The 57,495-nt window shown below is 45.9% G+C and carries 56 protein-coding genes, 1 pseudogene, 1 riboswitch and 1 other annotated feature (2 of these 59 running past the window's edge); of the genes and pseudogenes, 29 read left to right on the top strand and 28 right to left on the bottom strand.

Annotation, left to right across the window (positions count from 1 at the left end; genetic code table 11):
• Together hflD and mnmA are read right to left on the bottom strand one after the other, a co-directional pair.
• On the bottom strand, positions 1-59 hold the 5' end (the start) of the coding sequence (gene hflD / locus HCZ42_RS12665) for a high frequency lysogenization protein HflD (protein WP_167421047.1). It extends 559 nt beyond the left edge of the window; 59 of the gene's 618 nt are visible here — the first part of the coding sequence; its start codon is at positions 57-59; its stop codon lies off the left edge, out of view.
• A gap of 29 nt (positions 60-88) precedes the next feature.
• Positions 89-1,210, bottom strand: coding sequence for a tRNA 2-thiouridine(34) synthase MnmA (mnmA, locus tag HCZ42_RS12670; protein ID WP_167421048.1), 1,122 nt, complete (start codon positions 1,208-1,210; stop codon positions 89-91).
• 194 nt (positions 1,211-1,404) lie between these two features.
• Between mnmA and HCZ42_RS12675 the strand changes: the two genes are divergently transcribed.
• A complete protein-coding gene (locus tag HCZ42_RS12675; RefSeq protein WP_053410293.1) occupies positions 1,405-1,674 on the top strand; it encodes a hypothetical protein in 270 nt (89 codons plus the stop codon).
• A 140-nt stretch (positions 1,675-1,814) separates the two neighbouring features.
• On the top strand, positions 1,815-3,119 hold the full coding sequence (locus HCZ42_RS12680) for an inosine/guanosine kinase (RefSeq protein ID WP_167421049.1): 1,305 nt from the start codon (positions 1,815-1,817) through the stop codon (positions 3,117-3,119).
• Between the two features lie 98 nt (positions 3,120-3,217).
• On the opposite strand, the gene HCZ42_RS12685 is transcribed toward HCZ42_RS12680, so the two are convergent.
• On the bottom strand, positions 3,218-3,631 hold the full coding sequence (locus HCZ42_RS12685; protein ID WP_053410295.1) for an H-NS family histone-like protein: 414 nt from the start codon (positions 3,629-3,631) through the stop codon (positions 3,218-3,220).
• Positions 3,632-4,180: 549 nt separating this feature from the next.
• Positions 4,181-4,363: riboswitch (Lysine riboswitch) on the top strand.
• 115 nt (positions 4,364-4,478) lie between these two features.
• Here HCZ42_RS12685 and tet(35) point away from each other — a divergent pair.
• Entirely contained in the window at positions 4,479-6,080 is a 1,602-nt protein-coding gene (tet(35), locus tag HCZ42_RS12690; protein WP_167421050.1) for a tetracycline efflux Na+/H+ antiporter family transporter Tet(35), read from the top strand.
• Positions 6,081-6,209: 129 nt separating this feature from the next.
• Here tet(35) and HCZ42_RS12695 read toward each other — a convergent pair.
• Positions 6,210-6,356 (bottom strand): annotated as a pseudogene (locus HCZ42_RS12695) (helix-turn-helix domain-containing protein); the annotation flags it as partial.
• A gap of 305 nt (positions 6,357-6,661) precedes the next feature.
• Positions 6,662-6,797: a sequence feature (His leader region), on the top strand.
• Positions 6,798-6,851: 54 nt separating this feature from the next.
• On the opposite strand from HCZ42_RS12695, the gene hisG reads away from it, so the two are divergent.
• The 9 genes from hisG to HCZ42_RS12740 all read left to right on the top strand — a co-directional run bounded on the left by hisG (position 6,852) and on the right by HCZ42_RS12740 (position 14,839).
• Positions 6,852-7,748, top strand: coding sequence for an ATP phosphoribosyltransferase (gene hisG, locus HCZ42_RS12700; protein WP_167421051.1), 897 nt, complete (start codon positions 6,852-6,854; stop codon positions 7,746-7,748).
• Between the two features lie 6 nt (positions 7,749-7,754).
• Positions 7,755-9,050 (top strand): histidinol dehydrogenase, encoded by a 1,296-nt coding sequence (hisD, locus tag HCZ42_RS12705; protein ID WP_167421052.1) that lies wholly within the window; start codon positions 7,755-7,757, stop codon positions 9,048-9,050.
• An 11-nt stretch (positions 9,051-9,061) separates the two neighbouring features.
• Positions 9,062-10,102, top strand: a complete 1,041-nt coding sequence (gene hisC / locus HCZ42_RS12710; RefSeq protein ID WP_167421053.1) for a histidinol-phosphate transaminase — start codon at positions 9,062-9,064, stop codon at positions 10,100-10,102.
• A gap of 74 nt (positions 10,103-10,176) precedes the next feature.
• Entirely contained in the window at positions 10,177-11,250 is a 1,074-nt protein-coding gene (hisB, locus tag HCZ42_RS12715) for a bifunctional histidinol-phosphatase/imidazoleglycerol-phosphate dehydratase HisB (RefSeq protein ID WP_167421054.1), read from the top strand.
• A 12-nt stretch (positions 11,251-11,262) separates the two neighbouring features.
• Positions 11,263-11,877 (top strand): imidazole glycerol phosphate synthase subunit HisH, encoded by a 615-nt coding sequence (hisH, locus tag HCZ42_RS12720; protein WP_167421055.1) that lies wholly within the window; start codon positions 11,263-11,265, stop codon positions 11,875-11,877.
• A gap of 12 nt (positions 11,878-11,889) precedes the next feature.
• A complete protein-coding gene (hisA, locus tag HCZ42_RS12725) occupies positions 11,890-12,627 on the top strand; it encodes a 1-(5-phosphoribosyl)-5-[(5-phosphoribosylamino)methylideneamino]imidazole-4-carboxamide isomerase (RefSeq protein WP_167421056.1) in 738 nt (245 codons plus the stop codon).
• A complete protein-coding gene (hisF, locus tag HCZ42_RS12730; RefSeq protein ID WP_167421057.1) occupies positions 12,609-13,382 on the top strand; it encodes an imidazole glycerol phosphate synthase subunit HisF in 774 nt (257 codons plus the stop codon). The genes hisA and hisF overlap by 19 nt, the downstream gene beginning before the upstream one ends.
• On the top strand, positions 13,379-14,014 hold the full coding sequence (hisIE, locus tag HCZ42_RS12735) for a bifunctional phosphoribosyl-AMP cyclohydrolase/phosphoribosyl-ATP diphosphatase HisIE (protein WP_167421058.1): 636 nt from the start codon (positions 13,379-13,381) through the stop codon (positions 14,012-14,014). Before hisF ends, hisIE begins: the two co-directional genes overlap by 4 nt.
• Positions 14,015-14,095: 81 nt before the next feature.
• Positions 14,096-14,839 carry a YebC/PmpR family DNA-binding transcriptional regulator gene (locus HCZ42_RS12740; protein WP_167421059.1) on the top strand — a complete coding sequence of 248 codons (744 nt, stop codon included), beginning with the start codon at positions 14,096-14,098 and terminating at the stop codon, positions 14,837-14,839.
• Positions 14,840-14,892: 53 nt separating this feature from the next.
• On the opposite strand, the gene HCZ42_RS12745 is transcribed toward HCZ42_RS12740, so the two are convergent.
• Positions 14,893-16,101 (bottom strand): putative manganese transporter, encoded by a 1,209-nt coding sequence (locus HCZ42_RS12745; protein WP_167421060.1) that lies wholly within the window; start codon positions 16,099-16,101, stop codon positions 14,893-14,895.
• Between the two features lie 184 nt (positions 16,102-16,285).
• Between HCZ42_RS12745 and HCZ42_RS12750 the strand changes: the two genes are divergently transcribed.
• Positions 16,286-17,191 (top strand): manganese-dependent inorganic pyrophosphatase, encoded by a 906-nt coding sequence (locus HCZ42_RS12750; protein ID WP_053410307.1) that lies wholly within the window; start codon positions 16,286-16,288, stop codon positions 17,189-17,191.
• A gap of 69 nt (positions 17,192-17,260) precedes the next feature.
• On the top strand, positions 17,261-17,641 hold the full coding sequence (locus tag HCZ42_RS12755) for a DUF2750 domain-containing protein (protein WP_053410308.1): 381 nt from the start codon (positions 17,261-17,263) through the stop codon (positions 17,639-17,641).
• 72 nt (positions 17,642-17,713) lie between these two features.
• On the opposite strand, the gene HCZ42_RS12760 is transcribed toward HCZ42_RS12755, so the two are convergent.
• The 6 genes from HCZ42_RS12760 to pspF form a co-directional block, all read right to left on the bottom strand.
• Positions 17,714-18,493, bottom strand: coding sequence for a peptide ABC transporter ATP-binding protein (locus HCZ42_RS12760; RefSeq protein ID WP_167421061.1), 780 nt, complete (start codon positions 18,491-18,493; stop codon positions 17,714-17,716).
• Positions 18,490-19,488: a peptide ABC transporter ATP-binding protein gene (locus HCZ42_RS12765; protein WP_167421062.1), complete on the bottom strand. Its 999-nt coding sequence runs from the start codon at positions 19,486-19,488 to the stop codon at positions 18,490-18,492. The genes HCZ42_RS12760 and HCZ42_RS12765 overlap by 4 nt, the downstream gene beginning before the upstream one ends.
• On the bottom strand, positions 19,488-20,375 hold the full coding sequence (gene sapC / locus HCZ42_RS12770; RefSeq protein WP_167421063.1) for a putrescine export ABC transporter permease SapC: 888 nt from the start codon (positions 20,373-20,375) through the stop codon (positions 19,488-19,490). The genes HCZ42_RS12765 and sapC overlap by 1 nt, the downstream gene beginning before the upstream one ends.
• The gene (locus tag HCZ42_RS12775) at positions 20,362-21,324 is read right to left on the bottom strand and encodes an ABC transporter permease (RefSeq protein WP_167421064.1); all 963 of its coding nucleotides are present in this window, start codon (positions 21,322-21,324) and stop codon (positions 20,362-20,364) included. The genes sapC and HCZ42_RS12775 overlap by 14 nt, the downstream gene beginning before the upstream one ends.
• Complete coding sequence (gene sapA, locus HCZ42_RS12780) at positions 21,324-22,937, bottom strand: ABC transporter substrate-binding protein SapA (protein ID WP_167421065.1); 1,614 nt, start codon at positions 22,935-22,937, stop codon at positions 21,324-21,326. The genes HCZ42_RS12775 and sapA overlap by 1 nt, the downstream gene beginning before the upstream one ends.
• 148 nt (positions 22,938-23,085) lie before the next feature.
• On the bottom strand, positions 23,086-24,078 hold the full coding sequence (pspF, locus tag HCZ42_RS12785) for a phage shock protein operon transcriptional activator (RefSeq protein ID WP_167421066.1): 993 nt from the start codon (positions 24,076-24,078) through the stop codon (positions 23,086-23,088).
• 200 nt (positions 24,079-24,278) lie between these two features.
• Here pspF and pspA point away from each other — a divergent pair, with 200 nt between their 5' ends.
• The 7 genes from pspA (at position 24,279) to HCZ42_RS12820 (ending at position 31,720) form a co-directional block, all read left to right on the top strand.
• Positions 24,279-24,947 carry a phage shock protein PspA gene (pspA, locus tag HCZ42_RS12790; protein ID WP_167421067.1) on the top strand — a complete coding sequence of 223 codons (669 nt, stop codon included), beginning with the start codon at positions 24,279-24,281 and terminating at the stop codon, positions 24,945-24,947.
• A 184-nt stretch (positions 24,948-25,131) separates the two neighbouring features.
• Complete coding sequence (gene pspB, locus HCZ42_RS12795) at positions 25,132-25,365, top strand: envelope stress response membrane protein PspB (protein ID WP_053410316.1); 234 nt, start codon at positions 25,132-25,134, stop codon at positions 25,363-25,365.
• Positions 25,358-25,747 carry an envelope stress response membrane protein PspC gene (gene pspC, locus HCZ42_RS12800; protein ID WP_167421068.1) on the top strand — a complete coding sequence of 130 codons (390 nt, stop codon included), beginning with the start codon at positions 25,358-25,360 and terminating at the stop codon, positions 25,745-25,747. Before pspB ends, pspC begins: the two co-directional genes overlap by 8 nt.
• 132 nt (positions 25,748-25,879) lie before the next feature.
• Positions 25,880-26,911: an efflux RND transporter periplasmic adaptor subunit gene (locus tag HCZ42_RS12805; protein ID WP_167421069.1), complete on the top strand. Its 1,032-nt coding sequence runs from the start codon at positions 25,880-25,882 to the stop codon at positions 26,909-26,911.
• Position 26,912: 1 nt separating this feature from the next.
• Positions 26,913-28,001, top strand: coding sequence for an efflux RND transporter periplasmic adaptor subunit (locus tag HCZ42_RS12810; RefSeq protein ID WP_167421070.1), 1,089 nt, complete (start codon positions 26,913-26,915; stop codon positions 27,999-28,001).
• Positions 27,994-31,095: an efflux RND transporter permease subunit gene (locus HCZ42_RS12815; protein ID WP_167421071.1), complete on the top strand. Its 3,102-nt coding sequence runs from the start codon at positions 27,994-27,996 to the stop codon at positions 31,093-31,095. The genes HCZ42_RS12810 and HCZ42_RS12815 overlap by 8 nt, the downstream gene beginning before the upstream one ends.
• Before the next feature lie 58 nt (positions 31,096-31,153).
• Positions 31,154-31,720 (top strand): DNA-3-methyladenine glycosylase I, encoded by a 567-nt coding sequence (locus HCZ42_RS12820; protein WP_167421072.1) that lies wholly within the window; start codon positions 31,154-31,156, stop codon positions 31,718-31,720.
• 65 nt (positions 31,721-31,785) lie between these two features.
• Here the strand turns inward: HCZ42_RS12820 and HCZ42_RS12825 are convergent, their stop codons facing one another.
• Complete coding sequence (locus HCZ42_RS12825; protein WP_167421073.1) at positions 31,786-32,991, bottom strand: cystathionine beta-lyase; 1,206 nt, start codon at positions 32,989-32,991, stop codon at positions 31,786-31,788.
• A gap of 66 nt (positions 32,992-33,057) precedes the next feature.
• Positions 33,058-34,512, bottom strand: a complete 1,455-nt coding sequence (gene cls, locus HCZ42_RS12830) for a cardiolipin synthase (RefSeq protein ID WP_167421074.1) — start codon at positions 34,510-34,512, stop codon at positions 33,058-33,060.
• Between the two features lie 360 nt (positions 34,513-34,872).
• On the opposite strand from cls, the gene HCZ42_RS12835 reads away from it, so the two are divergent.
• The 4 genes from HCZ42_RS12835 to HCZ42_RS12850 all read left to right on the top strand — a co-directional run bounded on the left by HCZ42_RS12835 (position 34,873) and on the right by HCZ42_RS12850 (position 39,854).
• A complete protein-coding gene (locus HCZ42_RS12835; protein ID WP_167421075.1) occupies positions 34,873-36,303 on the top strand; it encodes a sodium-dependent transporter in 1,431 nt (476 codons plus the stop codon).
• A gap of 245 nt (positions 36,304-36,548) precedes the next feature.
• Positions 36,549-38,162 carry a methyl-accepting chemotaxis protein gene (locus HCZ42_RS12840; protein ID WP_368484191.1) on the top strand — a complete coding sequence of 538 codons (1,614 nt, stop codon included), beginning with the start codon at positions 36,549-36,551 and terminating at the stop codon, positions 38,160-38,162.
• A 49-nt stretch (positions 38,163-38,211) separates the two neighbouring features.
• Positions 38,212-38,907, top strand: coding sequence for a TIGR01621 family pseudouridine synthase (locus tag HCZ42_RS12845; RefSeq protein ID WP_167421077.1), 696 nt, complete (start codon positions 38,212-38,214; stop codon positions 38,905-38,907).
• Between the two features lie 11 nt (positions 38,908-38,918).
• Positions 38,919-39,854, top strand: a complete 936-nt coding sequence (locus tag HCZ42_RS12850) for a class I SAM-dependent methyltransferase (RefSeq protein WP_167421099.1) — start codon at positions 38,919-38,921, stop codon at positions 39,852-39,854.
• A 40-nt stretch (positions 39,855-39,894) separates the two neighbouring features.
• Here the strand turns inward: HCZ42_RS12850 and HCZ42_RS12855 are convergent, their stop codons facing one another.
• The 5 genes from HCZ42_RS12855 to HCZ42_RS12875 all read right to left on the bottom strand — a co-directional run bounded on the left by HCZ42_RS12855 (position 39,895) and on the right by HCZ42_RS12875 (position 44,773).
• The gene (locus HCZ42_RS12855) at positions 39,895-40,500 is read right to left on the bottom strand and encodes a CDP-alcohol phosphatidyltransferase family protein (protein WP_167421078.1); all 606 of its coding nucleotides are present in this window, start codon (positions 40,498-40,500) and stop codon (positions 39,895-39,897) included.
• Positions 40,493-41,140: an ATP-binding cassette domain-containing protein gene (locus HCZ42_RS12860; RefSeq protein WP_167421079.1), complete on the bottom strand. Its 648-nt coding sequence runs from the start codon at positions 41,138-41,140 to the stop codon at positions 40,493-40,495. Before HCZ42_RS12860 ends, HCZ42_RS12855 begins: the two co-directional genes overlap by 8 nt.
• Positions 41,106-42,815 carry an ABC transporter permease gene (locus HCZ42_RS12865; protein WP_167421080.1) on the bottom strand — a complete coding sequence of 570 codons (1,710 nt, stop codon included), beginning with the start codon at positions 42,813-42,815 and terminating at the stop codon, positions 41,106-41,108. The genes HCZ42_RS12860 and HCZ42_RS12865 overlap by 35 nt, the downstream gene beginning before the upstream one ends.
• 8 nt (positions 42,816-42,823) lie before the next feature.
• Positions 42,824-43,969 carry an ABC transporter substrate-binding protein gene (locus HCZ42_RS12870; protein WP_167421081.1) on the bottom strand — a complete coding sequence of 382 codons (1,146 nt, stop codon included), beginning with the start codon at positions 43,967-43,969 and terminating at the stop codon, positions 42,824-42,826.
• A gap of 357 nt (positions 43,970-44,326) precedes the next feature.
• Positions 44,327-44,773 (bottom strand): META domain-containing protein, encoded by a 447-nt coding sequence (locus HCZ42_RS12875; protein ID WP_167421082.1) that lies wholly within the window; start codon positions 44,771-44,773, stop codon positions 44,327-44,329.
• 196 nt (positions 44,774-44,969) lie between these two features.
• Here HCZ42_RS12875 and HCZ42_RS12880 point away from each other — a divergent pair, with 196 nt between their 5' ends.
• The gene (locus tag HCZ42_RS12880; protein ID WP_167421083.1) at positions 44,970-45,218 is read left to right on the top strand and encodes a DUF1289 domain-containing protein; all 249 of its coding nucleotides are present in this window, start codon (positions 44,970-44,972) and stop codon (positions 45,216-45,218) included.
• Between the two features lie 72 nt (positions 45,219-45,290).
• On the opposite strand, the gene HCZ42_RS12885 is transcribed toward HCZ42_RS12880, so the two are convergent.
• The 7 genes from HCZ42_RS12885 to HCZ42_RS12915 form a co-directional block, all read right to left on the bottom strand.
• The gene (locus HCZ42_RS12885) at positions 45,291-45,512 is read right to left on the bottom strand and encodes a hypothetical protein (RefSeq protein ID WP_167421084.1); all 222 of its coding nucleotides are present in this window, start codon (positions 45,510-45,512) and stop codon (positions 45,291-45,293) included.
• A gap of 302 nt (positions 45,513-45,814) precedes the next feature.
• Positions 45,815-46,210 carry a GspS/AspS pilotin family protein gene (locus HCZ42_RS12890; RefSeq protein WP_167421085.1) on the bottom strand — a complete coding sequence of 132 codons (396 nt, stop codon included), beginning with the start codon at positions 46,208-46,210 and terminating at the stop codon, positions 45,815-45,817.
• 2 nt (positions 46,211-46,212) lie between these two features.
• Positions 46,213-46,509 carry a YciI family protein gene (locus tag HCZ42_RS12895; RefSeq protein WP_167421086.1) on the bottom strand — a complete coding sequence of 99 codons (297 nt, stop codon included), beginning with the start codon at positions 46,507-46,509 and terminating at the stop codon, positions 46,213-46,215.
• Positions 46,510-46,614: 105 nt separating this feature from the next.
• Entirely contained in the window at positions 46,615-47,013 is a 399-nt protein-coding gene (yciA, locus tag HCZ42_RS12900) for an acyl-CoA thioester hydrolase YciA (RefSeq protein ID WP_053410337.1), read from the bottom strand.
• Positions 47,014-47,111: 98 nt separating this feature from the next.
• Positions 47,112-47,663, bottom strand: a complete 552-nt coding sequence (locus HCZ42_RS12905; RefSeq protein ID WP_167421087.1) for a septation protein A — start codon at positions 47,661-47,663, stop codon at positions 47,112-47,114.
• A 157-nt stretch (positions 47,664-47,820) separates the two neighbouring features.
• The gene (locus tag HCZ42_RS12910) at positions 47,821-50,325 is read right to left on the bottom strand and encodes a hybrid sensor histidine kinase/response regulator (protein WP_167421088.1); all 2,505 of its coding nucleotides are present in this window, start codon (positions 50,323-50,325) and stop codon (positions 47,821-47,823) included.
• The gene (locus HCZ42_RS12915; RefSeq protein ID WP_167421089.1) at positions 50,318-51,493 is read right to left on the bottom strand and encodes an acyl-homoserine-lactone synthase; all 1,176 of its coding nucleotides are present in this window, start codon (positions 51,491-51,493) and stop codon (positions 50,318-50,320) included. Before HCZ42_RS12915 ends, HCZ42_RS12910 begins: the two co-directional genes overlap by 8 nt.
• Positions 51,494-52,040: 547 nt before the next feature.
• On the opposite strand from HCZ42_RS12915, the gene ihfA reads away from it, so the two are divergent.
• The gene (ihfA, locus tag HCZ42_RS12920) at positions 52,041-52,337 is read left to right on the top strand and encodes an integration host factor subunit alpha (RefSeq protein ID WP_167421090.1); all 297 of its coding nucleotides are present in this window, start codon (positions 52,041-52,043) and stop codon (positions 52,335-52,337) included.
• 101 nt (positions 52,338-52,438) lie between these two features.
• Here the strand turns inward: ihfA and HCZ42_RS12925 are convergent, their stop codons facing one another.
• Positions 52,439-52,759, bottom strand: coding sequence for an HI1450 family dsDNA-mimic protein (locus HCZ42_RS12925; RefSeq protein WP_053410342.1), 321 nt, complete (start codon positions 52,757-52,759; stop codon positions 52,439-52,441).
• 2 nt (positions 52,760-52,761) lie between these two features.
• On the bottom strand, positions 52,762-53,328 hold the full coding sequence (yeiP, locus tag HCZ42_RS12930; RefSeq protein ID WP_053410343.1) for an elongation factor P-like protein YeiP: 567 nt from the start codon (positions 53,326-53,328) through the stop codon (positions 52,762-52,764).
• 129 nt (positions 53,329-53,457) lie between these two features.
• Between yeiP and HCZ42_RS12935 the strand changes: the two genes are divergently transcribed.
• Positions 53,458-54,225: a nucleotidyltransferase domain-containing protein gene (locus tag HCZ42_RS12935; protein ID WP_167421091.1), complete on the top strand. Its 768-nt coding sequence runs from the start codon at positions 53,458-53,460 to the stop codon at positions 54,223-54,225.
• An 81-nt stretch (positions 54,226-54,306) separates the two neighbouring features.
• The gene (locus HCZ42_RS12940) at positions 54,307-56,370 is read left to right on the top strand and encodes an EAL domain-containing protein (RefSeq protein WP_167421092.1); all 2,064 of its coding nucleotides are present in this window, start codon (positions 54,307-54,309) and stop codon (positions 56,368-56,370) included.
• Between the two features lie 6 nt (positions 56,371-56,376).
• Here the strand turns inward: HCZ42_RS12940 and HCZ42_RS12945 are convergent, their stop codons facing one another.
• Positions 56,377-57,495: the final stretch of a DNA polymerase II gene (locus HCZ42_RS12945; RefSeq protein WP_167421093.1), read on the bottom strand. The gene runs 1,245 nt beyond the window's last position; only the last 1,119 of its 2,364 coding nucleotides appear in the window; its start codon lies beyond the right edge, outside the window; the stop codon is at positions 56,377-56,379.

Raw genomic sequence — 57,495 nt, forward strand, 5'->3', positions numbered from 1 at the left:
GCCACAGCCTGGCAAATACCTGCAAATGCGATAGTGCGGTCGTAGAGTGTGTTAGCCACGTAGTAATACTCCTAAGTCAGACGATTAACTAAATACGTTGTTCAATGATGCCGCCACCTAGGCAAACGTCACCACTGTAGAATACTGCCGATTGACCCGGAGTGACAGCGACTTGAGGTTCGTCAAAGATAACTTTAATGTTTTCATCATCGATAGGGATGATAGTACATGGAATATCGGTTTGACGGTAACGTGTTTTCACCGTGCACTGCACCGGTTCTTTAATTGGTGTACGGTCAACCCAGTGCAACTGAGAGGCAATCAAACCTTGTGATTTAAGTAGTGGGTGATCCGCACCTTGTACCGCAATTAACACATTACGCTTCAGGTCTTTGTCTGCAACGTACCACGGGTCTTCGTTACCGCCGCCGCCTTTCTGGCCACCAATGTGTAGACCTTTACGTTGACCAAGAGTGTGGTACATCAAGCCTTGGTGTTCACCAATCACTTTACCTTCCGGTGTTTCAATTTTACCCGGCTGAGCAGGCAAGTAGCGTGACAAGAAGTCCGTAAACTTACGCTCACCGATAAAGCAGATACCGGTCGAGTCTTTTTTCTTCGCTGTGATCAAATCTTGTTCTTCAGCGATACGACGAACTTCAGGTTTCTCTAGCTCACCCACTGGGAACAGGCTGCGCGCAACTTGGTCGCTGCTTAGTGTGTATAAGAAGTAACTTTGGTCTTTATTGCCGTCTAAGCCGCGTAGCATTTGCGGCTTTTCACCCTTCTCAGGGAAGGTGCGGCGCACATAGTGCCCCATTGCGATGTAGTCCGCATCTAACACTTCATCCGCGAATTCCAAGAAGGCTTTAAACTTGATTTCTTTGTTGCAAAGAATATCTGGGTTCGGCGTACGGCCTGCTTTATATTCTGCAAGGAAGTACTCAAACACGTTGTCCCAATATTCGGCAGCAAAGTTGATGGTATGTAGATGGATGCCAAGTTTGTCACAGACTGCCTGCGCATCAGCTAGATCTTCCGCTGCTGTACAGTATTCTTCGTTGTCATCTTCTTCCCAGTTCTTCATGAACAGGCCTTCCACTTGGTAGCCCTGTTGCTTTAGAAGATACGCAGAAACAGATGAATCAACACCGCCAGACATGCCGACGATTACTTTCTTTTTACTGTTGTCAGTACAGTTATCAGACATTACTCAACACCACTTAAATTAACTGGAGGCAAATTCTAACAGAAAGCCCTGCGAGGGGACAGATCCGAGATCGGACTCACACTTCGAAAACGCCGAACTTTTGCCCACTTACTCACTCAATATTCGCTTTTATCACTATCGAATGCTTATATGTGGCATAGTCGACAAAATTCAAGTCAAAGCGGAAATAAAACATGAGTGAAGAGAATCAAATCTTTGAAGAAGCACAGCTTATCGAGGTGGTGGAAAATCAGTTAGAAGATGGCAACCCGATTAAAGTCAAAGAGACATTAATGCGTTTGATGATGACAGGTACCAGTCGGGAAGACGCGGTTGCGATGATGGCGTGTGCGGTTGCAATTGAGATCTTTGACGTAATGAAAAACGAAGGTGAATTTAACCTCAAACGTTATTCAGAGAACCTAGATCAACTACCAGATTTGAGCTTTATGGAGGGCGAATAAGCCCTCTTATTTCTACGTATGCCATCAGCTAAGGACTTTCTTATGGGTGGCAAACGTTTGCTATAATTCGAGATGTTGCCGCACTGTGAAGTGCGAGGTAGAATCCGGCATCCTTTCAGCCCTTATTCAGAATCATTGTTATGAAATTTCCTGGTCAACGTAAATCGAAGCACTACTTTCCAGTGCACGCCCGTGACCCGCTAGTTAGCCAGTCACAAGAAAGCAAGAGAATGTCTCGAACGCATATTATCGGTATTGACCAGACGTTGGTAGATATTGAAGCGAAAGTCAGTTCGGAACTAATCGAGAAATACAAACTGAGTAAGGGACACTCGTTGGTTATTGATGACGATACTGCAGAAGCACTTTATACCGAGCTTAAACAGTTTGACCTCATTACCAATGAATACGCTGGTGGCACGATTGGCAATACGCTGCACAACTATTCTGTGCTCGCCGATGACCGTTCAACATTGCTGGGCGTAATGAGTCAGGACATTAAAATCGGCAGTTATGGTTATCGTTATCTATGTAATACCTCTAGCCGAATGGACCTGAACTATCTTCAAGGTGTGAAAGGCGCAATTGGACGCTGTTTCGCTCTTATTACGGAAGACGGTGAACGAACGTTTGCAATTAGCGAAGGTCAGATGAACCAACTGCTTCCAGAAAGTATTCCTGAGAAGATTTTTAAAAATGCCTCTGCATTGGTTCTCACTGCTTATTTAGTACGTTGTAAAGAAGGCGATCCAATGCCGGAAGCAACAATGCGAGCAATTGAATATGCTAAGAAATATGATGTGCCAGTTGTATTAACGCTTGGGACTAAATTCGTTATTCAAGACGACCCTGAATATTGGCAAGAGTTTTTACGTGAGCATGTTTCAGTTGTCGCAATGAATGAAGATGAAGCCGAAGCATTAACGGGTGAAACCGATCCCTTGGCGGCTTCAGATAAAGCATTAGACTGGGTTGATCTTGTATTATGTACCGCTGGTCCTGTAGGACTATTTATGGCGGGATATACAGAAGACGCAGCAAAACGAGAAACTTCTTTGCCATTGCTTCCTGGCTGTATTGCTGAGTTTAACCGTTACGAATTTAGCCGCCCGGCATTTAAAGCGGGTTGTGAGCAACCAATTAAAGTTTATTCTCACATCTCACCATATATGGGTGGTCCAGAGAAGATTAAGAATACTAATGGTGCTGGAGATGCCGCGCTATCTGCGTTATTACACGATATGGCTGCGAATAAATACCATAAAGAAAACGTGCCTAATTCGAGTAAACATGCTCATTCATTCTTAACCTATTCTTCGTTCTCTCAAGTTTGTAAATATTCAAATCGAGCAAGTTACGAAGTACTCGTACAGCATTCTCCACGTTTGTCACGTGGTTTACCAGAACGTGAAGATAGCTTAGAAGAAGCGTACTGGGAACGATAATAAATAAAAAGGCCTTGCATTAGCGGGGCCTTTTTACAACTAGTACTTTCGTGCTATAAAAAAGCGCCCAGTTGGGCGCTTTTTTTATATTGTTTCGCTTAGATTAGGAAATCGTCTAGAGATTTACCCGCATCTAATTGCTCTTGGATTGCTGAAGGCGTACGTCCTTGACCAGTCCAAGTTTTCTCGTCGCCGTTTGCGTCCACATATTTGTATTTTGCAGGGCGAGGAGCACGTTTCGATTTAGATTTTGTTTTCGCTTTACCGTCACCAGCAAGAGCAGAAATAAGCGCATCAACATCGATGCCATCTTTAGCAATTTGATCAGCAATAGCAGCAAGCTTAGCTTCTTGCTCAGCACGAGCAGCGCGTTCTTCTTCTTCCGCTTCTTTGCGCTCAGCAACTACCGTGTTTAATTTATCTAGTGCTTCTTCTAATTGTTCCAGAGTTAGCTCACGTGCGAAAGCGCGTAGGCTACGAATATTTAATAGTGTTTTAGTTAGTTCCGACATATTTTGATCTCACTAAATAAGGAGTAGCTAATAGATAAGATGATAATCCCGAATTTTATATATTACAATCCATTGTAAGTAAAATTAGTTAAATTCCGTTCTATATAATTCGTTAATGTCTAAAAACTAGATATTTCTTCAATAAAAGTAGTGACCAAAAGATATTAATCACACAAAAAATATAAGGCAAGTCCATAAATTAAGTGTTGTTACTGAGTGCTGTGTTTCATATCTTGGAATGATTTGTTCAATTTATCTTACATTTGATTTATTCAATGTTAATCATATTGAACACTTCCCGTAGTTATAAAATTTGAAGATGACGACAAATAATCTTTTTCGATCACTCTTTAATATTAGGGATAGGATACTGGATGAGTATGCGAGAGAGGTGAAAACTTACTCGGCTAAAAAACGCTCCATTTTTTAACATTATTTTGGGATGAAATGTTGAAATGGCTATAGGGATAAGTACAATGAACGCCACCTAATGCGAGATGTTGGTTAAATCATTGTAAATTTAATGTTTTAGTGGTTTAAAATTTCAACAATCGCGGTAGAGGAGCGGAATAAATAAGTACTACTTGTTGGGGTGATGCCAATGAGCAAGTAAGAAAGGTTATTTCGCCGAAGTAAGTGTCTATATCAAAAGCGCTTGCTGGGGTTACGCTCGAATAGGGCTAACACTGCCATAGTCTATAATTTGTAAAACTATGGAGCGCTACTGTAGGGTTGGGTGAAGTGTTCGCTTCCCTTTCGCTTAGTTCAACACAATTGTGTGGAATAGACTTTCCACCAATGAGTCTGCAGTAGATCTCTAACCATTTATTACTGGTTTTTGAAGATCATGAATTTAATTGATTTTGCATCATCTCCTTTGTCACTTTTGCCTCCCCTGGTGGCATTAAGTCTGGCGATCATTACACGTCGTGTCCTTGTTTCTTTAGGTGTTGGTATTGTTCTCGGTGCCATCCTACTCAATGACTATTCTGTTGGTAATACTCTGAGCTACGTTGGCTCGACAGTATCAAGTGTCATCGTCGAAGATGGCGGTCTTAATACTTGGAACATGAGTATTGTCGGCTTCCTATTGCTGCTCGGTATGATGACAGCGCTATTGACGTTGTCAGGCGGTACTCGCGCTTTTGCAGAGTGGGCGCAGTCACGTGTGAAGAGTAAGCGCGGCTCAAAACTTTTGGCGGCTTTTTTAGGCGTATTCATTTTTGTCGACGACTACTTTAACAGTCTGGCAGTTGGCGCGATCTCACGCCCAGTGACTGACCGTTTCTACGTATCACGTGCAAAGCTAGCGTACATTCTAGACTCAACCGCAGCTCCTATGTGTGTGCTAATGCCAGCGTCAAGCTGGGGGGCGTACATTATTACCATCATCGGTGGTATCTTAATGTCGCACGGTATTGAAGAGTACTCAGCGCTAGGTGCGTATGTTCGTCTTATTCCGATGAACTACTATGCGGTATTCGCTTTGTTAATGGTATTTGCGGTTGCATGGTTTGGTTTAGATATCGGTAAGATGCGTGAGCATGAAATTTCGGCTTCTCAAGGTCGTGGTTTTGATAACGACCAAGACACCGATACCCAAGAAGCACACGATCTTAACGAAGAGCTAGATATTCGTGAGAGCGAGAAAGGTAAAGTTGTCGACTTAGTATTACCGATCGTAATGCTAGTGGTTGCGACGATCGCGTCTATGCTGTTTACAGGTGCTCAGGCACTGGCTGCGGATGGTAAAGAGTTTGCCTTACTTGGCGCATTCGAAAATACCGATGTTGGCACATCACTGATTTATGGTGGTCTAGTTGGTTTGGCCGTGGCGTTAGTGACGGTACTTAAACAAGGCCTGCCAATGCTAGAGATCGCGCGTACACTGTGGATTGGCGCGAAATCTATGTTTGGCGCAATTCTGATCTTAGTCTTTGCTTGGTCAATCGGTTCAGTGATTGGTGACATGAAGACGGGATCGTACTTATCGACGCTTGCGCAAGGCAATATTGCTCCGCATTGGTTACCTGTGATTCTGTTCCTATTGTCTGGTTTGATGGCGTTTTCAACCGGTACTTCATGGGGTACGTTCGGTATCATGTTACCAATCGCTGGCGACATGGCGGGAGCGACAGATATTGCTCTAATGCTTCCAATGTTGAGTGCGGTTCTGGCGGGTTCTGTATTTGGTGACCATTGTTCACCGATCTCTGATACCACGATTCTGTCTTCAACAGGTGCGCGTTGTAACCATATCGACCACGTATCAACTCAGCTACCATACGCACTGTCTGTTGCGCTGGTATCTTGTATCGGCTTCATTGCGCTTGGCATGACCGCGTCTATCGCGTTTTCTTTCATCGCTGCTATGGTAGCGTTCATCTTGGTGTGTGTGGGTCTTTCTTGGTTGTCTAAGTCAAAGATTGCGTCTTGCCAGAACGCTTAATTCAAGCGATTGAATAAAAGAAAAGCTCCGCTAAATAGCGGAGCTTTTTTATACCTGTTGTACTAGGTAAGGAAAACGCGAGTTCGTGGAACTCATTGCAATCACGTAAATCCACAAAGGTCGACGGCTCTATATGTCGAGGTTGTACTTTTTGATGAGTTGGTAAAGGGTGGTGGTGCGCGAAATATCCAGTTGTCTCGTCGCTGCACTCATGTTGTGTTTGTTGTCTTCGATTGCTTGCAGTAGGTAATCCAAATCGACTTGTTCTGCCATCGGCGCTTTATGGCGATCAACACTGCCTCATGGCGATCAACACTGCCTCAAATAAGAGAATGATAATAATTAACTATTGGGTGATATGTTATCTATTGATTCTTCGTCCTATAGCATTAAAGCTCTTTTGGAGCGCGACATCGACGAAGATGCGTCAACTAAAAACACCAAATATCAGCCAGTTAACAATTAATTTACTGGAAAGTGAAAATAGGTGTTGAAAAAAAAACAATCCTTAGTTAGTGTGGTTATCAACAGTTAGAAACACTTAGAGCTTAAATAGTTATGCGCAATTTTGTAATGAATATTCATCATCACCATCACCCAATCTAGTCTTTCGGGAGATGTGCGCATACCCGGGAGGCAGGAAGCTCCCGGAGGTAAAATCGCTAAGTTCAGATTTAAAACCCTCGGGAGACCAACATCTTCCGAGGGTTTTTTCAGTTTTAGCGTTTTAAAAATTTTATAAATATCAGAAATTTATGCAGGGATAATGCAATGCAAACACAACGCCTAAGAATCGCAATTCAAAAGAAAGGTCGCCTAAGTAAAGAGTGTCAAGAGCTACTTAAAAAGTGCGGCGTTAAATTCAACATTATGGGTGAGCGTTTAGTGGTCCACTCACTAAATATGCCTATTGATTTACTACTGGTTCGCGATGACGACATTCCAGGTTTGATCATGGATGGCGTGGTGGACTTAGGCTTCATCGGTGAAAACGAACTTGAAGAAGTTCGCCTTGACCGTAAAGCATTAGGCGAACCATACGACTTTGTACAACTTCGTCGCCTAGATTTTGGAGGTTGTCGCTTGTCTATCGCGATCGATAAAGACGAGCAGTACAACGGCCCTCAAGATCTTGCAGGTAAGCGCATTGCAACCACTTACCCTCAACTACTGAAAGCGTACATGGACGAGCAAGGTGTCCCATTTTCGACCTGTATGCTGACTGGTTCAGTTGAAGTGGCACCACGTGCAGGCTTGGCGGATGCGATTGCTGATTTGGTTTCAACAGGTGCGACTTTGGAAGCAAACGGCCTGAAAGAAGCAGAAGTTATCTTCCAATCGAAGGCGACCTTGATTCAGCGTGCAGGTCAGTTTGCTGACGACAAGCAAGCATTGATCGAAAAACTGCTGACGCGCATGCAAGGCGTACAACAGGCGAAAGAATCAAAATACATCATGCTACACGCGCCAGTTGAAAAGCTGGAACAGGTAAAAGACTTGTTGCCAGGCGCGGAAGATCCAACCGTTCTGCCTCTTTCTGCTGACAAGCAAAAAGTGGCCGTGCACCTAGTGAGCACTGAAAACCTATTCTGGGAAACCATGGAAGGCTTGAAGGAGTTGGGCGCGAGTTCGATTCTGGTTCTACCGATTGAGAAAATGATGGAGTAACGGGCGATGAGAACGGTAGTTTGGCAATCATTGAGTGAATCTCAGCAAGATTCGATTTTAGAGCGCCCAGCCATTGCAGAGGGCGCTAACATCACGGCGGCGGTTGCAGAGGTTATCGCAAAAGTTCGAAATGACGGTGATGCTGCGTTGCTGGAACTGACAGAGAAATTTGACCGAGTTAGACCAGATTCAATTCGTGTATCTAGCCAAGAAATCGATGCAGCTTCAGCGCGTTTATCGCAAGAAATGAAGCAAGCGTTAGAGCAAGCTTACAGCAATATCGCTAAGTTCCACAAAGCGCAAAAGCCACAGCCCCTCAAAGTAGAAACCCAGCCGGGTGTGGTGTGTGAGCAAGTGACTCGCGCAATTCAAAAAGTGGGTTTGTACATCCCTGGAGGTAGTGCGCCACTACCATCAACGGTATTGATGCTTGGGGTGCCAGCGAAAATTGCGGGTTGTCGTAAAGTGGTGCTCTGTTCACCACCGCCAATCGCAGACGAAATTCTCTACGTCGCTAAACTGTGTGATATCGACGAGGTGTACAACGTTGGTGGCGGTCAAGCGGTAGCCGCAATGGCCTATGGCACAGAAACCGTTAGCAAAGTGGACAAGATTTTTGGCCCAGGTAACGCCTATGTAACAGAAGCTAAGCGTCTGGTTAGCAACGATTTTCGTGGCGCAGCGATTGATATGCCAGCAGGCCCATCAGAAGTGTTAGTCATTGCTGATGAAACCGCAGACCCAGACTTTATTGCCGCTGACTTGTTGAGCCAAGCAGAGCACGGACCTGATTCTCAAGTGGTATTGGTTACGCCATCACCAGTGATTGCTGATCAAGTAACGGATGCGGTGCAGCGTCAACTTAAAGAGCTGTCACGTGCGGAAATTGCCGAGAAAGCGCTAGCATCCAGTTTGATCATTATCTCTGAGTCGATTACCCAAGCGATCTCCATTTCTAACTACTACGGTCCTGAACACTTAATCGTGCAGACGAAGAACCCACGTGAACTACTTCCTCTGCTCGACAACGCGGGCTCTATTTTTTTAGGTGACTGGTCGCCAGAATCTGCAGGTGATTACGCATCCGGTACCAACCACGTGTTGCCGACTTACGGATACACCCGTACCTACTCAAGTTTGGGCTTGGCGGATTTCTCTAAACGCATGACAGTGCAGCAATTGTCTGAGCAAGGCTTGCAAAACTTAGCGCCGACAGTCGTCACAATGGCGGAAGCGGAAGGTTTAGATGCACATAAACGTGCAGTGACGATTCGTGTAGAAAAACTGGCAGCAAAAGCGTAAGGGCGATCGAGATGGAAAAGCTAGCAAGAAAACAAGTACAAAAACTCACGCCTTACCTGTCAGCACGCCGTATTGGTGGTACTGGCGATGTGTGGCTTAACGCCAACGAATCTCCGTTTAACAACGAATACAAAACTGACTTCGCTCGTCTTAATCGTTACAGCGAATGTCAGCCTAAAGAGTTGATCGAAGCATACGCGAGCTACGCTGGGGTGAAGCCTGAACAAACACTGACGTCTCGCGGCGCCGACGAAGGTATCGAACTATTAATCCGTGCATTTTGTGAGCCGGGTGAAGACGCGATTCTCTACTGTCCGCCAACCTATGGTATGTACGCAATCAGCGCTGAAACAATTGGTGTGGAGCGTAAGACAGTACCTTTAACCTCAGATTGGCAGCTCGACCTAAAAGGCATTGAGGCCAACCTTGATAACGTCAAACTGGTGTTTGTTTGTAGCCCAAATAACCCAACCGGCAACTTGGTTAAGCGTGAGGACATTGTCTCTTTGCTGGATATGACAAAAGATCGCGCGATCGTGGTGATGGATGAAGCTTACATTGATTTTTGTCCTGAAGCTTCGACGGTAGATTTACTGGCGCGATATCCAAACTTAGCTATTCTTCGCACGCTGTCAAAAGCATTTGCGCTGGCGGGGTTACGTTGCGGCTTTACGTTAGCAAACGAAGAATTGATCAATGTGCTTCTTAAGGTGATTGCACCCTATCCAGTTCCTATTCCAGTCGCGGAGATCGCAACGCAGGCGCTGTCTGAAGCGGGGTTAGCTCGTGCGAAATTCCAAGTATTGGATTTAAATGCGAACCGCGCTTATCTGCAAGTGGGTTTATCCATGATCCCTGGATTGGAAGTGTTTGAAGGCTGGGGCAACTACCTGCTGGTGAAATTCCCTGATGGCGACGCATTGTTCAAAGCCGCTTGGGATACCGGCATCATTTTGCGCAATTCGCCGATTGATGACTGTGTGCGTATTAGCGTCGGCAGTCGAGACGAGTGTGAAAAAACGCTTGGCTTTATTCGCAACTACTACGCGTAGATTGCCGTATTAAAAAGTTTATGAGCTCCGGCAAACGCGGGAGCTCAGCAAAAAATAGAAATAAGGAAGTTCGAGTGAGCACACAACAAAAAATCCTTTTTATCGACCGCGACGGCACTTTGATCGTCGAGCCACCAATTGATTTTCAAGTCGACCGTTTAGATAAGCTAAAACTAGAACCTTTTGTTATCCCAAGCCTGTTGTCCTTGCAGGAAGCGGGTTACCGATTGGTTATGGTAACCAATCAAGATGGCCTTGGTACTGACAGCTACCCACAAGCCGACTTCGATGCGCCACACAACATGATGATGGAGATTTTTGAATCTCAAGGCGTCAAGTTTGATGATGTTCTGATCTGTCCACACTTTGAAGAAGATAACTGCTCGTGCCGCAAACCCAAGCTAGGCATGGTCAAAGACTATCTTCAAGGTGGCAAGGTCGATTTCAAAAACTCGGTTGTAATCGGTGACCGCGCGACGGATCTGCAGTTGGCAGAAAATATGGCGATTCGTGGCATTCAATACCACCCAGAAACTATGGGTTGGAAACAGATCCTGAAAGACCTGACGGTTACAGCACGTATCGCAGAAGTGGTGCGTACGACTAAAGAAACCGACATCAAAGTGAAGGTGAATTTGGACGAGCAAGGTGGCAACCAAATCTCAACGGGTCTGGGCTTTTTCGACCACATGCTGGATCAAATCGCGACACACGGTGGTTTCCAAATGGTTTGTCAGGTGGAAGGCGATCTGCATATTGATGATCACCACACCGTTGAAGATACCGCACTGGCGCTAGGTCAAGCGTTAAAAGAAGCGCTGGGCGATAAACGAGGTATTGGTCGCTTTGGCTTTAGCTTGCCAATGGACGAATGTCTGGCGCAGTGCGCGTTGGATTTATCTGGTCGCCCATACCTTAAGTTTGATGCGAAGTTTGGCCGTGAGCAGGTTGGTGATCTTTCAACAGAAATGGTGGTGCACTTCTTCCGCTCATTGACGGATACGCTGGCTTGTACGCTGCACTTATCTTCGACAGGCGACAACGATCACCACATCATCGAAAGCTTGTTCAAGTCATTTGGTCGTACACTGCGTCAGGCGATCAAGGTCGAAGGTAACGAGCTACCAAGTAGCAAAGGCGTGCTGTAAGGAAGGTCAATCATGACAGAACAAAAAGTCGTTATTATCGATACTGGCTGCGCCAACGTTTCTTCGGTCAAGTTTGCCATTGAGCGCTTGGGATATGATGTCACTATTTCTAAAGATCCGGCGGTCGTGCTCGGTGCAGATAAACTGTTTTTACCTGGGGTAGGAACGGCAAGTGAAGCGATGAAAAACCTAGAAGAGCGCGACCTTATTGAACTGGTCAAAAAGGTCGAAAAACCTCTGCTAGGCATTTGCTTGGGAATGCAACTGCTCGGCAAACTCTCGCAAGAGAAAGGCCAAAAAGCCGATGAGATAGTAGAGTGCCTTGGCTTGTGTGACGGCGAAGTGCGATTGCTACAAACGGGCGACTTACCTTTACCGCACATGGGCTGGAACACCGTTAGTGCAAAACCGGGACATCCGCTATTTAAAGACATCGAAGAAGGTGAATATTTCTATTTTGTTCATAGCTTTGCGATGCCTGTTGGTGACTACACGATTGCACAATGTGATTACGGCAACCCGTTTAGTGCGGCGGTTCAAACGGGCAACTACTACGGAGTGCAGTTCCACCCAGAGCGCTCTTCGAAAGCGGGCTCGAAACTGATTCAAAACTTCTTGGAATTATAAGGATATAGCTACGTGATTATTCCAGCATTAGATTTAATTGAAGGTCAGGTAGTGCGCCTATACCAAGGTGATTATGGCCAAGTAACAGAATATAAAGTTGACCCGGCAGAGCAGTTCAACCTATACCACCAAGCAGGTGCAAACTGGCTGCACTTAGTGGATCTGACTGGCGCAAAAGACACCACAGCACGCCAGCTCGACTTAATTGCCAAATTGCTAGCGAGTACGCCAGCGAATATCCAAATCGGTGGCGATGTGCGTAGCGAGCAAGATGTTGTCGATTTGCTTGAAGCGGGTGCACAGCGTGTTGTCGTCGGTTCGACCGCAGTGAAACAACCTGAACTGGTTAAAGGTTGGATGGAAAAGTACGGCGCAGAAAAGATTGTTCTTGCTCTTGATATCAACATTGCTCATGACGGCACACGCAAAGTGGCGATTTCTGGTTGGCAGGAAGATTCAGGTGTGACGATCGAAGCGCTGATCGACGATTACCTTACCGTTGGCCTTAAACACGTGCTGTGTACCGATATTTCACGGGACGGCACGTTGGCAGGCTCTAATGTTGAGCTGTACGTTGATCTGTGCAAACAATATCCGCAAGTTCAGTTCCAGTCATCAGGTGGCATTGGCTCTCTGGCGGATATCGAAGCGTTAAAAGGCACTGGTGTTTCTGGTGTGATCGTTGGCCGTGCGTTGTTGGATGGCAAATTTACCGCAGAGGAGGCATTTGCATGTTGGCAAAGCGAATAATCCCTTGTCTCGATGTGCGTGACGGGCAAGTTGTAAAAGGCGTTCAGTTCCGTAACCACGAAATCATTGGTGATATCGTTCCTCTGGCACAGCGTTACGCGCAAGAAGGTGCTGATGAGTTAGTGTTTTATGATATCACCGCATCCAGTGATGGCCGTGTGGTGGATAAAAGCTGGGTTTCACGTGTTGCAGAAGTGATTGATATTCCTTTCTGCGTCGCAGGCGGTATCAAATCAGCAGAAGACGCTGCGCGCATCTTAGAGTTTGGTGCGGATAAAGTCTCAATCAACTCACCAGCACTGGCAAACCCAGAGTTAATTACAGACCTCGCAGACCGTTTTGGCGTTCAGTGTATTGTCGTCGGTATCGATTCGTACTATGACAAAGACACGGGTAAGTATCAGGTTTACCAGTTTACGGGTGATGAAGCTCGTACCAAAGCGACCCAATGGGAAACGCGTGATTGGGTGCAAGAAGTTCAAAAACGCGGTGCTGGCGAAATCGTGTTAAACATGATGAACCAAGACGGCGTGCGTAACGGCTACGATATTGAACAACTGAATATGGTGCGCGAGGTATGTAATGTACCGTTGATAGCATCAGGTGGTGCGGGTGCGATGGAGCACTTCGCAGAAGCCTACCAAAAAGCGAATGTAGATGGCGCGTTGGCGGCGTCTGTATTTCACAAGCAAGTCATCAATATTGGTGAGTTAAAACAGTATTTAAAACAACAAGGTATAGAGGTGCGTCTATGAGTTTTGCCACCGCAGAAGTGAATACCCTCGCGCAGCGCATCGATTGGGACAAAGTGGATGGATTGGTTCCAGCGATTGTGCAAGATTTTCAGTCGAGCCAAGTATTGATGATGGGCTACATGAACAAAGATGCGTTGGCAAAAACCGGTGAAACGGGCCAAGTGACTTTTTTCTCGCGTACTAAAGAACGTTTGTGGACCAAAGGTGAAACCTCGGGCAACGTATTGCAGCTTAAGAACATCGCTTTAGATTGTGATAACGATACTCTGCTCGTGAAAGTCGACCCGATTGGTCCAACTTGCCACACTGGCACAACTACTTGTTGGGACGGCGATTCGCAAGAAGAGTCGCAGATGGTGTGGCTTCATCAACTTGAGCAGCTACTGGCTGCCCGCAAGAGTGCCGACCCAGATTCGTCTTACACCGCTAGCCTTTATGCTCGTGGCACCAAGCGTATTTCGCAAAAGGTGGGCGAAGAAGGCGTTGAAGTCGCGCTTGCGGCGACGTCGGGCGATAAGGCGGAGTTAGTGTGTGAATCTGCCGATTTGATTTATCACTTGCTGGTTTTACTGCAAGACCAAGGTCTTTCTATGAACGATGTGATTAACAAACTCAAAGAGCGTCATAAATAACCTCGATTTGTGATAGAATCACCCTCAAATTTAAAGCCGTAAGCCCTCCTTACGGCTTTGTTGTTTTAAAGGGAGACACAAATGGCTGGTCATAGTAAATGGGCTAATATTCGCCACCGCAAAGCGGCTCAAGATGCAAAGCGTGGCAAAATTTTCACTAAGCTGATCCGTGAGATCGTCGTTGCGGCAAAAGAGGGCGGTGGTGAGCCGGAAAACAACCCACGTTTGCGTGCAGCGATCGACAAAGCCCTTTCCAACAACATGACGCGCGATACCGTTAACCGAGCGATTGCCCGTGGTGCTGGTGGCGAAGGCGACGAAGGCATGGAAACCGTGATCTATGAAGGTTACGGACCAGGTGGAACTGCAGTGATGGTCGAGTGTTTGACCGACAATCGTAACCGAACTGTATCAGGCGTTCGCCACGCGTTTTCAAAAGCAGGCGGTAACTTAGGCACTGATGGCAGCGTGAATTACTTGTTCGACAAGAAAGGGGTGATTTCGTACGCGCCGGGCTTAGATGAAGACCAAGTGATGGAAGTGGCGCTTGAAAGCGGCGCGGATGACATTGAAACCGCAGAAGATGGCTCAATTGACGTGTTTACCGCGCCCAGCGATTTTGGCGTGGTTAAAGATGCGTTGGATGCCGCTGGGTTTGAAGCCGATAACGCGGAAGTTTCCCTAGTGCCATCGACAAAAGCCGAGTTAGACGCGGATACCGCGCCGAAACTATTGCGTCTTATCGATGCTTTAGAAGATCTCGATGACGTTCAAGAGGTATATCACAACGGTGATATCTCCGATGAAGTTGCTGCGAGCCTATAAATTTGACGCCCTCATTTGAGGGCGTTTCTCTAGCGAAAGTCTTTCGCGGTGAGTTAGATTTCAAACAGAAAGTAATAACTGTAACCAACGACAAACGCAGGGACCGCAGAATATATCGTGGCGACTAATGCCGCCTTTGGGGCGAGGGCAATCATCGGAAATAGCGCGTCGCCATCGTTTGAAATCGCATTTGAAATTTGCGCTGACAACGGCGCCGCGCCGCTTAGGTATAAGCTGGTCATCAGTATTTGCGGTCCACACCCAGGCAGTAAACCAACTGCTAACCCCGCCAAAGGCATCCAGACTCCCCAGTGAGAGAAGAGGCTGGCGAAGTTAATATCGGCAAATGCACTGGTCAGTTCAAACGCGAGAAAGGCGACCACAACCCACGCGGTAATAAAATTGGTATCTTGCGCTGCCTTTTGTAGCGGGTGAGAAGAAAGGCTTTTGTCATCTTCGGCAACCGTTGACTCGTAATCCTTTATTTCTTTGGTTAGCGACCAGAGCAACATGCTAACGACCATTAGTCCTGCGCCAAGCCATTCAATGCTCAACCTCGGTAAAGAGAGTAAAGCATTCACGTCGACCTGAAACGACCCTAGCAATGCGACCACGATTGCGGGAATCAAACACCATTTCCAAAATGCCCCTTGTAGGTTGATGGCAGTTTGTTCAATGTTATTGGAGCCAGAAGTAGAACAGTAGCAGTGAGTGTTATTCGTCGCATTCCCATCCGGCCGCAAGAAATCATCATTGTGGAGTAGGTTGACCACCCAGCCTGAAGCGCCCCCGACAACCACACCCAAAGCAACCACCATAAAGCCAATCTCTGGCTCGCTCGCGAGCAGTAAAAACGCGGCATCGCCCATAGTCGAAGTTAACACCGCGACAATAGCACCGAAACCGACACGACCGCTGACAAACTGCGAAGTGACAATGATAGCGCCACCACAACCGGGCAGTGCCCCCAGCAGGGCAGCGAATATCACCTGATAGTGCCGTGAGCGGTGAAACAAGTTGACGAGTTTGTTTTCTCTACTGACATATAGAGAGACATAATGATAAATCGCCAATGTAAAGGCGACATAGGCGGATACAGCCCAAAATGCGTCGGATAAAGTGTTCACAGCAAGCTCGCGAGTGGTTTCACTCGTGAGTAGTGCGAGTAACATCACTGGCAGAATAAGACGCTTGTATGCGGGACGAAATTGGCCGAGAGAAAGCCACTGCGGCAGTGACGACGAAAGCCTGATTGAATGCATAAAGTCCACAAATGCTAATACGAATAATTCTCAATATATGTTAGTGAGAATTATTTGCAACAATAATTAGAAAGAAGCGCTTTTCTTTTTGCTAACCCATGACAAATCTCAAAAATCAGGTAAAGTAACGGGCTTCGTGAGTAAATGCCCAAGCTGGGCCTGTTTTAGTCGAATAGGAAATAAGATGATTCTAGTTGTAGGTCACAAGAACCCTGATAGTGATAGTATCTGTAGTGCTCTAGTTGCAACTGAGCTACTAAAAGCTCGTGGCGAGCAAGCAATGCCGATTCGCCAAGGTGAAATCAACCGCGAAACACAGCACATTCTTGAAGTTGCTGGTGCAGAAGTTCCTGAGCTTCGCACATCTGTCGCTGGTGAGAAAATCTGGCTTGTTGACTACTCAGATCTAGCACAAGCACCAGATGATGTGGCTGAAGCTGAAATCCTAGGTATCGTTGACCACCACCGTCTGGGTGACGTGATGACTGTAAACCCAATGGAAGCTTGGATCTGGCCTGTTGGTTGTACAAACACAGTACTGTTCAACATGTTCAAGATCGAAGGACACGAGATCACTCCACAAATCGCTAAACTAATGATGTCAGCAATCCTATCTGACACCGTTGGTTTTGCGTCTCCAACATGTACGCAAAAAGACAAAGATGCAGTAGCGGAGCTAGCGCAAATTGCTGACGTTGCTGATGTTGATGCGTTCATTAAAGATCTTCTGATTGCGAAAACTAACATCGAAGGCCTTTCTGCTGCTGAGCTAGTAGAAAAAGACCTAAAAGGTTACCCATTCAATGGTCGTGATGTTGTTGTTGGTCAGGTTGAACTTGCAACGCTAGAACAAGTTGACGGCATGATTGATGCGCTAGAAGCAGACCTTGAGCGTCGTTGTAACGATGAAGGTCTAGCGTTCGCTGCAGTAATGCTAACAGACATCACAACAGCGCAAACTCGTCTACTATACAAAGGCGAGTGGGCTGAGAAGTTAGTTAAGCATGAACAAGACGGCATGCTAATGATGGAAAACACGCTAAGCCGTAAGAAACAAGGCTGGCCGTGGTTACAAGCTGAACTAGCATAATCGCAAGTTTCAGATGAGTTCTTAAACGCCCATGGTTATGCCGTGGGCGTTTTGTTTAAGGAGACATTCATGTCAGAGGCATTAACTCAACAACAGATCGATACGGTTAATAAAATGCGTCCAGACGAGCGTTTTAACTACTGCATCAAAGAAATCGCTAAGCAACGTAAAGTGTGGATCCTGACCGATGAACATGGCTGTGTGATGCTTAACACGGAAGATGAAGACTGTGTACCCGTTTGGCCAAATGAAGAGTTTGCCAACGAGTGGGCGACAGGAGAGTGGGAGCATTGCAAAGCAGAGTCGATTTCAACCGCTAAGTGGTTCAGTCGCTGGACATATGGTCTGGAAGAAGATGAACTAGCTATTGTGGTATTCCCAAACAGCAACGAAGAAGGGGTAGTGCTTTACCCTGACGAGTTTGAATTCGAGTTGAAAAAGCGCGGCTAGTCGGCGGTTTTCAATCGATTAGCCAGTAGTAAACTATTGCTACTGGCTATCAACTTCCATTCTAGCGCAAGGCTAGAATTTATGTTTATTAAAGTGACTTTCCACCAGACGTTGCGTGATGATGTGCTCTGGATTCGCGAGAATTTGTTGCGTATCCCCACTTTCTACCACTTCGCCTTCATGCATCACCATAATCTTATCTGTGATGTGTTTGATGATCCCAAGATGCTGTGACACATACACAAATGACACCCCCATCTCTTCTTGTAGTTCCAAGAATAAGTTGATGATTTGCGAGCGCATTGCCATGTCTAAGCCGTTTAACGCTTCATCGGCGATAATGATCGAAGGTTGCAGAATTAATGCCCTAGCTAAGCACACACGCTGTTTCTGGCCAGTTGCTAGCATCTGAGGGTAAAAGTAAGCATGCTCAGGAAGCAAACCTACTCGGAGTAGCGTCTCTTTTACGCGCTTCATACGCGCTTCTGGGGGCATATTGGTGTTTCGTTTTAGTGGGCCTTCCAAAATGCGACCAATCTGAATACGCGGGTTTAACGAGGTGTTGGGATCCTGAAAAATCATCCGGATAAGCTTACATCTCGTCGAATAGTCTTTGTGCGCGAGTAACTCACCGTTTACGCGGATTTCACCACTGGTTGGCTCAACAACGCCTGCCAGCATACGTGCAAGGGTTGATTTGCCAGAACCGTTCTGGCCGATAAAGCCGACGGTTTGTCCCACTTCTAGGGTAAAGCTAACTGGTTTAACCGCTTGGTGTGTGCGTTTACGAAATAGTCCCGGACGGCTGATAAACTCTTTAGACAGGTCGTTGACTTCTAACAATGCGCTCATGCTTTTTTCTTCTCCATGTTTAGTGGGAAGTGGCAGGCAAATTTATGGTTTTTAATTCGTCTTGTCATAGGTATTTCGACACATTGTCGTTGTGCATACGGGCAACGAGGACCCAATCGACACCCAATGGGCAGGTGCTGAAGGGGAGGGATAGAACCAGGCAGCGACTGCAGTTTCTCTTTGTGAGGGATCCAGTCGTTAAAATCTGGCATCGCTTTTAGCAGCGCGACCGTATAAGGGTGTTTTGGTTTCTCAAGAATTTTCTGCGTATCGGCAGACTCAACCGACTGACCGCAATACATGACTGTAATGCGATTCGCCCACTGAGTAATCGTGGTCAAGTCATGCCCGATCAACATGATCGAGGTATTGTTGACTTGATTCATGCGGCTCAGCAAACGCAGGATTTGAGACTGGGTGATTGGGTCCAAATCATTGGTTGGTTCATCGGCGATAAGCAGCTTTGGTTTTGCCGCAATCGCCATCGCGATCATGACTTTTTGACACTCCCCATCGGTGAGTTCGTATGGGTAGCTGCTCATGATCTGACGGTGGTTTTTGATCCCAACTTTGTGCAGTAGGCCAATCGCTTGTTTTTTACGCCATTTAAAGCGTTCCCACCATTTGCCTTCAAACGAGCGTGATGGAATCGCTTCGATCAGCTGGTGACCAACTTCTTCTGAAGGGTCTAAACAAGTCGACGGTTCTTGGAAGATCATCGCAATATCACGAGCGATAACGCGTCGACGTTCGCGAGGAGTCAATTGGAGCAAGTCAATGTTACCCAGACGCATGCGGTCCGCAGTCACTCTCCAGTTGTCTTTACATACCCCAACGATAGCTTTGGCTACGAGGCTTTTTCCTGAACCTGATTCGCCCACCAAACCGCGGATTTCGCCTTCATTTAAGGTTAAGCTCATGCGGTCAACGGCTTTCATCAGCCCTTGTGGTGTTTCAATTTCGATGGTCAGATGTCGAATATCTAATAACGGCATTATTCGATCCCCGCGTTCAGAGCTCGGCGAACTCCTTCACCTACTAAGTTAATCACGATAACAGTAAACATAATCGCTAGACCGGGCAGGGTCACCGTCCAAGGTGCTAAGTAAATCAGTTCAACCGAATCGCCCAACACCGCTCCCCACTCGGTGCTCGGTGCTTGTGCGCCCAACCCAAGAAAACCAAGAGCGGTTATATCGAGTATGGCAAGAGAAAGGGCAGATGTAATCTCTGCGGCGATAACGACCAATACGTTTGGCAAAATCGAGTTCCACAACAAATAAAACTCGTTCGCACCGTCAAGTCGCGCCGCCATGATGTAGTCTTTTTCAACCTCAGTGTGCACAGCGATATAGACCGAGCGAACAAAGCGCGGGATCAGAGCGAGACAAATCGCCAAAAGCACATTGAATTCGCCAAAGCCTAAGAAGGCAACAAAGATGATTGCCAACAGCAACGACGGAATTGACATGACCGTATCGAGCAAGTGGTTGAGCGTGCTCGAGAGCAAGCCCTTGGTCATGCCCGCTAAGATACCAATTACACAACCAACTAAGCTTGCTATGGCTGTGATGATAACCGCCGAACCAAAGGTGAGCTGTGAACCCGAAATTAAGCGCGAAAGGATATCGCGACCAAGGTCGTCTGTGCCTAAGAAATATTCGACGGTACCTGCTGGATTCCATGATGGTGGGATCAGTAACTCGCCTGACTGTGCTTGTGGGTCATGGGGCGTGATCCATGGCGCAACAACTGTGATAATGATGATAAACATCAAACACCACAGACCAAACATGGCGAGGTTGTTGCCTCTGAAGCTGCGCCAGAAACGTTCGAACTGAGTTGGAATGTGTTCTTCCTGATAGACACTATCGGTTAGCATACCATTCCTTCCTTACTAGTGGGTTGATCATCGCGCCAATCAAATCGGACAAGATATTCGCGGTTAGCACCAGTGTTGCTACCACAATCACACCTGCTTGAATCGCGACATAATCTTGGTCGGAGAGGGCATCAAGCAACCAACGTCCAATTCCCGGCCAGTTGAAAATCGACTCGGTAATGATTGCTAGTGTTAGCATGCTCGACAACTGCACGCCGATTTTAGGAATGATTGGTGGGATCGCATTACGCAATACGTGTTGTGTGACGATCTCTCGTGTTGATAAACCTTTGATACGCGCGGCGCGGATATAGTTTTGCCCCATGACTTCCGCCACTGAGGTACGCATTGAACTGATAACCTGTGTGGTTGGTGCCAGAGCCAAGACCAAGCACGGTAAGATCAAGTGCTCGATGACGCTTTGCAATGCGTGAGCGCGGTAAGGTCCTTCGGCAAAGAAAGCGTCAATTAAGGCAAAGCCAGTCACATGATCAATTTGATACAACATGTCGTAGCGGCCGGCGACAGGGAAAAATTCGAAATGCAGCGAGAACACCATGATCATTAACAGCGCAACCCAAAACAGCGGTGCTGAGTAACCGGTCATCGAAGTAAACGAGATAATGGTATCTGTCCATTTTCCTTGCTTCATGCCCGCAACCGTGCCGAGTGGAATTCCAATCAGCAAAGAGAGTACAAACGCGATAAAACAGAGTTCAAGCGTGGCAGGGAAGACTACCGCAAGCTCTTCAACAACGGGTATGCCGTGCTTGTCTAAGCCGAAGTTAAGCTGCATCAGTTCGGATAGGTAGGTCATCCAACCAGACCAGAAGTCTTCAATCGCCCATGGTGAATTAGGTTCTAAACGCAAAATGCTAAACCCAACCATTGTCAAAATTAGCATGGTAATGATGAAAAGATTCAGGCGTCGAACGGTGTAAAGAAACATTATTTAACCCTCTCGACGTTATCAAAAGGTTGAGAGTTAAAGGGACTCACTTTGAATCCTTTTAATGAATGATGCTGAGCTTGTAATTGCATGCCATGGTTAAGTGGGATCACTGGAAACTGTTCATTGAGAATGTTTTGCGCCTGACGGTACAAGTTTAAACGGTAGCGCTTCTTGTCGACCTCGAGTGCTAAGTCCAACAAGAAGTCGAAATCTGGGTTACACCAACTCGATACGTTCAAGCCCACACGCTTAGAGTCACACGACAGCAGTGGTCTGAAGAAGCTGTCTGGATCACCAGTGTTCGCAATCCAGCCAGTTAAATATAAGTCGATATTGGCGCTTGAATCGGTACGATCGTATCTATCATCAGTCAGAAGGTGCAGCGTGATACCTACATCCGCTAAGTTTGCCTGGATTAGCTCGGCAGTTTTACGTGGGCTTGGATTGTAAGCGCGTGGTTCAAGCGGAACAGACATCGTCAGTTCCAAACCTTTGCTATAACCTGCTTCTCTCAGCAATGCGATAGCGTAGTTACGGTCATAGCGGATTTGTGTGGTGTCTTTTTGATATGCCCAAGACGAAGGTGGAAGAATCGAATAAGCCTGTGTGCCTGTGCCGTAGTAAACCGAGTCGAGAATGTTTTGGCGGTTAATCGCGTAGTTAAGCGCTTTGCGTACTCTGGAATCGTTCATTGCTGGGTGCGAAGTATTTACTGCGACAAACGAGATATTCATGGCTGGCTTAGCGGTTAGCGTAATATCTTCACGGCTCTCAATCACTGGCAGTTGGCTCGAAAGTGGCGCGCTCAAAACATCACACTCTTTGCGCAGTAGCTTCGCCAATGTACCTGTGCCTCGGTTTGAAATATCAAACACAACCTGCTCCATTTTTGTCTGACCTTTCCAGTAATCTTTGTTCTGCTTCAGACGAATCAGGTCATTGAACTGATACTCATACAAGTAGAAGGGACCAGTACCGACAGGGTGTGAATCGAGCATGCCTTTTTCATCACGCAGCTCGAGTTGGGTTGCGTACTCTTTTGAGTGAATCACAGCATGGCTGGTGGCAATACTGGAAAGGAATGAGTTATCTGGTCGGCTAAGGACAAATTTGACCTGATTTTTCGATACCTCGGACACGTCGACCACAAGGTTTTGGAAATCGATACCGTTAAACCAAGGGTAAATGCCTCCACCAACGTAATGAAATGGATTGGTGGAGTCGAGAATACGGCGGAAGCTAAAAACCACATCTTCTGCGTTGAGCGCTCTCGAAGGAGTAAACCACGGCGTGGTTTGGAAAGCGACGTTATCACGCAGATTAAAAGTATACACAGTACCAGACTCATCGACTTGCCAGCTTTTTGCTAGGTTAGCTACTGGCTCATAAGTGTCTGGATCTATGGTCAACAAAGAGTCGAAAAGTTGCGGGCTGAGCGTTTCAGGCGTGATGCCGCTGTCAGTGAGCTGCGGGTTAAACGTGTTTGGTCCACCCTGGCCACAATAGACAAAACCATTCTGTTTGATTTTCTCGTGGTCAATGGCTTCGCCACAGCCTGTTAAAAGACCGAAGCTAAATAAACCTAGTGTTAGTTGAATGATTGCTTTCATAGAAAGAACGGCTGTCAGCGATGAGCACAATGAGATCAATCATTATGCCTTACTATGTTATTAATTTACCATCATTTGTTAGATTAAACCAAAGTAAACCTAAGGTTTTACTGCTGGTGTTTTACACCCAATGGATTCCGTCACCATCTTACTCTGGGCTGGACAAGTCGTACTTTCGCACCATGCCCCTAAGTTGATGATAACTTAAGCCTAGCAGGTCGGCAGCCTTTCTTTGGTTGTATTTACTTTCCTTAAGCGCAGCGTTAAGGATTTGGCGGTCTTGCTCCTCTTGCCACTGCTTGTAATCCAGTGGGAAAGTTAATTGTGAAATCGTCGCTTCTTCGGTCTGTTGCTCTAGGTCTTCACTGTGCTGCCAGTCGGCCATAAACGGGTCAAAAATCAGATTCTCGATAGGACACTCTTGCTGCCCGTGTTGGTAGATCGCCCGTTCAATGACATTTTTGAGTTCACGCACATTACCCGGCCACTGGTAGTCCAATAATGCTTGCTCAGCTTGATGACTAAAACCAACGAAATACTCAAAGCCAAGCTCACGGCACATCTTCATTGCATAGTATTCAGCAAGCAGCAAAATGTCTTCTTGCCGCTCACGAAGTGGTGGAAGGTGAACCACGTCAAAGGCTAATCGGTCGAGTAGGTCGGGGCGGAAACTACCATTCGCTGCCATTTCCGGCAGGTTTGCGTTAGTCGCGCAAATCAATCTTACGTTTGCATTCAGTAGTTGGTGACCACCGACGCGTTCATATTGGCCGTACTCGATTACGCGCAGTAATTTTTCTTGTACCAACAGTGGCGCCGTGGCTAATTCGTCAAGAAACAAAGTGCCGTTTTCAGCACGTTCGAAACGACCTTTATGGCGCCCTTTAGAACCCGTAAAAGAGCCTTGTTCGTGACCAAACAGCTCCGAGTCGATCAAACCTTCGCTTAAGGTCGAGCAGTTGAGTGAAACTAAAGGCTGGTCCCAACGCTTTGACAGATAATGCAAGCGCTGAGCGATGAGCTCTTTACCTGTGCCTCGTTCACCAATGATGAGAATCGGGCGCTCTATCGCTGCAAGTTTCGATACCTTATCCAGTACAGACAGAAAAACGGGGGATTCGCCGATAAGATTCTGTTGCATGTGTACACTCCATTGGTGAAATTTACCTATAGTTGGTTAAATTCATCATACACAGATAAGAGCAAGAGTTGTAGTTTATTTAAGCTATTGATTTTTAGCGGTTTAAAAGTTGGCATGCATCTTGGATTATTCTAAAAAACGCAAGAACTGGCTGACATCGAACCACGCTGTCGCTGAAATTATAGATAAGGAGCTGTGCTATGGGTATTTTTTCTCGATTCGCGGACATTGTTAATTCAAACATCAGTGCACTACTTGATAAAGCGGAAGACCCTGAAAAGATGATTCGTCTGATCATCCAGGAAATGGAAGATACGCTGGTTGAAGTACGTACGAATTCTGCAAAAGCGATTGCTGACAAGAAAGAGTTGGCACGTAAAGTTGAAGCTTTAGAAGATCAAATTGAAGATTGGCAAAATAAAGCGACGTTAGCGCTAACCAAACAGCGTGAAGATCTGGCTCGCTCGGCACTGATTGAAAAGCAAAAGCTGCAAGAGGTGCTTAAAGGTTTACATACAGAGCAGACACTCGTTGAAGAAACGATTGATAAGCTGACTGGTGAAATCGGCAAATTAGAAAGCAAGATCACTGAAACTCGCGCCAAACAACAAGCATTGGCGATTCGCTCTCAAGCGGCCTCTAACCGTCGTGATGTACAGAAGCATTTGCACACCGCGCGCACTTCCGAGGCGATGGCGAAGTTTGAGCAATACTCACGCAAGGTTGACGAGCTAGAGGCCGAAGCGGATGTGTACGCGAAGTCAGGTAACTCCAAGTCTCTTGATCAAGAGTTTGCCGAGCTTCAGGCTCAAGATGAAATTGAGCAAGAACTCGCAAAACTCAAACAGCAAATGGAAGATAAAAAGTAAACTTTTTATCGAGTTAATCAGATGGCTTCGTTGTGATTTCTCACTCCGAAGCTATCGATACCCGTTTGTGCCAGTGGACCATGGGCGTATGATATTGTCCCAAGGTAAAGTTGGGATTCTCTAGATATTATTTGTTCATTGTCGAGTCAGGTGATCTGATACGACGATGTAGTAGGAGTTACTTATGTCTTCATTTTTTATTGCTGGACCGCTGATCGTCTTTCTGATTTTTGTCGCGCCACTTTGGCTGATTCTTCACTACAGAAGTAAAAAGAAAGCAGCGAGTGGCTTGTCTGAAGATGATCTAACTCGTTTGCAGACGTTATCTGAAAAAGCGGAAAAGATGCAGCAACGTATTGATACGCTAGAGCGTATTCTAGACAGCGAATCACCACAGTGGAGAGGTCGATATGAATAATAAAGAGCTCTATCGTGATACCGCCAACGGCAAAATATCTGGCGTTTGTGCTGGTTTAGCGAACTATTTAGGCGCAGAAGTTTGGTTGATTCGTATTTTGGTCATTTCTGCCGCTTTATTAGGTGGTAGCTTTTTGGTTTTGTTGGCGTATGTCGCAATGACCTTGATGCTTGAAAAGCAGCCAGAGAATTATGTTGAAGCCATCAAAACTCAACAAGAACATAAGCTTAAGAGCAAGCCGTGGCAGCAAGGTCAGTCGCCTGTGGCGTTGTTAGATACGTTGGAAAAAGACTTCGATAAGCTAGAAAACAAGTTACGTTCGATGGAAGCGTATGTTACATCAGATGCATTTAAAGTTAACCGAGAGTTTAATAAATTGTAACCTTCATGCAAAGATTGCATGCTTTTTTCAGCAAAGTATTAATTTTAAAATGATTTTCCGATTTCCCTATTGGCAGTAGTGTCATCAATCATCTATTCTAGTCCTATCGGTTAACAACGTAGATGATTAACTATGCGAAAATCTCTTTTGCTCCTTGCAGTCACTGCTTCTTTAAGTGGGTGTGGTAAGGAGCTTCCTCCTGTTCCCGAGCCTGATTCTAGGCCAGCAAAACTATTCACTATCTCTGTCGGTAATTCTTCTTTTGAACGACAGTTTCCCGCCACCACAGAGGCAGGTGATAAAGCCGTTCTTGCATTCCGTGTTCCGGGAATGCTGCAATCCATTGATGTCGTCGCGGGCCAACCAGTCAAAAAAGGTGATCTACTAGCGACACTAAATCCAGACGAGTACACTCTTCTTGCCGACCGAGCCAACGCGGAGTTTAAGCTCGCGGATGTTCAGTTTCAGCGCTACAAAAAACTGAGAAAAGATAAAGTGGTGTCTGAGCAGGATTTTGACCAAGCGAAAGCCAACCGCAACGCCGCGAAAGCAAGCCTTGAGCAAGCCCAAGCGAATTTGCGCTACGCGACACTCGTGGCACCATATGACGGCACCGTTTCGCTTATTCCTGCAGAAAATCATGAGTATGTTGCAGCCAAGCAAGGTGTGTTGAATATTCAAACTAATCAGTTGATCAAAGTTAATTTCCAGTTGCCAGACTACTTGCTTAACCGCTTTTCTAGCGGTGAGAATATCAGTGCAACGATGAGCTTTGACGCTTTTCCTGACAATGCGTACCCACTGACATTCCAAGAAATTGACACAGAATCCGATTCTAAAACGGGTTCATATAAGGTCACCATGAGTATGGAAAGACCTGAGAATGTTGGTATCTTGCCGGGTATGGCCGGCTCTGTTCGCGCGGTTGTTGAATCAATGGGTGATACGCCGATCCCGCATTCGGCTCTGTTTGAGCAAAACGGTGAGACGTTTGTTTGGCGAGTTGGCCAAGATGGAATCGTCGAGCAAGTGGCCGTCGTGCTGAATGAAAAACGCCAAGTGAAGAGCGGTCTAAATGATGGTGACCGTGTCATTATCTCAGGTGTGGGTGACATAGAGGCGGGCATCAAGGTTCGCGAGTGGATCAAAGAGCGAGGATTGTAAGATGAATAAGTGGATAAGTATTTTCGCCCTTTCATCGGCGGCAATCTTGGCTGGCTGCGGTGGAGAGCCTCAACATACCGATTTCGGTTTACCCAAAGTGAAAGTACTGGATATAGGTTCTCAGCCGCAAAACGAAGCAAAACTGTACTTTCCTGCGGTTGCGAATGCGGCAGAACGTTCTCACTTGAGTTTTCGCGTTGCAGGCGAAATAAGTAAGTTGTATGTCAAAGAAGGCGACAAGCTGGAAAAAGGCGATGTGATCGCGGAGTTAGACCCAACTGACTACCAACTAGATGTCGATAATGCTAGCGCGCGCTTTAGCGTGGTGAATAGCCAGTTCCGCCGCTCTAAGCCGCTGGTGGATAAAGGTCTGCTTGCCAAGTCGCAGTTTGATGAAATTGCAGCAAACAGACAGATCGCTTTTGCCGAGCTCCAATTGGCTAAATTGAGATTGTCTTTTACTAAATTGATCGCTCCTGTGGATGGTGTCATCTCACGTGTCAGCGTTGACCAGTTTGAGAATGTTCAAGTCGGTCAACACATTGTCAATATCCACAGTTTGGATAATGTGGAAATTTTAATTCAGCTACCAGACCGTTTGTACATCAATCAACCAACCCAAGAAACACTCGCTGAAGTCGACGCGCTAGTAAAAGTGCCGAGTGGGAATGAATACCACGCGGCTATCAAAGAATTTACGACTGAACCTGATCCTGCTACTGGTACGTTTACCGTGACATTGTCACTTCCTATGCCGGAGGATGAATACATTCTCGATGGTATGGCAGTGGAAGTGACCTCCAAAGGCGAAGATGTTGGTTTGGATTTAAACCTTGGTGTCCAGATCCCGATTGAAGCGGTGTTTAACCAAGATGGCGATGATATCGAACGCGAAAACAAATATGTTTGGCTACTGAACCAAGACGGGACGGTATCTAAACAGCAAGTCGTGCTGGGTAAAGCAAGTAAAGAGGCAGTTCAGGTGCTAAGTGGGCTAAGTGAAGATCAAACCATTATTGTCTCGGGCATTGCGCGATTGCGTGAAGGTATGCAAGTAGAAGTCGTGGAACAGGAGGCAGGTAATGAATGAGCAAAAAAACAACGTGCCTCAAAGCGATGATGACGTAACAGGCATTGCGGCATATTTCATCCGAAACAGAGTGATTAGCTGGATGATTTCGCTGATTTTCTTGATTGGCGGTACCGCGGCTTTCTTTGGCTTGGGACAACTTGAAGACCCGGCTTTTACCATTAAAGATGCGATGGTCGTGACCTCTTATCCGGGGGCGACACCTCAACAAGTGGAAGAAGAGGTGACGTATCCACTTGAGAAAGCGATCCAACAATTGACCTATGTTGACGAGGTGAATTCGATATCGAGTCGTGGCCTTTCACAGATCACCGTAACGATGAAAAACAACTACGGTCCTGATGATCTTCCTCAGATCTGGGATGAGTTGCGCCGCAAAGTGAATGACGTAAAAAACCAATTGCCACCTGGTGTTAACGAACCGCAAGTGATTGACGACTTTGGTGATGTCTACGGCATTTTGTTGGCCGTCACCGGTGATGGTTACAGCTACAAAGAGCTACTGGACTATGTCGATTACTTGCGTCGTGAACTCGAACTTATCGATGGCGTGAGCAAAGTATCTGTTTCAGGTCAGCAACAAGAACAGGTCTTTATCGAAGTCTCGATGAAGCGCTTGAGTAGCTTGGGTTTGTCGCCAAATACCGTTTTTAACCTACTTTCGACACAAAACTTGGTGTCTGACGCTGGGGCGATTCGTATTGGTGACGAGTACATTCGTATTCATCCAACGGGTGAGTTCCAAAACGTTGATCAATTAGGTGATTTGATTATTACCGAGAGTGGTGCACAGGGACTTATTTACTTACGAGACGTGGCAGAGATAAAACGCGGCTATATCGAGGTTCCGACCAATATCATCACGTTTAACGGCAAACTTGCGCTGAATCTTGGTGTCTCGTTTGCACAAGGTGTGAACGTGGTGGAAGTGGGCGAACGTTTTGACCGTCGTCTTGCCGAATTGAAGTACCAACAACCTGTTGGTGTCGATATTTCTGAAATCTACAGCCAGCCAAAAGAAGTTGATAAGTCTGTTAGCGGGTTTGTGGTCAGTCTTGGTCAAGCGGTGGCGATCGTAATTATCGTGCTGCTGTTCTTTATGGGGTTACGCTCTGGCCTATTGATTGGCTTAATTCTCCTGCTTACCGTGTTGGGTACCTTCATTTTTATGAAGTACTTTGCCATTGACCTGCAGCGTATCTCGCTCGGTGCGTTGGTTATCGCCTTGGGTATGCTGGTGGACAACGCCATCGTGGTGGTCGAAGGGATATTGATCGGAACCCAAAAGGGGCGAACGAGACTGCAAGCCGCAACGGATATTGTTACGCAAACCAAATGGCCGTTGCTTGGCGCGACCGTAATTGCAGTTACCGCCTTTGCTCCGATCGGTCTTTCCGAAGACTCGACCGGTGAATACTGTGGCACTTTGTTTACCGTGTTACTTATTTCACTTATGTTGAGTTGGTTTACCGCGATTTCGTTGACGCCATTCTTTGCGGATATTTTCTTTAAAGGGCAAAAGCTCTCTCAGGAAGGCGAGGATAGCGACCCATACAACGGTATGATCTTTGTGGTCTACAAAGGTTTCCTCGAGTTTTGTATGAAGCGCGCTTGGCTAACGGTGATTGTGCTGATTCTAGGCTTGGTCGCGAGCATTTACGGCTTTACCTTCGTTAAGCAGTCGTTCTTCCCATCATCTACAACGCCGATGTTCCAAACTGATATCTGGCTTCCGGAAGGGACAGATATTCGCGCAACCAACACTAAGCTCAAAGCGCTAGAAACTTGGTTGGCGGAACAAGACGGTGTCGCGCATGTCACCACCACGGCTGGTAAAGGCCTGCAACGCTTTATGCTGACCTACTCGCCAGAGAAGAGCTACGCTGCTTATGGTGAAATCACAACACGTGTTGAACACTATGAACAGCTACATGACTTGATGACAAACTTCCGAGCGTACCTGGAAGCCAACTTCCCTGAAATCAACTACAAGCTGAAACAGATTGAATTGGGTCCTGGTGGTGGTGCGAAGATTGAAGCGCGTATTATCGGTTCAGATCCAACGGTTCTGCGTAGCATAGCGAAGCAAGTTGAAGACATTATGTACGCGAATCCAGGAGCGACCAACATCCGTCACGACTGGCGCGAACGTACGAAAGTGCTTGAACCGCAGTTTAACGAAAGTCAGGCGCGTCGTTATGGCATTACCAAGTCAGATGTGGATGACTTCTTAGCGATGTCGTTCTCAGGCAAAGCAATCGGTGTCTACCGAGACGGTACAACCCTTATGCCGATTGTGGCGCGTTTACCTGAAAGCGAGCGCGTTGATATTCGTAACATCGAAGGTATGAAGATTTGGAGCCCTGCGTTGAGCGAGTACATTCCGCTACAACAAGTGACAATGGGTTACGACTTACGTTGGGAAGATCCGATCATCGTGCGTAAAAACCGCAAACGTATGTTAACGGTCATGGCCGACCCAGACATTCTTGGTGAGCAAACTGCGGCGACGTTACAAAAGAACCTCCAGCCTAAAATTGAAGCGATTGAGCTACCACCAGGCTATTCGTTAGAGTGGGGCGGTGAATATGAGTCTTCAGGTGATGCACAAGCGTCTCTGTTTACTACCATGCCAATGGGCTACCTGTTCATGTTCTTGGTTACTGTGTTCTTGTTTAACTCGGTGAAAGAGCCGTTGATTGTTTGGTTGACAGTACCGCTGGCGATCATGGGGGTGACGACGGGTTTGTTGGCTCTGAATACTCCGTTTGGCTTTATGGCGCTACTTGGTTTCTTGAGTCTGTCGGGTATGTTGCTTAAAAATGGTATCGTGCTACTGGATCAAATCGAGATCGAAATGCAGTCTGGTAAAGACCCTTATATTGCGGTGGTAGATGCGGCACTAAGTCGTGTTCGTCCGGTATGTATGGCGGCGATTACTACTATTTTGGGTATGATTCCGCTGCTACCAGATATCTTCTTTAAACCGATGGCAGTAACTATCATGTTTGGTTTGGGTTTTGCTACCGTGCTAACACTCATCGTAGTTCCGGTGCTTTACCGATTGTTCCATCGGGTTAAAATACCTAATTAGAGAGAACACGGAACAACGCCTCTGACAATCTCAGGGGCGTTTTTATAAGGAGAAGTAAATGAGTACCGACAATACCTGCGCTTGGGCAATGAACCATGAGTTAGAGCGTGCGTACCACGATGCGGAATGGGGTGTACCTGTTTACGACGATCAAGTTCTGTTTGAATTTATTACTCTGGAAGGCGCTCAGGCTGGCTTAAGCTGGATCACCATTTTGAAAAAACGCGAAGGCTACCGCGCGGCATTCGAAAACTATGACTTGGATAAGTTGGTGACTTTCGGTGAACAGGACGTCGAACGTATTATTGAACAGTTTGACGTAGTGAAACATCGCGGAAAAATTGCCTCGGTATTTAGCAACGCTCAAGCCGCAAAAGCGCTAATAGAGGAGTACGGCAGTCTTTCCAATGCGCTTTGGCAATTTGTTGACGGCAAACCTATTGTCAACCAATGGACCGAGATGAGCCAAGTCCCTACCTCAACCGAGCAATCTAAAGCTTTGAGTAAATTCTTAAAGAAAAAGGGCTTTAAGTTTGTTGGCGAGACTATTTGTTATGCGTTTATGCAAGCGGTAGGCATGGTTGATGACCACCTTATCGGGTGTCCAAAAAAACAACAGTCATAGTTTATTAAAAATCCCCGCTTTATTGAGCGGGGATTTTTATCTTTTAATCGATTATCAAGCGATAACTACGCGGTGGTTTCTTTCTCAAGAATTAACGCGTTGTAGCGAGCAAAGCCTTGCTCTAAATCAGCAATCAAATCGTCTACATCTTCAAGGCCAACGTGAATACGGAGTAGCGTGCCTTCAAAGTTTGGGTTTGCGACGGTACGCAGGCTGTTAAAACTTTTTGGTTCGTTAGCCAAAATCAAACTCTCAAAACCACCCCAGGAATAGCCCATGCTGAAGTGCTGCATACCGTCGAGTAGCGCTGTCGTCGCGCGCGGGTAACTTGTTTTCAATACAAAAGAGAATAAGCCGTTGCCGCCAGTAAAGTCGCGTTTAAAGAACTGGTGACCCGGGCAGCTTTCCAGTGCTGGGTGGCGAACATGGTCTACTTCCGGGCGAGATTGAAGCCACTCTGCCACTTTAAGGCTGTTCTCAGCATGTTGACGCAGGCGGACATCCAAAGTGCGGATGCCACGTAAACCTAAATACGCGTCATCTGGAGAAACGCATTGTCCCATCAAGTAGCTCTGCTCGCGTAATTGATCCCAGTACTTTTCACTCGCAACGGCAGTACCCAACATGACATCTGAGTGACCGACGATGTACTTAGTCGCGGCTTGAATCGAAATATCTACGCCATGATCAAACGGTGAGAAGTTCACACCTGCCGCCCAAGTATTATCGAGCATGACGATGACGTCGTGGTCGTGGGCGATACTGGCCAAGGTTGGCACGTCCTGTACTTCCATAGTGATTGAGCCCGGAGACTCCAAGAAAAGAACTTTAGTGTTTGGCTTAATCAGCTCTTGAATGCCTTCTCCGATCACCGGATCGTAGTAGGTAGTCTCGACGCCTAACTTCTTCAGAATTTGGTCACAGAAGTCTCTGGTAGGTTCGTAACAGGTATCCACCATTAAGATGTGGTCGCCTGTTTCAACAAATGAAAGGATGGTATTAGAGATCGCGGCAGTACCACAAGGGTAAAGCGCACAACCAGCACCACCTTCGATCTCTGTCATTGCTTCTTGGAATGCAAAATGAGTAGTGGTGCCGCGGCGTCCGTAGAAAAGGGTCTTATTGGTGCGGTTTACCGCAGCGTGATGCTTCTCGGCAACGGTGTTAAATACCACCGTCGATGCACGTTGCACAGGAGGATTGACGACTCCATTCGTCCATTTTTTATCTCGACCTGCGGTAATGTATTTGGTTTTCTTGCCTTCCGACATCTGAAGTCCTTATCAAAAAGTGTGTTGCCCCTATTTAAAACATGGCAACACATTATTATCAAGACCCTAAAGGAGTGGATTGAACAAGTAAAACACCCGCTCAAGGAATCGAGAGTACATTGAACGCTCATGCCACTCTTTGAGTTTGACCTTATGCGAGGCTTCCATGTAGCTCTTTTGTAGCCAGTACATCTCTTTAGTAAAGGCTTCATCATCGATGGCGAGCGTCAGTTCAAAATTGAGCCATAAGCTGCGCATATCCATGTTGACTGTTCCCACCAAACAGAACTGTTCGTCAATCACGACTGACTTAGTGTGCAGCAAGCCGCCGTAAAACTCATAGATCTCAACACCCGCTTCCATCAGCTCGGTATAGAAAGAGCGCGAAGCCCATTGCACCATTATCGAGTCGTTTTTCAGTGGGATAATCAGCTCAACTTTAATACCCCGTTGCGCGGTCATCTTAAGGGTTTCTAGTAAATCCGCACTTGGTACAAAGTAAGGGGTGGTAATACACACCGATTTGTTGGCCTGATTGATCGCCAGAGTCAGTACTTGAGAGATCAAGTGTTCTGGCATCCCCGGACCAGATGGAACAACTTGAATCGGATGCTGTGGCTCATTAGGGTCAATGCGGCACTCAGGAAGCTGAGGCATGGTTCGAGCACCGGTTTCGACTTCCCAGTCCCAGCAGTGAATCGCTGAGAGTACGTTGACGGTCGGGCCGGTGACACGCACCATAATATCGACCCACTGACCAACGCCCGAACTCTGCTTAAAGTAAGCTGGGTCGACGAGGTTCATCGAACCTGTATAGCCGACTTTGTCGTCAATAACGATGATCTTACGGTGTTGGCGCAAGTCGAGTCGACGCAGGAAGATACGCCAAGGACTAACTTCAAGAGCCTGTAGAACTTCAATGCCGGACTCTTTCATCAAGGAGTACCACTGACTTCTGAAAAAGCGTGGACTCCCAGCAGAATCGAGCAGTAACTTGACGTCGACACCTCGCTTCGCCGCGCGAATAAGCGCAGAGGCCACAGAATCCGCCAATCCGCCTGGATGCCAAATATAAAAGACCATACGAATGTGCGATTTAGCATTTTCGATGTCTTCAATAATCGAGTGAAGAATGTCGTTCGGTGAGCTTTGTAACGAAAGGGTGTTACCACTCAGCGCCGGCAAGCCCAATCGGTTATTACATAGTTCATCAATACGATAGATATGACGACCAAAGCTCTCTGGACGATGGGCATGACAATCGTTGAGTTTTGCGAACCATTCGGCAAACGGAGCCAACATCTCTTTTGCACGTTCAGCACGTGTGCGACCTAAATTCAATTCGCCAAACAGGAAGTAGCAAGCCACTCCGACAACGGGCAGGATATAGATGATCATTAGCCAAGCGAGTGAAACACTGACAGCACGACGTTTGAGTACGACGCGAATCGTGACACCAGCAACTAAGACCCAGTACAAGACGATACTTGCGATTGTTAGAAAGTGATAAAACTTGTCCATTCAGTTACCTAGGAGCAATAGCGCCACTTAATAGTACATGTCACATGTGCATAGCGACAAGGAATAGCGTAGTTAGGTGTGGGAATTTTCAACGAAAAGTTAAAAACAGTTAGCTAATCGTAATCGGCAGGCAAAAGAGTAGGTATCTGAGCAAAAAAGCAGCATTTAAACATATTATTTACAATTATGTCGAAAAAATGTACTGAGTGCTCTTCCAATTTTAATCCTAAACTGATTTACTTGCTATAACGTTAGCGTCACTCAAAATTCTAATAAGTGTAAAAAAATAAATACACTCTACTTTTAAAGACGGCTAACCGAAGCATACACAACATATAAAACTAGTTTAATGGAGTAACCGTGGCTACAACTACAAGTTCAAAGCCCCGTGATACGTGGGGGTCTAAATTAGGCTTCGTAATGGCCGCAGCAGGTTCTGCTGTTGGTTTGGGCAATATTTGGAAGTTTCCATATACGGCGGGTGAGAGCGGCGGCGGCGCGTTCGTTGCAATCTACCTATTCTTTGTAATTTTCATCGGCTTTAGTGTGATGCTCACTGAGTTCACTATTGGCCGTAAGACAGGTCTTTCTGCAGTTGGTGCATTCAAGTCAACGGATCGTCGCTGGACGTTTACCGGTGTCATGGGTGTTGCCAGTGGTCTACTAATTATGGGTTTCTACCCTGTAGTTGGTGGCTGGGCTGTAGCGTACATTTTTAAAGTGGGTGGTGGTCTTTTGAGCACGCCTGAAGCCATTGGCGATAGCTTTGGCGGGTTCATTTCTGATCCTGTTCAGCCACTAATGTGGATGGGTCTATACCTATTCCTTAACGTACTTATCGTAATGAAAGGTATCTCAGGTGGTATCGAAAAAGCGGGTAAGATCCTTATGCCGCTACTGTTCCTGATTCTGATTATCGTATCAGTGAAAGGTTTGATGCTACCGGGCGCGACAGCAGGCTTAGAATTCCTATTCATGCCTGACTTCTCTAAAGTTGACAGTACGGTTGTACTTGCGGCTCTTGGACAAGCGTTCTTCTCCCTAAGTCTGGGTATGGGTTGTATGATGACTTACGGCTCTTACTTGAAGAAGAAAGAGAACCTGGTTCAGACCACAGGTATGGTTACTGCAATGGATACCGGTGTAGCGATTCTAGCGGGTCTAGCGATGTTCCCTGCGATGTTTGCATTTGGCATGGAACCAGCAGCTGGTCCTGGCCTAGTATTCGTTGTTGTTCCTCAGCTATTTGCTGAAATGGGCGGCTTCATTGGTCTATTGCTAGCGCTACTGTTTTTCATCGGTCTAAGTGTTGCGGCACTAACATCTTCAGTCTCTCTACTTGAAGTTGTGGTTTCGTACTTGATTGACGAGAAAGGTATGAAGCGTTCAACAGCGGTTGTGACGGCAAGTTCAGTCATGGCGACGCTATGTATCGTTGCTTCGCTATCACTTGGCGGCGTTGGTCCTCAACTATTCGGTACAGGCGCGTTTGATATCTTCGACCTACTAACAGACAAGATCTTCCTTGCTGTTGGCGGTATGTTGGTATGTATCTTTGCGGGTTGGCGCCTAAGTCGCGCAGACCTAGAGAAAGAAATCACCAACGATGGCGAAGTGTCTTTCCCACTATTTGGTCTATGGTACAACCTAGTTAAGTACGTAATTCCAGTAGCAATTGCAGTCGTTGCATTCATGGGGATTAAGTCTGGTTTCGATAGCGGTAAAGGTGAAATCATGATGCTAGGTATCGCAATCATCGCACTAACAGGTATCTTTTCGAAGAAACTCTAAGCTGAATCAAAAGCGAACTGAAGCGGGAGCTCGTAAGGGCTCCCGTTTTTTTTGTGCGTTTTTCGTACTGGCATTTTTAGATTAATTGAGCTTTTTTACATAAATTTAATTGTAATGTGATTTGTGTCACATAAAATATGCACACAATGTAAGGGGTTACTCCCAACCCTGTACGAAATCACGAGCAATGATTTCAGATACTGAGAAGTTAACTAAGCACATAATTTAAAAAAGGAACCTAGACGGTGAGAATGTCAGTTCGCAAAAAATTGTATACGAGTTTCGGTGCCATATTAGCAACAATGCTAGTGATGATTGGGATTATTACCGTAGAAGTGGTCAATTCGCATACTATCGCGGAAGAATTAAGAACCGATGATGTCCCTGAAACTGTTGGCTACATGGCTTTGATTGATGAGTCGGGTGACATTTACCGAGATGCAGTGGGCATTATTATCAATACCAGTGGTGCATCCAGTGAATATGGTGCAAACAAAGAGCAGTTTTTAATTGCGTTGCAAGAGGTTAAACGCCTAGAGACTGTCGGTGGTGAAGACTACCGTAACATCGAAAAGATCGAGCGTTACATGAATACGTTTATCGATGCGTTCGAAAGCCAAATCTTACCTAATGTTAGTGATGCAAGTTTACGTGACAACGTAGAACATGTTCGACAGTTGTACGAAGCAAACCTTGCTCCGATCGAAGAGCTACTGAATGCAGCAACGATCGATGGCCGCCAAGGTACGCAAGAAGCGCTATTAGAGTTAACCGACTCTTTTAACGATATTGAGTACTCTATCTACATTTTGGGCAGTATTGCGTTTATTGCGACTCTAGTGATCGCTTACTTATTGTCTAATTCTATTACTGGCCGTTTGACAGCACTTGATTCCTTGGCGCAACGTGTGGCGGAAGGTGACCTAACGGCTGAACCAATCGAAGATGACTCTGGCGATGAGCTGTCGAATCTCGCTAATTCTTTAAACCAGATGCAGTCTTCGCTAACCAGTCTAATCGGTTCAATTTCGGTGGTGTCAGATGAAGTGAAATCAGTGACTGGTGAGCTTTCAGTGATGAGCCAAGACATCGTGTCAGGTGCGAGTAGTCAGGCAGATAAAGCCAACTTGATTGCGACCGCAGCAGAAGAGTTAAGCTTGACCATCGCTCAAGTTGCAGAGCAGGGCGCATCAACGTTTGAAGAAGCACGTAGCTCAGAGGCGACGGCAGAGCAAGGTCGTGGCGTTATTGTAGAGATGGTGCAAAGCATCCAGCAGGTCTCTCAACAAATGGCAGATATGTCCGTACAGATGAACAGCCTAGGTTCGCACGGTGAAAAGATCGGCGCGGTGATCAAAGTGATTGAAGATATCGCAGAACAAACCAACTTATTGGCGCTAAACGCGGCGATTGAAGCAGCGCGTGCGGGTGAGTTTGGTCGAGGGTTCGCTGTGGTAGCCGATGAAGTTCGCGCGCTAGCCGAGAGAACCACCAAGGCAACCCAAGAAGTGGGTGAGATTATCCACGCAATCCAAGTTGGTACCAATGAAGCGGTGAGTTACACCGAAGATGGCTGCCGTCTGGTGGAAATCGGTGTTGAGCAGAGCTCTGGTGCGGTGACGTCACTTGAAGAAATCGTTGCAGGTGCAGGCAATGTTCAAGGAATGGTGAACTCGATTGCCACCGCTGCAGAAGAACAAACGGCGGTGACGAAAGAGATCGCGGCTGATATTACGTCTATCAGTGATATTTCGGTACGCTCGTTGCAGTTGGCGACCGATAGCTCGCAAAGCGTAGAAGGACTAAACCATAAAGTGCAAGAACTTGAAGGTCTAGTCGGCAAGTTTAAGCTCGCCTAATCGCTTAGAATCGGTATACTTCTGGCTCCAAACGTGGAGCCAGTTTTTTATGTTCACAATTCTACATACGCATCCAGACTTTCTGATCATCAACAAACACCCCAACGTCTCTGTACATAAAGACGATGGGGATACGATGCTGCTACAAGAAGTGGCAAAGCAATCGGGTGATGAAAAGCTCTATCTGATCCACCGGCTGGATAAAATGACTTCGGGGATTTTGTTGCTCGGAAGAACAGCAAAAGCCGCGAGTGAATTGTCTCAAGCGTTTGCAGAACGCCAAGTAGAGAAGTTCTATCTGGCGATTGGCAGTAAGAAACCCAAGAAAAAGCAAGGCTTGATCAGCGGTGATATGGAACGCTCTCGACGCTCGTCGTGGAAACTGCTCAACAGCCAAAACAACCCAGCCGTGACGCAATTTTTCTCAGCCGCTGCTGAGCCTGGTGAACGACTGTTTCTTTGTAAGCCGCACTCTGGGAAAACTCACCAAATTCGCGTTGCACTGAAATCGATAGGCTCAGCGATCATCGGCGATCCGATTTATAACAGTACCAGCCAAGCCGACCGCGGCTATCTCCATGCGTTTGCACTTTCTTTCCCATTTCAAAATGAGACTTTCCGCTTCGTGTGCGACCCAAGAAATGACTCGAAAATGGGTGAGAAATGGAACCAAGAGACAGTCAGCCAAGGGATTAATGATTGGCTGAAACCATGGGACATCTCGTGGCCAAAGATCAACAAATGACAGGATCCAATATGCAAGCATCGTCACTCGAACTCTTTTTTGATCAGCTCAAGCAACAGCTTACCAACGCTCCGCATGAAGTGCGCCGTTTGTTCCATGGCCGTGGTAGAAAATATCAAGGTCTTGAGCAAATCACTTGTGATTGGGCACAAGGACAGTTGCTGGTTAATCTGTTTAAACAATCCGATGAAGCGTTCTTAGCGCAGCTAAAACATGGCTTACTTGAGCTTACACAACAGCCTGTTTGGCAAGAAGTGCAAGGTTCTGCGATTGTTCTCCAGCATCGTTACGATGACGGAGCTCCGTCGGAAGTGCTATTTGGTGAACTAAACAGTCGACCTGTCGTAGTGGAGTCTGGGGTCAAGTATCAATTGGATATCGGTCGTAACCAGAACTTTGGCCTGTTTTTAGACATGCGTTATGGCCGTGATTGGGTACGTGAACATGCCAAGCATAAAAATGTACTCAACCTATTCGCTTATACCTGTGGTTTTTCTGTCGCGGCGATTGCTGGTGGTGCCGATATGGTGGTTAACGTCGACATGGCTAAAGCATCCCTGTCGAAAGGGCGGGATAACCACCGACTCAACGAACATAACTTGAATCAAGTGAAGTTCCTTGCTCACGATATTTTCAAATCTTGGGGCAAAATAAAAAAATCAGGTCCGTACGAGTTAATCATTATTGATCCGCCATCGTTCCAAAAGGGCAGTTTTGCACTGACCAAAGACTACAAAAAGATTTTACGTCGTCTACCAGATTTACTCGCACCAGGCGGGCAGGTTCTGGCTTGCGTCAACTCACCTCAAGTAGACTGCGATTTTCTTATCGATAGCATGAAAGAGGAAGCACCGCAGTTAAGCTTCGTTAAGCGGTTAGAAAACCCGCCTGAGTTTGCCGACATTGATGAGCAGGCAAGCCTCAAGGTGTTGGAGTTTTGCTACTAAGATGAAAAAGGCCAGTATCAACGAAATACTGGCCTTTTCGTTATTTGAGAGTGTGGAAGCCTGAATAAATGCGGGTGAAAGTGGTGAACCAGCATGCTGCGCCAAATACATAGGCGATCACGGCAAAGTATTGCGGAAGTAGACAGAACAAAACGAAGCACGTGATGGTTTCGGTCCCTTCGGTTAATCCACTCATGTAATACAACGACTTATTCTTATATACCGGGTTTTCGATACCACGCTTGCCCGCCATTGTAGCAAAGGCGAGAAAGCTGCTTCCTGTACCGATGAAAGCAAAAATCAAAAACGCGCCAGCGATGGCATTTTGCGCAGGGTTTGCCAAGACAAAACCAAACGGAATCAGTGAATAGAAGAGAAAATCCAAACTGATATCCAAGAACCCTCCGGCGTCTGTGATGCCTTGGATCCTTGCCAATGCGCCATCCAGACCGTCGGCGATTCGATTGAGTGCAATGAACAGCAGTGCCAAGCCATAGTGCTCAAAAATAAGCGCTGGAAAAGCCGCACAGCCCAACACAAAGCCGAAAACGGTGATTTGATTGGCAGTGAAACCTGCTTTATCAAGCACCTTTGCCCCTTGAGCGAGAGGCTGGCGGATCACTTTTATACTGAGTCGGTCAAGCATGCTCTGGCTCCCATGGCCAATGGATACAACGACTGCCATCGGGAATATCATCTTCATCGTGAGTGACTAGTAGTGCAGGGATATTCGCCTGCTTTAACTGCTCGATAACCCAGCAACGAAATTGTACTCTCAACTCTTTATCGAGCTTACTATAAGGCTCATCCAGCAAGGCGACTTTAGGCTCTGCTAGCAGCATTCGACTTAGGCTAATTCGCGCTCGTTGGCCGCCAGAAATCTGCTCGGGAAACGAGTCGGCCAGCTTAGACAGTGAGAGGTGCTTCAGTGCTTGTAAGGCTTTTTCCTTTCGTTCGCTTGCTTTGATGTGGTTTGGTAATGCAAATGCTAAATTTTCCCAGATACTTAAGTGGGGGAACAACAAATCATCTTGAAACAGAATCCCGACTTGACGCTGATGCGCGGGCAGAGCTTGCAAATCTGCACCGTTGAGAGTAATCGCTCCCGTGCAGGTGAACTCCGAAGACAAATGGCCGGCAATGGCATCCAATAGGGTGGATTTGCCACAACCACTCGGACCCATTAACGTAATGATTTCGCCGTTTTCTACGGTGATATTGAGCGACGAGAATAGAGTCTCACCACTTATTTTACGGATGGCGAGGTTTTCGAGACAAAGACTCATTAATTGATAGACCTTTAATTGTTAGTCTGCGGTATCGGGTTTGTAGTCGGCTGATGGCAATCGCAAACGCAAAGAACATCAGCGGTAAAACTGCTTGCCATATTGCGTAAATTGCGGTGACACGGCGGTCAAAGCCACTTGATAACGCCACTGCTTCGGTCGTCAATGTACTGATGCGACCTGCGCCGAGTACAAGGGTCGGCAAGTATTGCGCCAAACTGACACTAACGCCCACTGCCCAAGCGAATACAACCGCTGGTAAAAGAATCGGCAGCTTCACTTTGAACCACGTATACAGTGGTGATTTTCCTAAGCTGAGCGATACGCGGGTTAAACCATCATCAAAGCCTCGCCACGGTCCATCGAGAGACAGATAAACGTATGGGAAGGCGAAGAATATATGTGACCAACATACCCATAGCCAATAGCTATCGCTGCTCAAATAGAGTGTGGCAACCTGCATGCCAAACAATATCGACAACTGTGGGATCAGCATCGGCACCGCGATAATGTAACCCGGCACTTGCCAGCGATGACGCAGGCGATACTCGTGGCTGAGCAGTGCTAAAATGAGCGCGATAGAAGCACTGACTACGGCCAATAGCAAACTTTGCTCTAGAGTACTAAGAATACTGTCCCACTCATATTGCCAAAAGCGAAAACTAAAGCGAGAAGGGAGTAAGTCAGGGAAGCGCCAACGCTGTGCGAAACTCCAGATAACCATCAGTGGCAGCATTACCGTAGTCACGATCACAATCAGGCTGAATAGGCTTTTCCCAGGCAGCGACAAACCTTGTCGACCGGAATATTGCCAGCTTCGGTAGTAGCGTGTAACCAGCCATTCAATCAACCGAGCGATGGCGATGGTGATGCTGGCAAGGAGAAACAGCACCACGGCACCAGCTGCTGCGCGGGGCAGTAGTGAAAGATCTGGGTCGTTAAACCACTGCCATACTAATACTGCAAATGTCGGAGGGTTACTCGGACCGACAATTAATGCGACGTCAACCACCGACAAACTATAGGCAAGTACCGCCATCATCGGAAAGCGAAGTTTACTAAACCATTGTGGCAAAATACATTTCCACCACGTTTGTGATGATGTATATCCCATTGAATGGCTGACTTTTTCTAATTTGTCGACATTGAGCTGTTGCAAAATCGGTATGCTCATCAGCAGCAAGAAAGGCACTTCTTTCAGCGCCAGCATCACGATCAAGCCGATCGCTTTGGGATCTCTGACTAAACTTGCTAAGTCATTTACGCCTTGACTGCTTGGGTCGTACTCAAAGATGTTTGCTAGCAGACGTACGCCCATGCCTGTTGGTGCAAATAGAAAAGCAAATCCGATCGCAAACGCGACATGAGGCATCGCAAGCAGCGGCGACAGTGCTAGCTCAATCTTACGCCAAAATCGTGTTCCCCAAGCGGATTGGAGTACAGCAAAAGTGATTAAGCAAGCCAAGTAACTACTGATGAATGCGGTGTAAAGCGTCATACTGATTGACTGCCAAACACCTGCCCATCCGAACACTTCTCTAAAGCCATCAAGGGTAAACTGATGCAATCCCAGAGGCGGAATATAGCCCAGAGCCGATATGGCTACCCCCAGCAACCCGGGGATAGTCGGTAGAATGCAAACCGCAATAATGACGAGATAGAGCGTTCTTAACATTGTTGGCCTTAGTTACCGTAGCGTTTAAGCCACTCTTTCTCTAGCGCACTTTGCCAGCTAGGGTGTGGCTCGGCAATCGACTTAAACTGCTGGGTGTTTTTTGCACTGCCAGATAAGTATTCGCCGCTTAGTACCGATGGATCACCCCAAACACTGAGGTCGCCTTTACGTGATTGAGCTTCAGGGCTCAATAAAAAGTTAATCGCCACTTGAGCACCCGCTTTGGCATTGGCATTCCAAGGGATAGCCAAGAAGTGGATATTCGATAACGCGCCTTGATTCATTGCATAAGCCGTTGCGCTTTTTGCTAAATTGCCGTTGGCTTGAGCAGAGTAAACCGCATTCGGGTTAAACGTAATGGCGAGGTCAATTTGGCCGTCATCAAGTAGCTGAATGGTCTCTGCAGTGCCCGCTGGAAACTGCTTGCCACCACGCCAAGCGACGGTGTGAAACTCATCTAAGTAGCGCCAAAGCGGTTTGGTAACAAGTTCAAAGTTGTCCTCAGAAACAGGTTGTTGCAACGCTTGATCATTGCCTGTGAGTTCGATCAGTAGTGCTTTTAAAAAGCTGGTGCCGTGAAACTCTGGCGGACGAGGATAGGTCAGGCGGTTAGGAAACGCTTTGGCATAGCTTAGCATTTCAGAAAAGGACTCTGGCGGGTTGTTCAGCGTCATTTTGTCATGAATAAACACCAGTTGACCGACACCCCATGGTGCTTCAAGACCGTTTGTTGGTTCTGAAAAGTCGACATCCACTGGTAGTGTCTTATCAACGTATTGCCAGTTAGGTAACTGCTCAACGAAAGGCCCAAACAACAGCTGGTTATCTTTCATCGATTTAAAGTTCTCACCATTAATCCACACCATATCGACGCTGCCACCTGCATTTTTACCCGCTGCTTTTTCTGCGAGTAGGCGTGTGGTGGTTTCCGCAATGTCGGTGACTTTAACGTGATTGAGCGTTACGTTATAGCGGTCTTTTAGCTCTTTTCCCGCCCATTGGATGTATCGATTGATCTCCTGACTTCCACCCCAAGCGTGAAAATAGACGGTTTGGCCGTTAGCTTGTTGTTCTACGTCTTGCCAATTGTCTGCAAAAGTCGGTGCCGAAATGGTGGCAGCCAGAATACCTATGGTGCTCAATAGCTTTTTCATGCTGTGTCCGTTTTATCTACTTATTTGAATTTAGGCTTGTGATTAGCCCTTTCCCTTACAAAGGATAGTAATTCATATTGAACGATTATCAACTTTGGATTTGATAATAGATTCAGTCAATTAACATCACTGTGGTATAGAATTATTTGAGTTGCTGGAATTCTCTTCACCGCATAACCACATGAATCACCAGACCGGAGAAGTAGAGCGTTTCTTTCATTAAGCAGATTGTTTTCGTGCGAGAAAATCGAAAGAGATGCTGATTTAAGCAAGCGGTTGGATAAGCTACTTGGTTAAGATAAACAAAAAGCAGCCGTTTGGCTGCTTTTCAAATTCAGAGTTATCAGTGCTGAGAAATTAGTTTTTCCAGTCGCTTAGCTTGAATGACAACGTGTGCACGTCATTTTTCAGTGTCAAGGTGTTGTCTGTTAGCGTGACATCGCTCCACTCAGTCAATGTTTGCGATACCGCTTGTTCGACATCCATGATGTCGCCGATACACATCTTCATTGTCATACCCATCTTGTTGATGCGTAATTGGTTGTTTTTTAGTTCACTTTGACCAAAGAAGTTGTTACAGCCAGCGTTACCGTTCGCCATCATGTTTTCGCCAATTTCTAGACGAGGTGCTTTTGCTCGGCCTTCTGCTACAAACTCTTTACCATCAATGCTTACTAGCTCCCAGTTGTGGTGCTGTAGATCTTGAGCCGTAATTTGTTTCACATCTTCACCAGTGCTTGAACAAGCTGTCATCAGTACAGGTAGGGTAATTGCTGCAAGTAGCGTTTTTGGACTAAGCTTCATAATAATCAACTCCAATATGCGGATAAGGTATTGAACACTGGTTGTTGTTCAATTCAATGCATTATAGGTAATAAAACACTGTTTTTGTCAACGGAGCGTCATAGTTTGGACTAAGTCACACTGTTGAATTGCTTGATAAACATTCAACGTTAGATGGCATAAAGTCGGTCATTATATCAAGGTTAGTGAGGCGAAATTGGAGCAGTTAGAGTTTTTCAACGTCCCCAGCCCTTGCGTCGGTGTCTGTACTGTCGATGAGCGAGGCTATTGTCGTGGTTGCATGCGTAACCGCGATGAACGCTTTAATTGGCTGACTATGTCTCCTGCTCAGCAATTGCATGTGATTAAGTTATGTAGGCAGCGTTATCTTCGTAAACTGCGTAAAGGCCAGATTGATAACGTGGGTGGGCAAGAACCAGAAAGTCCGCAGCAAGACTTATTTTAACATCCAAGAACTGCTGTACCTTAATCGTCAAAGAGAGCCCATGACTAGACTCTCTTAGCTTTTTGCTATGCGCTATTTTAAACCCCAATGATCGCTGACCCAACCGCCTGCGTGTTCGTCATAGTGGCTGCCAGAAAATCGATGATTCCGTTCTACTTTTTGGTCATTAGTGGGCTTTGTATCAATTAACCGTTGAATGTAGTTCGCCATAGGATCACCACTTTGCAGTCGTTCGTGCCGAGTTGCTACCTCTTTAATCAGTTGAAGACGGTATGAGTTGCTTGCACGTTTCATTCAGTGATCCTCCTTGGTTATGACACTAATATGAAAAGTTAGAAGCTGAACTAGGGATCGTCAACTTGGAAAAATGCCTTTACCGGTCGCAATACCCATCGAACGACTTTAGAGTGGTGACATCATTTTTGTGACTTAATCCTAAGCCGTTAATAAACCGAATGTTTCAATAACCAAATCTCTTGTAGAGTGACACAAAAAGTTCATATTCGGATTTGTTATAAACTTGAAGGCTGTAACAACCTATTGTTAGACGGGGGGCCGTAGCCACAAAAAAGCCCTGCGATGGCAGGGCTTAGAGATTAAGACTCGCAGTTTTTCTGCGTGATTAATTCGTCAATCAGCAACTGGCCGCGTGAATTGCGCATTTTGATACGGTAGCTCAAGCCGACCTCTAAGTTACTCTTTGTGTCTTTGTTCGTGCAGTAGGTCTGGATGCTGCGCTTTAACACCTCATTCACTGGTTTTGCGCCAGGCGCATCTTGGTTGTAAACCATCATGATCTCAATCGTTGTGCTTTTCGCTGTCGCTCTGAGTATCGAAAGAGGCCCTGCTTCAAGCGGCAACTCCGCAGCGAGCAAACCCGCTCGGTTATCCGCAAGTAACTCTAAGTGGCGCTGTTTTTCAGCCGACGAGGAACATCCACCAAGGATCGCACCTGCTAACACCAGAGCACTAAGTTTTAAGTAGTTATTCATAATTAGAATACTTTTTTGAATGGCTTAACAATGACGCTTTGATAAACACCAGCTTCAATATACGGGTCAGCGTCTGCCCAAGCTTGTGCTTGCTCTAGTGAGTCAAATTCGGCAATAACGGTAGAGCCTGTAAAGCCCGCTTCTCCAGGATTATCTGAGTCAATGGCTGGCATTGGACCTGCGGTTAGCAAACGACCTTCATCTTGCAGTTTCTGTAGGCGGTCCAAGTGAGCAGGGCGGACACTCATGCGTTTTTCAAGTGAATTTTCAATATCTTGAGAGAAGATAACATACCACATGACTCAATTTCCTTATTTGGTATTTTCGAGAAAAAATAAGTTCTTACTGTACCGCAACACTTTAATAATAGAAGTCAATTCAAAGACAAAGTGTGAATCTTATCGTTAAACCGTGCGGATAGGGCGCGGCTTTCCTTCGGTATCAATGGCGACATAGTTAAATGTCGCTTCGCAAACTTGGTAGCGATCTTGAATACCATCTTCCGTAACTGGCTTGACCCACACTTCTAGGTTGATCGACATTGATGTTCTACCTATTTTGGTACATTCACCATAGCAACAAACCACGTCTCCGACACGAACCGGCTTTTTAAAAGTAATACTAGAAACGGAAACGGTAACGATACGACCTGACGAGATTTCTTTGGCTAAGATGCCGCCTGCAAGGTCCAACTGAGACATGATCCAACCACCAAAAATATCACCATTGGCGTTGGTATCTGCTGGCATGGCTAAAGTTCGAAGTAATAGTTGGCCTTTCGGCGCACTGATTTGCTGACTCATATTCTGACACCCGTAACAAACGAAACAGCGACCAAAGCGGTCGCTGTAAGCCCTCCACGAGGAGGGAAAATAATCACGATTGTAACAAAGTTATAGGGTTAATCGCTAGAGTCTGGTTTGCTGAGGTCTTTTGGCATGTGCTTGTAGATGTAGATACCAGTGAGCAGAGTAAAACCAAATGTCGCAGCCAGAAGACCGAAGACTTTAAAGTTGACCCAAACATCAAGTGGCAGTTCGTACGCGACATAGATATTTAGACCCGCACAGAACGAGAAGAAAGCAACCCATGCCCAAGTAACTTTGGACCATACCGCGTCTGGTAGGGTAATCTCTTTGCCTAGCATACTTTTGATGGCTGATTTGCCGATCGCGTGGCTCACCGCTAAACCAATCGCAAACACCATGTAGACGATGGTCACTTTCCATTTAATGAAATTATCGTCGTGGAGGAAGATAGTCATGCCACCAAATACGGCAACCATTAGAAAGGTGATTAACTGCATTTTCTCTACTTTTTTGTACATCAAGTAGGTCACTACAACCTGAATGGCCGTCGCGACAATCAGCGCACCTGTTGCCACGTAAATGTCCTGCATCTTGTACAAGGCAAAGAAGATTATCAGCGGGATAAAGTCGATCAGTTGTTTCATTAAAAATATCTTGTAGTAATCAAATTGCCCTCAGTCTAACCAAATCAAACCGGAAGACAAAGGGCTTAGTGACAATCTGAAACAACTCAGTAGTAAACTTGCTTGAACTGCAAATCGTTATGAGTTGATTCGAAAGGTGTGGATGCAATGAGTACGGCTATACGACGCTTTCGGCTGAGAGGACCGACTCTAGCGTCGAATTAAGTGCATCTTTGGTCGCCGGTTTAGACAAACGCCCGTCCATCAATTCACCGATCTTAGCCAGATCTTCTTCAGCAGCTTCGCCTGAGAGCGCAATAATCGGGATGGCAGGGAACGATTTCTTAATGATTTCCGCCGCTTCAAAACCATCCATTACCGGCATCTGAATGTCCATAAAGATCAGATCAATTGGATTGTTTTGAATAATCTCAATCGCTACTTTACCGTTGTTAGCAAGAACTACTCCGTAACCCAATTGCTCTAGATAAAGCTTCACTAGGGCGCGTTGCACTTCTTTATCATCGACAACCAGAATCATTTGGTTTTTGCTGACAGGTGCTTGTTTGCTTGACGATGTGGCCACAGGTCGTGCTGGTGACGCCGGTGTCTCTATCTGTTCACGTTGAACATTCGCTAAGCTGATATTACTGATTGGAAAGGCGAGAACAAATTCGGTGTAGTGACCTTCTTGAGAAAAACAGCGTATAGAGCCACCAAACGACTTCATGACGCGTTTACAGTAACCTAAGCCCAAGCCACTACCACCACTTTTGTTATGACTAAAGAAATCATCAAAAATGCGTGCGAGTAGCACTTCGGGAATGCCCGGGCCAGTATCGCGAACAATGATCTTGTTTTCAAACTCGTCGGCTTCAGTACGAATTTCCACCGTACTGTCAGGGAACGAATCAAAGTAATAGACTGCGTTGCGCAGCAGGTTAAACATCACGAAGTTAAACAAGGTTTCATTGATGTTGGCGACAAAATCATGCTCTAAATGAACGTGTACGCGCTGAGCGTCTGAGTCCTTATCAAAACCATATAAAGTGACAGCATTTTGGATCGTGGTTCTCATCGAAATCGGTTCTACTGGTTCTAACTCTAACGAGGATGAGTTGACTTCACGCAGAATAATGTCGATTAACTGGCGACCACGAGTGATAGCGTGCTTACCTTTAACCACATGCTGAGCGAGTTGATCATGTGGCGCGGAATTTGCCAAGTTTTCACTGAGTGATTCGAATTCGAGTTGAACTTGCGCCAGCGGGTTTCTCATCTCGTGGGCGATCGAGTTTGCCAGTGCTTGTGCTTGTCGCAGTTTTTGATCGTAGTTAATGTGAACCTGAACTTTTTTAAGCACGCGCTCAAGCGCTTTGAGCTCTTCATAAGAGAACGTCACACCTGCCAGTTTATGGCTTGAAACCAACACGTGAGACAGCTTGTTTTTACTCTCATAGATTGGCAATACCAGCGCAGACTGAGTTTGGTGCATGCTGCTGTGTAACTCTGAAAGCTCTTCAGTTGTTGACTGCTCAAGTTTGTCTTCCAGCTCATCAAGTACGAGAGGCGTTGAGTTGGTTTCAAAATAGCTGCGGAATTTACTCGCGCCTTGATAATCATCCAATAGCTTGAGTTTATCGCTTGGTACACCTAAGTATTGGGCAAGGGTGTCCATCGCCGCGGTGGGTGAGTATTGGAACTGGCTTTCCAATCGCGCGATTTTGTCGGTAGGAGAGAGCGCATTGCCATACAACACATAGTTAACCATGACTTTTAGTCGTTTAAAGCAGAGTGGCCAAGTCACACCAACAAACATTGATGTCGCTAAGATCGACATCGTGGTGACAATAAAGTAGCGATCTAATAGCAGGATTAATCCTGTGTAAACGGCTGCCGTGAGTGTCACGGTTAGAGAGACGGCACACATGTGGCGTAGGCTGTAAAAGCGAGATGCTAGGATTGCATACCCCATGAAGATCATCTCGCTGATGGAAAGCGCAGGTGGTAGCCAAGTAAGCGAGAAATCGTTAAACACATAAGTGAAGCCAAGTTGTATCACCGCCGTTGAGCACATGAAAATCGTCATGCCGAGTATCATGTAGTTGATCCGCGTACGGCGGATTCGGCTAGCGCTTCCGCGAATTGAGAACAAGTTGATAAACGACAGAACAACCAGCACGGTTAAGCCCAAGAAAAACGGTTTGGTGTATTCACCAAAATCGAGCACAAACTGGCTAGGTCCGTCGATTGACACGCCTTTAATGGTTAAATCAGGTAGTAAGTTCCATGTTAAGCAGAGCAGGATGGTCGCGTTGGAAATAAAACTCTGAATGAAAAATGGCTTTGCTTGTGTGTAATGGGTTTTCAGTTTGACGGTAAAGAAATACGCCGAGCTAAATGCAAGTAGTGCCGAGAGGTTTGCCACCAAAGCCATAATCTTGGCGGAGTACTCACCAAACTCGACCAAGTATCCGGTGTGGAAATATGCATTGCTCATTATCCAGATGAACAGGCCGAATGTGTAACTGATGTAGTAGCTGTATGACTTGATACTTTTGGAACCGTACTGGCGGTTCATTGAGGTGCAGAAATACCCCGCCCAAACGAACACGAGTATTCCCGTGAGGATAAGAACGATAGCTTTAGGGTAAAGCAGGTGCTCAAGTAGTGAATTATGCATGATTCACTCCCTGCTGTTTTTGGTTTCTCTGTTTCATTCGATTAAAAGCGAGAGATTTGTAACGTTTGAAATCACAACGGGTCAGTTCTTCGTTAAGGCGTGGAATAACCCACAGGCCTTTATGAGTTGGGTTTTCGGAACCGGAAATATGGCTGTAAACCAAAGGGCAAAAAGCGTCATTAGGTAAACTGGCATAAAACTGAATCATCAATGGTTGCTCGATAACAACGAACGCCAATTGTAAACTACGTTCAACGAGTCTTTGCATCAATCGCTTTTGCGACAGGTACAAATAGAAAAGCTTCTGAGCGGTGGTTCCGCTAACGGTAAGGCGAATAATCTCGCAACAGGCTTGTTGGTTAGAAATATTTTGCCACAACCAAGTGTCGAGGTGTTTCACGTTGGTATTGTCTACGTTCTGGGTTGATTTTAACAGCTTTCTTTCTTGCAATACTTGCAGTGGTTGGTGCGAGGTCAACGTGCTCCATTGGGACGTCTGGAAAAAAGGCGAGAAGTAAAGCCATTCGTAGGCAGTATGGTGTGGGTTTACTCTCGCACTGGAAACCAGAATAGGGTAGTCACTACCATTTGGTTTAGCAGTTAAAAGAAAGTGCGTACCACAAGCCGAAAGATCAAGGTGATTAAGTACTTCATACCAATTCTGTTGCAGCACAAATGTCGACAAATTGATCATCATGATCGCATCTGGCAGCGTGACCGGTTTTGAATAATGCAACGTATAGTAAAGCTGTATAGATGATTGCACGTCATCAACCAGCTCGTCCTGATAGGCTTTCTCGTTCAGTGACAACAGAGGCTGAAATTGGTCAACAGTTTCGCCGCTCAGTTCATTGTACTTACGCATCAGCTTCCATAGTAGGAAGTAACACCATGCTTCAGCCCAATTATTAAAAAGGTTAAGTGTAGAATGTTCCAACTCTGACCAGCGTGTCGGCCAGTGGCTAGGGTAGCTACGTAATGAGTGTTGGAAAGCAAGAGAGCTAATTTGATAAGCGATAGTTTCATTCGCCATGTCTGGGTAGCGGGCATGAAAAAGCGTCAAACGATCCGTAAGAACTTGTTTGAAAAAGGAGTAACTGTCAGTACCAAACTGATGATGAATTTCAGTAAATAAGGCGACCGCGCTTTGAGAGGTATTCGCATCCATGTAAGCGCTTTTCTCAATCCATGCCATTTGACGAAATTTGTGTTTATTATTTTCTCCTAATACTAGGTTGATTGATTGAATACGCAAATGATTTTATAAAAAATTCCATTAAGCTCACTAATATTGTCGCATAGGTGGCAAATACGACGGGGAAGGATGTTTACTCAACCATGTTCTTATGAGCGTCTTCACAGCTTGAATTGAGCGACTAGTCAGCCTAACCAACTGATTTAAAGGCAAATGCGATCAACAAGTGACGATTCAGTCCAAAGTTTAGATTTTTATATCGATAAATTTATCAATTTGGCTTAATTTACTGAAATTTAAAACTAAAACTGGATTGTTTAGCGATGAAATAGCGTTGCAATAAAGCGAAACTACGCATGTTTTTGCCATAAATCTTATACATTAAATAAAAAAGTTGGCGAAAATCATAACGTTGGCATACACTTTCCAAAGTAAGGCTGATATGTTGTTGATTGGCCTGCGAAAGTTCAGGTGTCACCTGTCTGGTGGCAAGGTTTAACACAGCTTTGAGGAAAGTTTTATGGCGCTCACAAAGGCCGATTTGGCTGAGAACCTGTTTGAGCAGCACGGATTCAGCAAGCGGGATGCCAAGGAAACGGTTGAGGCGTTTTTCGAAGAGATTCGTAAAGCACTAGAAGGTGGCGAACAGGTAAAACTGTCTGGCTTTGGTAATTTCGATCTCCGTGATAAAAATGAACGCCCTGGTCGAAACCCAAAAACTGGTGAAGACATTCCTATCAGTGCTCGACGTGTAGTTACCTTCCGTCCTGGTCAAAAACTGAAAGCACGTGTAGAGAACATTAAAGTTAACGATTAATGCTGCCTTTAAGCTTTAATCTGAAGGTCTACTTGACGATTCAGCTTTAGACTACAAAAAACACCCAAGTCATGCTTGGGTGTTTGTGTTTCTGGATTGTGTTAATCACGCTTCCAAAGAATGTGGCAGAATTTATTTTCTGGGTCTCGACTTACCAGTAGGCGAGCAAAGACATCATCCAGCACATCATCTTCTTCATTAACTAAACCAACGCGAACTTCTGCATAGATTTCCTTATCTACTTCAAACCCCACGTGACCGTTCCAGTCATCACCGGTTTCGACCAGCTCTGCAGCACCGCGCTCTTCGAACTGTGCAGTAAAGATGATCACGTCCGCAGCTTCTAGATTGTCCGGTGCCATCTCTAGAAAGATGTCGTAAGCGGTGTCGATGGTGTCGTCGTAAGAAATCAAATCAGACATCATTAAGCGCGGCTCATGTATTTGCGTTCAGTAGTATTGATGATGATACGGTCACCCGTTGCAATGTACTCAGGTACTTGAACAGTAAGACCAGTAGCAAAACGTGCAGGTTTTGTACGAGCAGACGCTGACGCACCTTTAATTGATGGATCCGTTTCTTCGATCACAAGCTCAACAGAAGCCGGTAGTTCGATACCTACAGCAGTGCCGTTTACTAGGATGATGTGCAAGCCTTGAATATCTTCAGTGATGAAAAGTAAATCGTCTTCAATTTCTTCTTTCTTGAACGTGTATTGAGTGTAATCTTCGTTGTCCATGAAGATGTACTCGTCACCGTCTACGTAAGAGAATGAAGAAGCGCGTTTGAACATATCAACGGTTTCTAGTACGTCGTCAGACTTAAAACGTTCGTCAACACGAGCGCCTGTCGATAGGTCAGTACAGCGTAGCTTGTAGATTTTAGCGCCGCCACGGCCACCTGGAGTTGTTACTTCGATATCTTTGATAAGTAGTGTTTTACCATTAGATTCAATGGCAAACCCTTTTTTCAGCTCACTTGCCTTAGGCATGAACGTCTTCCTTTGTATGGTATTAAATCAAGGCATTATATACCTAGGTGTAATCAGAAGGAATATCTTGATTCGTACTCAGTGCTGAGAGAACATAAGCAGATTCGTAATATCTGCATTCATGGCTAAATGTCTCTTTCTACTATCGATCCCAAGCAACCTTTTCAGTCGCAGTACCAACCTGCCATCGATGACCTCTTGCGTTTTTTAAAAGGAGGTTTGGGTGCAAATCTTCATAGCGTCTATCTTTATGGTAGCGTTGCACGCAAAGTTGCTCAGCCGGGAAAATCGAATTTAGACGTTATTGTCGTGACGAATCAATCGTTCTCTGACTCGCGCACGGCGTTATTGAACTCAATTAAGTGGCGTTTTCAAAAAAGTTATCCATTTATCACTGAAGTCTCATTTAAATGCGCGTTGGTAAGTGAAATTGCGAGTTTGGAGAGTATTTTTTCATGGGGATTCCAGCTTCGTCATTGTGCAGTTTGTGTCTTTGGAGACGATTTGTCTCAGTGTTTTGGTGATTATGAGCCGAGTTGGGAAATTGCCAAACACTGGAATATGGACGTTGAAGATTGGCTAGCAGTCTACCGCTATCGAATTGCGAAAGCGGACAAAGACACGGAGCAAATTAAAGCGCAGAAAATCATCGCGAAGAAGTTGCTCAGGGCCAGCTACTCGTTAGTTATGTACCGAGATAAGCAATGGTTTGACGATCCGATTGAATGTGGTCAGCAGTTTTTGCGTTACTACCCAGAGAAGAAAATCGAGATAGAACGTTTAGGTATCCTGTTGTCTGGCCGCCTTATCGCCAAGCGTTCAGTTATTGGTATCCTCGATGGTTACGGAGACTGGTTGGTAACCCAGTACAAAAAGACGGAATTTAAAATAGGTTAAACCATAAGATTTTTGTGGCTTTTCGATTCAATTGGCCTTTAGTTGTGCTAGCTTTATGATAGAGACGTTGAGGCAGCTAGCATGAATATCGAATCTAATAGGCGCTTTGTTTTATGTGATTTTTGTGGGTTAAAGTTCAAGCGTTGTTTGTTTGCCTCACTTCAAGCTATTCGAGATGGTATGGTTTGGCTAATCCCATGTTTAATGCTCTCCTCTTTTTCTCTGTTTTTTGCTAGCATCGGCGAGTTTGCGGTGGGAAACCGCACGACTTGGATTGAGCAACTCTATTCACTTCATAGTGCGATAGCTGATTTTTTCCCTTACTTGATGACGGCCGCCATCTCGTACGTTTTGGCAATGCAATGGCGCCTACCAAGACCACCCGTAATGTTGTTAGTGGTCGTGTTTCTTCTCACGATAAGTCAGATTTTACCCTCTGGGGTGATGCTGAGAACGTTCCAAATCGTGATTGCGATTTCTACCCCTATTTACGCTGTGCCAATGTTAGCCAAGTTGCTGCAAATTGATGCGATAAAACTCACCTCTACCGATAGCGCTGGGCGAATTGTTAAAGAATCCCTCAACTTTATTATCCCTTCTATTCTCACTTTTATTGTGGTTCTTCTAGTTAACTATGCTGTTTTTGGCGTTATTCAAAGCATTCATTTGATTGAGGATATAAGAATAGATTATGCAAATCAGCCAACTATGTTTGGTGTTGTGTTTGCCGCGTTGAATTCTGTTATCTGGTTTTTGGGGATGCACGGTTACTATGCTTTACTACCGATGGTTGACCTGTTGCAAGAGGCAAGCAACCTCAACCAAGCGACGATTCTCGTTGGTGGTCAGGTAATCTATGATATGAATCTGTCTTTTATGGGGGCATTTGTGTTTCTCGGTGGCAGTGGTGCGACGTTTTCCTTAGTACTGGCGCTATTGTGGTTTTCAGATCAACGTAGCCTTAGATTGCTAGCATTGGCGAGTATTCCGATTGGATTGCTAAACATCAATGAAATCTTGTTGTTTGGCTTGCCGATCATTTTAAACCCGCGTCTTTTTTGGCCGTTTCTTTTCGCACCTATAGCTAATGTGCTAACGAGTATGTCGGCGGTGTCGCTCGGCTTGGTGCCTTCGCCCTCCGTTTCTGTTCCTTTCAATAGTCCGCTGTTGCTCAACGCATGGATGGCGACAGATGGTGCATTTGCTGCGGTATTGTTGCAAGTCATCAACATTGGCATCGGGATAGCAATATACTTTCCGTCCGTTAGAGCTTTGAATACAAATGCGTCAAAAACTGATATTCACTTGTCTGCGTTTGACACAACCTATTCGCGTAGAAAAGAAGAAGCGGAGATGTTAACGGATGACCCGATCGCGCGCGCGCAAGTTAAAGAGAAAGATAACTTGCTGGTGGAAAAACAGCTGGTGATCATCGGCCAACGAGACTTTTGTTTAGAATATCAACCGCAGGTCTGTCCAAACTCCGGTAAAACGGTAGGCTGTGAGGCGCTGATTCGCTCGATTGACTCTAATGGCTCCGTCAAATATCCGGGTACGTTTTTGCCTTGGTTAGAAAAGGCGAAACTAATGAAAGACGTCGATTTGTGGGTGTTTAAACAAGTCATCAAGGATCTGGATAAAATGCAGCAACAGGGCGTGTTTGTGCCCGTTAGTATTAACGTCTCACCAGATACTTTGATGGACTCTGAGTACTTAGCAAAAATTGAAAAGCTAGTGCTCCCTTACGCAAATTATATTCACATTGAAATTACCGAAGACACTTTGTTAGTCGATGAGCAGCGCATCAAAGAGGCGTTCAAATATTTCCATTCGATGGGAATCCCAGTCCATATCGATGATTTTGGTACGGGCTATTCATCACTGAGCTATTTAAACAAGTTTGATGTTGATGTGATCAAAGTCGATCGCTCGTTTGTGTTGTCGCTTGAAAACGAGAAAGGTGAGAAAGTCTTCAAAAGTATCATGTCGATTGCCAAAGAGCTTGAGATGGGTGTAGTGGTTGAAGGGGTAGAAACCGATCGACAGCTCAACTTTATCGTTGAAGAAAATGACCCTGTGGCGATCCAAGGTTGGTATTACTCTAAATCATTGCCGTTGGATAAGTTTGTTGAATATGTAGTATAACGAGACTTAAAACAGGCCAAGTTGCGGTTCGCTCATTGAGGCAAAATCTAAGCCGATAAACGGCAAAATGGCCTCTGCGACCGGCTTAAGCTGTTTATCGATATAGTGCTGATAATCGATGGTGCTCTTTAAGTATTCTTTTGGTTCCGGCCCTGATACGGTAATCAGATACTCAATTCGGCCTTTGCTCTGGTATTGCAACGGTCTACCAAGCTGAGCATTGATTTCATCCGCCATGCGGGCCGCACGTACTTGAGGCGGAATGTTCTTTTGATATTCGTGCAATTTACGACGTAGGCGCTTTTGGTAAATCAGCTCGTCGTCAAATTCACCTGCGAGTGTGCGCTCAACAGTGTCACGCACGTATTCACTTGGATCTTGATCGTGAAAAACCATCGAATAGAGGGTGGATTGAAAGCGCTGGGCAAGCGGCGTCCAGTCGGTACGGGCACTCTCTAATCCTTTAAACACGATGCGTTCTTGCTCACCTTCGCCAATTAAGCCTGCGTAGCGTTTCTTAGATCCCGTTTCCTGCCCACGAATAGTCGGCATTAAGAATTTGCGATAATGCGTTTCGTACTCCAACTCAAGAATAGAAGTTAAGTTGTATTGTTGCTTAAGGTGCTGCGTCCACCACTGGTTAATATATTCGACCAACTGATTACCGACTTTGTCGGCCTCTTGTTGACTGAATTGTCCATTTAAAGAGACAAAGGTCGAGTCGGTGTCGCCGTAGATCACTTGATAGCCTTTATCTTCGATCAACCGTTTGGTTTGCTTCATGATTTCATGGCCACGCATGGTGATACTCGAAGCTAAACGCGTATCAAAGAAACGACAACCGGAAGAACCCAAAACGCCATAAAAAGAGTTCATGATGATCTTAATGGCTTGAGAAAAGGCTTTCTCGTTGTTTTTCTTGGCGACATCACGCGCTGCCCACAAATCTTCGATCATCTTAGGCAAAAAGTGTTTATGTCGATCAAACTGACCGCCGCGAAAGCCGGGTACCGCTTGGTTATCCGCTTTGCCAATTTCCAACTTGAGCCCCTCAATTAAGCCCATCGGATCGATTAAGAAAGAACGGATAATTGAAGGGTACAGACTCTTAAAATCGAGTACTAA

The organism is Vibrio hepatarius, from assembly GCF_011806575.1.
Classification (GTDB): Bacteria; Pseudomonadota; Gammaproteobacteria; order Enterobacterales; family Vibrionaceae; genus Vibrio; species Vibrio hepatarius_A.

Coding starts and splice junctions, on each gene's coding strand:
- mnmA (WP_167421048.1), bottom strand. CDS start 1,210: ATGTCTGATAACTGTACTGACAACAGTAAAAAGAAAGTAATCGTCGGC.
- HCZ42_RS12675 (WP_053410293.1), top strand. CDS start 1,405: ATGAGTGAAGAGAATCAAATCTTTGAAGAAGCACAGCTTATCGAGGTG.
- HCZ42_RS12680 (WP_167421049.1), top strand. CDS start 1,815: ATGAAATTTCCTGGTCAACGTAAATCGAAGCACTACTTTCCAGTGCAC.
- HCZ42_RS12685 (WP_053410295.1), bottom strand. CDS start 3,631: ATGTCGGAACTAACTAAAACACTATTAAATATTCGTAGCCTACGCGCT.
- hisG (WP_167421051.1), top strand. CDS start 6,852: ATGCAAACACAACGCCTAAGAATCGCAATTCAAAAGAAAGGTCGCCTA.
- hisD (WP_167421052.1), top strand. CDS start 7,755: ATGAGAACGGTAGTTTGGCAATCATTGAGTGAATCTCAGCAAGATTCG.
- hisC (WP_167421053.1), top strand. CDS start 9,062: ATGGAAAAGCTAGCAAGAAAACAAGTACAAAAACTCACGCCTTACCTG.
- hisH (WP_167421055.1), top strand. CDS start 11,263: ATGACAGAACAAAAAGTCGTTATTATCGATACTGGCTGCGCCAACGTT.
- hisF (WP_167421057.1), top strand. CDS start 12,609: ATGTTGGCAAAGCGAATAATCCCTTGTCTCGATGTGCGTGACGGGCAA.
- hisIE (WP_167421058.1), top strand. CDS start 13,379: ATGAGTTTTGCCACCGCAGAAGTGAATACCCTCGCGCAGCGCATCGAT.
- HCZ42_RS12740 (WP_167421059.1), top strand. CDS start 14,096: ATGGCTGGTCATAGTAAATGGGCTAATATTCGCCACCGCAAAGCGGCT.
- HCZ42_RS12745 (WP_167421060.1), bottom strand. CDS start 16,101: ATGCATTCAATCAGGCTTTCGTCGTCACTGCCGCAGTGGCTTTCTCTC.
- HCZ42_RS12750 (WP_053410307.1), top strand. CDS start 16,286: ATGATTCTAGTTGTAGGTCACAAGAACCCTGATAGTGATAGTATCTGT.
- HCZ42_RS12755 (WP_053410308.1), top strand. CDS start 17,261: ATGTCAGAGGCATTAACTCAACAACAGATCGATACGGTTAATAAAATG.
- HCZ42_RS12760 (WP_167421061.1), bottom strand. CDS start 18,493: ATGAGCGCATTGTTAGAAGTCAACGACCTGTCTAAAGAGTTTATCAGC.
- HCZ42_RS12765 (WP_167421062.1), bottom strand. CDS start 19,488: ATGCCGTTATTAGATATTCGACATCTGACCATCGAAATTGAAACACCA.
- sapC (WP_167421063.1), bottom strand. CDS start 20,375: ATGCTAACCGATAGTGTCTATCAGGAAGAACACATTCCAACTCAGTTC.
- HCZ42_RS12775 (WP_167421064.1), bottom strand. CDS start 21,324: ATGTTTCTTTACACCGTTCGACGCCTGAATCTTTTCATCATTACCATG.
- sapA (WP_167421065.1), bottom strand. CDS start 22,937: ATGAAAGCAATCATTCAACTAACACTAGGTTTATTTAGCTTCGGTCTT.
- pspF (WP_167421066.1), bottom strand. CDS start 24,078: ATGCAACAGAATCTTATCGGCGAATCCCCCGTTTTTCTGTCTGTACTG.
- pspA (WP_167421067.1), top strand. CDS start 24,279: ATGGGTATTTTTTCTCGATTCGCGGACATTGTTAATTCAAACATCAGT.
- pspB (WP_053410316.1), top strand. CDS start 25,132: ATGTCTTCATTTTTTATTGCTGGACCGCTGATCGTCTTTCTGATTTTT.
- pspC (WP_167421068.1), top strand. CDS start 25,358: ATGAATAATAAAGAGCTCTATCGTGATACCGCCAACGGCAAAATATCT.
- HCZ42_RS12805 (WP_167421069.1), top strand. CDS start 25,880: ATGCGAAAATCTCTTTTGCTCCTTGCAGTCACTGCTTCTTTAAGTGGG.
- HCZ42_RS12810 (WP_167421070.1), top strand. CDS start 26,913: ATGAATAAGTGGATAAGTATTTTCGCCCTTTCATCGGCGGCAATCTTG.
- HCZ42_RS12815 (WP_167421071.1), top strand. CDS start 27,994: ATGAATGAGCAAAAAAACAACGTGCCTCAAAGCGATGATGACGTAACA.
- HCZ42_RS12820 (WP_167421072.1), top strand. CDS start 31,154: ATGAGTACCGACAATACCTGCGCTTGGGCAATGAACCATGAGTTAGAG.
- HCZ42_RS12825 (WP_167421073.1), bottom strand. CDS start 32,991: ATGTCGGAAGGCAAGAAAACCAAATACATTACCGCAGGTCGAGATAAA.
- cls (WP_167421074.1), bottom strand. CDS start 34,512: ATGGACAAGTTTTATCACTTTCTAACAATCGCAAGTATCGTCTTGTAC.
- HCZ42_RS12845 (WP_167421077.1), top strand. CDS start 38,212: ATGTTCACAATTCTACATACGCATCCAGACTTTCTGATCATCAACAAA.
- HCZ42_RS12850 (WP_167421099.1), top strand. CDS start 38,919: ATGCAAGCATCGTCACTCGAACTCTTTTTTGATCAGCTCAAGCAACAG.
- HCZ42_RS12855 (WP_167421078.1), bottom strand. CDS start 40,500: ATGCTTGACCGACTCAGTATAAAAGTGATCCGCCAGCCTCTCGCTCAA.
- HCZ42_RS12860 (WP_167421079.1), bottom strand. CDS start 41,140: ATGAGTCTTTGTCTCGAAAACCTCGCCATCCGTAAAATAAGTGGTGAG.
- HCZ42_RS12865 (WP_167421080.1), bottom strand. CDS start 42,815: ATGTTAAGAACGCTCTATCTCGTCATTATTGCGGTTTGCATTCTACCG.
- HCZ42_RS12870 (WP_167421081.1), bottom strand. CDS start 43,969: ATGAAAAAGCTATTGAGCACCATAGGTATTCTGGCTGCCACCATTTCG.
- HCZ42_RS12875 (WP_167421082.1), bottom strand. CDS start 44,773: ATGAAGCTTAGTCCAAAAACGCTACTTGCAGCAATTACCCTACCTGTA.
- HCZ42_RS12885 (WP_167421084.1), bottom strand. CDS start 45,512: ATGAAACGTGCAAGCAACTCATACCGTCTTCAACTGATTAAAGAGGTA.
- HCZ42_RS12890 (WP_167421085.1), bottom strand. CDS start 46,210: ATGAATAACTACTTAAAACTTAGTGCTCTGGTGTTAGCAGGTGCGATC.
- HCZ42_RS12895 (WP_167421086.1), bottom strand. CDS start 46,509: ATGTGGTATGTTATCTTCTCTCAAGATATTGAAAATTCACTTGAAAAA.
- yciA (WP_053410337.1), bottom strand. CDS start 47,013: ATGAGTCAGCAAATCAGTGCGCCGAAAGGCCAACTATTACTTCGAACT.
- HCZ42_RS12905 (WP_167421087.1), bottom strand. CDS start 47,663: ATGAAACAACTGATCGACTTTATCCCGCTGATAATCTTCTTTGCCTTG.
- HCZ42_RS12910 (WP_167421088.1), bottom strand. CDS start 50,325: ATGCATAATTCACTACTTGAGCACCTGCTTTACCCTAAAGCTATCGTT.
- HCZ42_RS12915 (WP_167421089.1), bottom strand. CDS start 51,493: ATGGATGCGAATACCTCTCAAAGCGCGGTCGCCTTATTTACTGAAATT.
- ihfA (WP_167421090.1), top strand. CDS start 52,041: ATGGCGCTCACAAAGGCCGATTTGGCTGAGAACCTGTTTGAGCAGCAC.
- HCZ42_RS12925 (WP_053410342.1), bottom strand. CDS start 52,759: ATGTCTGATTTGATTTCTTACGACGACACCATCGACACCGCTTACGAC.
- yeiP (WP_053410343.1), bottom strand. CDS start 53,328: ATGCCTAAGGCAAGTGAGCTGAAAAAAGGGTTTGCCATTGAATCTAAT.
- HCZ42_RS12935 (WP_167421091.1), top strand. CDS start 53,458: ATGTCTCTTTCTACTATCGATCCCAAGCAACCTTTTCAGTCGCAGTAC.
- HCZ42_RS12940 (WP_167421092.1), top strand. CDS start 54,307: ATGAATATCGAATCTAATAGGCGCTTTGTTTTATGTGATTTTTGTGGG.